Raw genomic sequence first — 57671 nt, 5'->3', positions numbered from 1 at the left:
AATTCGAACTTCTATTTTAGAATAAAATGACTTTTATCATTCTGATATATCTCTTTTTTGGCTAATTTACAATCATGAAACATGTAGTACTTTTTGCTTTAGGAATCCTTCTTATTTCATGTGAAAACAAACAAGAAACTAGCTTTCCTGCCCTAGGCCCCATCACTGAATCTATTTATGCATCAGGGGTCTTAAAAACTTCAGATCAATACCAAGCTTTCGTAACGGTGAACGGTATTATTAATGAGCTTTTAGTTCAAGAGGGGGATTCAGTGCACATAGGTACACCACTGTTAACTATTACAAATGAAACTCAACGTTTCGGCACTGAAAATGCAGCCTTAGCCGTTAATTTTAATGATTATTCTGCTAATCAAGGAAAATTAGATGACGCTAAACTGCTAATTGAAACGGCTAAGAATAAATTACATGTTGACTCTTCACTCTATTTTCGTCAAAAAAATCTATGGGACCAACAAATTGGGACTAAAGTGGATTTAGAGCTAAAAGAATTAGCCTATAAAACATCCAAGGCCAACTATTTATCTTCCATTCAGAAGTATAGAGATTTAAAACGAGTACTTGAATTTAGTTCCTCTCAAGCGAAGAAAAACTTGCAAATCTCTTCGAATCTAGCACAAGATTTTACCCTGAAATCTAAAACGAATGGAATAGTTTATAGTCTGTTAAAATCAAAAGGGGAAATAGTCAATCCTCAAACCCCTATTGCTGTAATCGGAAACTACAGAGACTTTATTTTAGAATTACAGGTGGATGAAAATGATATTTTAAGAGTTCAAAAAGGACAAATAGTATTGATTACACTGGACAGTTATAAAAAACAAGTATTTGAGGCGGAAGTAGCTAAGATTTCTGAAATAATGAATGAACGAAGCAAAACGTTTTTAGTAGAGGCTAAATTCATCAAGGCACCTCCTAAATTATTTCCGAACATCAATTTGGAAGCTAATATCATGATAAGTAAAAAAGACAATGCACTCTTAATTCCGAGAAATTACCTGAAAAATGATTCAATCGTGATTCTAGCTAGCGGTGAAGAGAGAATTGTAAAAATTGGATTAAAAGATTTCCAAAAAGCAGAGATTCTGTCCGGCCTTCAAGCGAAAGATGAAATCGTAAAGCCGAAATAATGAAGTTTAAACTCGTCTATCAGGTCGCCTTATCTCTACTGATTGCTAGATGGAAACAAACGCTTGTCGCGGCTATAGGCGTGACCATCAGTATAACCATGTTTATTACGGTTCTAAGCTTCATGTCTGGGTTAAATGACATGTTAGATGGCTTGATTACAAATAGAACGGCTCACATACGTATTTATAAGGAAATTAAAATTTCAGAAACCCAGCCAGCGGATTATGTTAACTCTAAGGGACATAATTTCGTCTCCTCTATTAAACCTAAAAATGAATTATTAGGTATCAATAATAGTAAGACGATCATTGCTTCCCTCCAAAAAGATAAACGTGTTTTAGGTGTCGCGCCTAAAATCAATGCACAAGTATTTTATAATGTAGGAGCTGTTGATTTGACAGGAGCTATATTGGGGATAGATCCAGTCGAAGAAAATCGACTATTTCATTTTAGTGATTATGTCACCGCCGGGAATTATATAGACCTAAAAAATATCCCTAACAGTATTATTCTTGGTAAAGGCGTAGCAACAAAAATGATGGCAAACATAGGTGATGTCATTCAAGTCACCACTAGTAAAGGGGAAATAGTCGCGCTTCGAGTGGTGGGTATTTTTCAATCTGGCATTCAAGAATTTGATAATGTGCAGAGCTATTGCTCTTTAACAACAACTCAAAAATTAGTCGGTAAACCCAGTAACTACATAACAGATATACAAGTGAAGCTGAAAGACATTCTTTGGGCTTCTGAAGTGGCTAAAGAGTATCGAAAAGTGTACGAATTAAATGCCGTGGATATTCAATCCGCAAATTCACAATTTGAAACTGGCAGCTCTGTCAGAACACTCATCTCCTATGCCGTGGGTATTACACTTTTATTAGTGGCAGGATTCGGAATATACAATATTCTCAATATGATGATTTACGAAAAAATGGATTCTATTGCCATATTGAAAGCGGTTGGATTTTCGGGTAATGATGTGAATAAAATTTTCCTATCCATTGCTTTGAGTATTGGAATTTTTGGAGGCCTAATGGGTCTATTAATGGGCTTTAGTTTATCATCGATCATCGATCAAATTCCATTTAATACAGAATCACTTCCTACAATTAAAACCTACCCCATTAATTATAATCCAAAATTCTATTTGATAGGTGGAACTTTTGCAATTATTACAACCTATTTTGCTGGATTCTTTCCTTCAAGAAAAGCGAGCGGAATAGATCCTGTCATCATTATTAGAGGAAAATAAGATGAGCAAGATTGTATTAGAAGCAAAAGAAATAACGAAATACTTTCACGATCCCGTGACGGTAAAAATATTAGATAAAGTCAGCTTCCAACTTAATCAAAGTGAGTTTGTTTCTGTAATCGGTCGATCTGGTTGCGGTAAATCTACTTTACTCTATATCCTTTCAACGATGGATACAGATTATGAAGGAGATTTAATGATTGATGGACAATCAATGCGGGATAAAAAGGAAGGTGATCTAGCTATTGTTCGAAACGAAAAAATAGGATTTGTATTTCAGTTCCATTATTTACTTAATGAATTCTCTGTACTAAAAAATGTGATGCTCCCCGGATTAAAACTGGGTAAATATTCAGAAAAAGAAATCGAACATCGAGCCTACGAAAAATTGAAGATTTTAGGCATTGAGAAGGAAGCGTTGAAAGATCCGAATCAATTATCTGGTGGGCAAAAGCAACGGGTAGCCATCGCCCGCGCGCTTATCAATGATCCCTTATTAATTATGGGAGACGAGCCAACTGGAAACCTAGACAAAAAGAATTCAGAAATCGTATTTAATATCTTCCAAGAATTAGCGGAAGAGTATAAGCAAACATTATTGATCGTAACGCATGATAATGAGTTCGCTGCTAGAACTACTCGAATTATCGAGATGGAGGACGGACATATCAAATAAAAAAAGGAGCAAAGGGTTATAAACCCTCGCTCCCTGCATTCATCTGTTCTATTATTATTCCTAGTGGTTAGGCGGTATCAAACTCGCTTTAACAATAGTAGGAAATAAAGAAAGAGGAATGGAATATAAATCCAAGTGTATGTTCCATTTTCGAAAATCCGAACAAACAACTGTCAAAAAGCTGGAAATCAGGTTGGAAATTTATTTTTTCGTTCAGCATAAGCAGAGGGCGACTCCCCTACTAATTCTTTGAAGTTTACGAAAAAGGTTGTCCTTGATTGAAATCCAGATTCTAAACCAATCGCTTCTAAGGTGATAATCTTATCTTTGCCCACATCAATTAATTCTTGCGCATGTTGAATTCGCCAACGCATGCGCTGCTCTAAAAAATTTGTCTGATGGGTCTTTCTGAAATAGAAATTAAAATGGTGCACTGGTATATCCAAAGCTGCAGATAATTGAGCTAATGAAAAAGACGCTTTTAAAAAGGGCTTAAACTCCTCTAGATAGAGATCTAATTTAGTCTCAATTTCAATGATTTTATCAGGAGACAATTCGTAATTAGGTATTTTTAATTTCGCCTCCCGTTCAGCATTGATATAAGGAGCATATAGGAATTCGGGGAAATAGAATACACTAAGGGATAGTACTAAATAAGAACCTAGACCCACATAATTCCATGACGTATTTCCTTGGTAGTTTAATTTAAAATGATTCCCACTAGGCAGAATTAAAAAGAAATAGGTTAAGAAAATAACTAAAAATACCTGCAAAAAGAGAAAACCTGGAATCCAATATTGAAGGATGAAACTGCTCTCATTTTTAGGGCGAAAGCGCAGGTACATTTGGCTGCTGAAAAAAATATATCCACTGCTTAAAATTAATTTCAAATAAAAATGAAAACGAGCACTAAAGAAAAAACCAAGCTGTTGCTTAACCAATTCATGAATGTCAAATTTCACTAATTCCGCTATCATTATTTTATGCGCGAAAGACGTTAATGAATAGGGTAGCATATCCAAAAGCTGAATCAGAAATGGAATGAAGTGGAATAGGTCTTTTATCTTTAACGTGGAATTTTCTTTAAGCATCCCACGAACATAGAAATAGGCAAGAGGATATAGCAAATAGAAAAACGCATCAAAATTCCCGAATAAGACAGCTACGATTTCGAGGTGAAAGTCAACAAATAAACAATAATGAAGTAGGGTAAATAATCCGAAAATCAGGAAATAGAAAAAAAGGAAACGCTTCGGACTCTTAAAGAAAAGGCCAGAGGATTTTAACAGTAAAAGCAGGATTATGAAAAAGCTCATGAACACAGCGAGGCTATGTCCAAACTTATAAATTTCTTGCATTAAATGGTTAGGTATGAGTGGTTACAGGTATTCTAACGAATGTACAACAATACCCCCACAATAAATCAACCCGCCACGTATTTAATCAGTGGGATTTTACGCAATAACCACACGATTCCGCCAGAGATGACAAGGCAAGTAAATGCAGTTAATGGTACACCAATGCTTGGGTGTAGCATTTCACCGTATATGCCTGCTTTAGCTAAATAAAAAAGAACCAGTATATGCAGTAAATAAATGCCGTAACTGTGAGAACTTACCCAATCCCGAAAAGGAGAAAGGAAAGGAATATCAAGGTTTTGGTACCTGAAAAACAAAAACAAACCTGCTGAAGCCAAAACCACACTAGGCGAAAAATTGGCATATAATAATCCGTAAAATTTACCACTCTCCGCGGTGAAATAATAAGAACCGACCATCGTCCATAGCGTACCGAATAGAAAAATTGCCAATGCCTTCCATTTCACCTCTGATGTAAACTCCTTCGTGCTTAAGTAATAGCCTAAAACGAGATAACCTACATATCCTGTGAAATCTGTCAATGCAATCGGCAATTTCAAATAGGGAAAATGAGAATTATTAAACAAAATCGTCAGCCCCCAAATGCCTAAAAAATACTGAATATGAGTCTCCGGAGCAGATCTAATCCACCTCCCGATGATAGGAATAAATAAATAGATTCCTATAATCATGTAGATATACCAAAAATGGTAAGATGCCCCATGGAAATACTGTTCCCCTAACCAAGCTAATCCATCAGAAAAGCCAAAGGCCTTCCCGCGTAATCGAACTTGCCAATTAAAGAGGGAAAAAATCAAATTGTAAAACAGGAACGGCAGCACTATCCGCATAAAACTTTTTTTCAAAAAAGCCCCAATGGCTTCCTCTCGAGGCAAAAGTAAGGCGCCGGATAACATCACAAAAATAGGCACTACATAGCGATAACCTCCATTGTACAGATTGGCTATCCACCAATAATCCGCTGGAACTTTAGTAAAACGAAACAAAATCGTCGCCGAGGCATGAATTAAAATCACACCGATGGTCGCATTTACCCGAAGATTATCTAGCCAACTTATTTTCATTTAGCTGAATGGCTGTTTGTAATGGCGCTTTTTAGTAGCTGCATAAATAGCATTCGCAATGGAGCCACCCGTAGGTGGCAAAGCTGGCTCACCTAATCCAGTAGGCGCAATACCATTATTCACAAAATGAGCATCAATTACTGGCACTTCATTTCCTCTGATCAGGCGATACGCGTTGAAATTTTGAGGACTGGCAACTCCTGCTTGAAAATTCAATTTAGCGTACAAAGCATGACCCATACCATCTATTATAGCGCCTTTTACTTGATTTTCGGCGCCACTTAAATTGATTACTTCACCGCAGTCAGTCACAGCGGTTACTTTCGTCACTTTAGGTTTACTATTCTCTACTTTGACTTCTGCAATTTGGGCAACATACGAGAGGTGAGAATAATACACACTAAAGCCTTGATGCACGCCTGGTTTCTTCTTCCACTGTGCTTTTTCAGCCACTCGTTTAATCACTTCTTCGAACCGAGCAGGCTCATAGGTGATTTTTCCTACCGGGTTGGATATAACTTTTGCCAAAAGTTGTAGACGCATTTGTACTGGATCTTTTCCAGCTGCTTCTGCCACTTCATCTAAGAAGGCTTGTTCTGCAAAACCTAAGAAATTGGTAATAGGTGCGCGCCATGGTCCGGTTGTCACGGCAGATTTTTGGTCAAAAGATTCAATCAACACATTTTCGATAGCCCCCACTGGGAAATTATCCTGGCGAGTCGAATTACCTGCATTCAATCCTACTCCACGTAAATAAAAGGCTGTTATCTCCCCATTAGCATCTATACCTGCTTTAAAATGGTAGCGAGCTGCTGGGCGATAAATTCCTCCTGACATGTCATCTTCTCTCGTCCACATAACTAAAACAGGCTTCTGAATAATACTAGATAATTCAGCAGCTTCTAGCACAAAGTCATTATTTAGGCGACGACCAAATCCTCCACCCATTTTGGAAATTTCTAGTTGAATTTTATCAACCGGAATTTTCAAAAGATCAGATACCGCTTTTTGAGCGGGTTGAGGAACCTGTGTGGGGCCAGCTAATAAAGCTGAATCCTTCTTTACATCAGCAAAGAAATTCATCGGTTCCATGGGGCTATGTGAAATAAAGGGGCATTCATATGTCGCCTCTACTACTTTTACTGCCTTAGCTAAAGCAGCGGCAAAATCGCCGTCTTTACGCATCACCTGAGCCTTGTCGGATTTCATTCCTTCATCAAACCACTTTGCATGCGTACTATTGCTTTCAAGAGGCCCATCTGAGCCGTAATCACACGTCAAGCTAGCGCGAGCCTGCAAGATTTCATAAGTGGATGAACCTACAATAGCCACTTTATTTTTGAATGAAACTACATCAAGTATGCCTGGCATTTTCTTCACATCTTCAGCTGAAAATGATTTTAACGTTGCTCCAAAAGGTGGTCGAATGATTTGTGCAAATACCATCCCTGGTTTTCTAATATCAATACCAAAAAGGGGCTTACCCGTAACGACATTTTTATTATCTACGCCTTTTACCCGCGTACCAATAATTTTATAATCCTTGCGATCTTTAAACGAGACCTCCGCAGGAATAGGTAATTTAGAAGCTGCCTCTGCTAAAGAGCCATAAGTTGCTTTTTGGCCTGAAGGCCCTAAAACTACCCCTTTCGAGGTTTTACAAGAATTAACATCTACCTTCCATTGATCGGCAGCGGCTTGCATCATCATTTTCCTCACGGTTGCTCCCGCCTTTCTTAAACGCTCCCAAGAGTGCTTCAAGGCTCCGCTTCCTCCAGTTAATTGACGTTCAAATAGTTTAGTGTCTAGATTGGCCTGCTCTACTTGAACTTGCGACCAATCGACATCTAATTCTTCTGCCACCACCACAGGAAAAGCTGTTTTAATACCCTGTCCAATTTCTGGATTAGGTGAAAACAACGTGATTTTACCTAAGCTATCAATTGATAAAAAGGCATTAAATCGTCCAGCTGAAGCAACGACCTCCATTGCAGAGGCGTCCGCTGAAAACCAATCAAAACCTAAGGTAAATACACCTGTAAAAAGGGCGGTTTTTTGTATAAAATCTCTTCTGGAAGTTTTCATTTCTTTATTTTTTTAGAGGCTAGTTTAACGGCTTCTTGAATTCGGTGATAGGTCCCGCAGCGGCAAATATTTCCTGACATTCCATCCACAATTTCTTGATCTGACGGATGTGGATTCTTTTTTAGTAAACCGGCGGCTGTCATGATTTGGCCAGCTTGGCAATACCCACATTGTGGTACATCTAATTCGTCCCAAGCAACTTGTACGGGATGCTTTCCAGCTGGATCTAATCCTTCTATCGTCGTGATTTGAGCATTGGATACCGCTGAAATAGGTAAAACACACGAACGCGTAGGTTCCCCATTTACCCAAACAGTGCAAGCACCGCATTGCGCGATACCACAACCATATTTAGTCCCTAATAAGGACAGATGGTCTCTCAAAGCCCATAATAAGGGCGTGTTAGGATCGATATCCAGAGAAACCTTTTTCTTGTTAACTGTGCAATTGATCGCCATAATTTTATTTTTTCTTTATCAATTCTTTAATACGTAAATTTCTAAATTTCAAAGGTGAACCGTGTCCTAAAAACCCGATATGACCTGTTTTGTTAAAAAGTCCAGGATGTTCTCTGTGATCCGCCGTCCCCTCTTTCGTTGCTAGGGCAATATCGCCATCAACGATAACCTCGCCATTCAAAATCACTTTAATTTTATTCCCTTGGGCAATTACCTCTTGTTCATTCCACTCCCCTAGCGGTTTTAAGAAACCTAGTTTAGCCGGGATGATTCCGTAAACAGAACCATGGTATTGGTAAGGCTGTAATTTTGCATAAATAGGTGCGCCATTATCCATAATCTGCAATTCCATCCCCACATAAGCCGCATCCCCCTCTAAAGGAGCCCGAATACCTAGACCATTGTTTGCGCCTGGAGTTAATTGAAAATCAAATTTTAGGTGGAAATCTCCATATTCTTTTTTGGTATACAAATTACCTTTACCGCCTCGTTTAGGATCAATAACTAATTCACCGTTCAATGGAAAATAATCCGTGGTATTCCCCGTCCAATTGAACATGGATGTGCCATCGAATAAAGCCGTAAAATCAGCTTCTGGTGCCACATAAATCGGATCTGTCTTTAATTCCTTGACATAAATATTGCGATAAACGATGTGATTGCCATGTGCCTGCAATTCGATCGCATCTTTCACGAAAATAGGAATTTTGCGATCCCAAAAATTCTCTAAAAGCACATTATCCACCACTAATTCGCCATTTAAGTAAACCGTTACTCGCTCCCCTTTCATGATAATTCGGAAGGTATTCCATTCATCTATTGGGTTATCAGCTACTTTCAACGGGTTCTTTGGGTTGATTTGGTTATTGTATAATCCCCCAGAACCCACTTGAGCACCTACTTTTGTCAGGGATATATCCCAAATCTGAACCTGTGGTGATCCCCTCAAATAGATACCAGCATCGCCAGCTTTCTCGATTTTCCAGTCCACATACATTTCAAAATCTTGGTAATCCTTCCCCGAACACAAGTTATCTCCATGACCTGTAAAATGCAGTTCTTCTCCTTTTGCCTCCCATCCTGCATTCATTATTTTATCTGCTTTTACCTGTAATAAGGCCAACGTATCCGCTGATAATAATCTGCGCTTCACTGGATTAGTTACAAGGCCCTTCCAACCACGTAGATCAGATCCATTGTACATAGTGTAAAAACCTCGCTCACTAGTGGCAATTCTTGAGGTAAACTTGAGTAAAACCTCAGACGTCTTTTCCTTTAATTCTGAGTTTGAAATTTGATTAAATGATTCTTGAACCCAATCTTTCGTCATTTGACCCTGGTATTCGGGGTTCGATACAAACAACGACGCCAACCCATCTGCAGCGACCTGACGAACATTCGGATCTTGCAATCCCAGATATAGCGTCCGCATAGCTGACAACGAATTACATTTCGCTAAACCTTTAAAGATCTGCTCCCGAGTTTCTAAATTCGTTGTTAAATCTAAGGCATTCCGGTAATTCAACACTTGCTGATCTACATTCTTGAACAGTTTCGCGTTAATGCGAGCGTAGGCGCGAATAGCGTCTTCGTTTTTTGTCTTTTTAACTTCAGCATACAACCAAGCCATGTTTTCTACTTCTTGAACGAAAGGAATCCAATTCGATTTTTGAGAAGCCTGCAAAGCGAAAGCAGTAATTTTACTGTTTAATGTTCCATCTTGCTTGGTAATCGAAGTCATCGCTTGCTGCAATGATTTAATCTCAGAGGCTAAAGATGCTTGCGATAATTTACCAGCGATAATATCAAAATCAGCTACACTCACCCAGTAAGTCAAGGCATAAAAGGCGGCAGCACGGGTTGGTAAATTTGATTGAACCGAGCTCCAAACCAAAGGCTTCACCTCAGCCCATTGCCTTGTGGAACCATACACCAATAATACCGTCTTTTGAGCTAAGGAAAGATTATCATAAGTGACTACTACTTTTCTGAAGAAATCATTCGATTTTAAAGAAGTACAAAAATCAGCGATCTCTAGGTTAGACTCTTTTTCAGAGGCTAACATATTCCAAACAACATCTATACCTTTTAGACCCTCTGACTGCAATATAGCCAAGACTTTTTCTGATGAAAAACCAGCTGGCATGGCAGAAATTGCCCAAGATGCTTTATAAGTTCCCACCGCTTTTACAAAAGCGCGTGCGTGACTCGCATCCCATGTTTTTGCTGCGGCTTTCAAAGCGATTAAATCACGCGGTGCACTCAAATAATTTCGCAGAATAAAGGCCGAAACCTGTGGTCTTGCTGCCGAATACCGCTGTAACCAAACAGCTGCATCTAAATGACTCAAGGTATTCATTTCAGCATTTTCTGTCAAACCTACAGCAAGGTAGGCTATCAATTCTGCCCGATTTTTAGCAATAGCCAGGATATAAGATTCCGTCACTTGTGTAGGGTCATAGACCCCTTTTAGTGCATAAGCAGCAGATTTAAGGCTATTGAAATCACCTTTTTGTCCTAATGCACGCAAACGATTTTGTTCTACTCGGCCCGGATCTTGCGAGAATAAAGTAGAACTGATCAATAAAAATAGGATTATATATCTCATTATTTTACAGAATATAAGGTGCACGCATGGGTTGATCCAGTAGGCGATTTGCCTCATCATCCCCTACGATCACTTGATTTATTGGGTCAAATTTCAAATTTCTATGTACGCGCATCGCGATTAAACCCAGGTTGATTAGGGTACAAGAACGGTATCCATTCTCCTCATTCAAGGCAAATTTCTTGCGATTCTTCACTGAATCGACAAAATCAGTTTGTTGCATAACCGGATCCGGAAACTCCGCTAATTTTTTCATTAAATCAGGAATATCTGATTGCATATTGCGGTAAAGTTTTCCTTTAGGACCCTCTATATAGGCCACTTTTTCGTCTTTCGCCTCGCCGTCTAAAACGATTTGGCATCCATCAGCATAAGTATACGTAATGCGATTAAAAATACCCACTGCATCTTTATCTTGCACTGGAGCATCTACCTCGATGTACACCGGGGACTCATTATCCTTACCTAACATATATTGAATCGGGTCCATATAGTGTTGTCCCATATCGCCCAAAGCACCACCATCATAATCCCAATAGCCCCGGAATGTTTGATGCGTACGATGCACATTATAAGGTTTATACGGAGCAGGTCCTAACCAGCTTTCATAATCTAATTCCAAAGGCACCGGCTGCGGAGTCAAATCCGTCTTCCCTACCCAATAAAACTTCCAATCAAAACCAGTATGCTTACTTACCGTAAACTTTAATGGCCAGCCTAATAAGCCCGAATCCACCACCTTTTTCATCGGCTTAACCGTGGTATTCATTCCATAAAAATTGCCTTCAAAACGGAACCAAGTATTTAGTCTAAAAATACGTCCATGCTGCTGCACCGCCTCTTTTAAGCGTTTTCCCTCCCCGATGGTTCGGGTCATTGGCTTTTCACACCAAATATCTTTTCCTGCTCTAGCGGCATCTGCAGCCATTATTCCATGCCAATGTGGCGGAGTAGCGACGTGCACAATATCCACTTCGGGTAATTGAATCATCTCCCGGTAATCGTGGAAAGATTTAACACCCTTTTCTACTTTATCTAAACCAAGTTGCAGGTTTTTCTTATCGACATCACACATCGCAACGACACGAGTACCAGCGTAAGGAATATGTCCTCGACCCATTCCTCCGGTACCGATAATTGCTTTTGTTAATTGATCAGATGGAGCTAAAAAGCCCTTTCCTAATACATGGCGTGGCACAATGCTAAACGCAGCCAAACCTAGAACAGATTGTCCTAAAAATTTTCTTCTTGAAACTGACATGATTAAACAGGTTTTGCTCTAAATATAGGAATTATTTAGGAATTCCTACGCTGATTCTGTGAGGTTTATTCTACTTAATCAGGGCAAAAGAATTTTTCATTAATCGAATCCAACGTTTTGCATTAGCCGCATAATGTGCCTTAGCCATCGCTCGCGTCCATTTCATCACATCTGCATCCCCTTTTAATTTCTCATAGTATTTCTTGCGAGCCTGTACCTCACAAAAATCTACCATACTTTCCTCGGGACGCGCGTAGTACTTATAACTTGATTTATTTTTTTGGGAATATTTACCGCGCAAACCGAAATAATTATTCTGTTTGTTGGATTGTTTTGATTGGCCAAAACCTGACTCACAAATCCCTACCCCAATGATTAATTTAGAGGGTATACCATAGACCATTGACAAGGAATCAATGTAAGGTTTATAGTATTGAATCTTTTCTTGAGTTCCCTGAAAAGCAGCTGCTGGCCACAGAATTAATAAAAATAAAAAGAGGATTAGGTGCTTCATAAGAAGCAAAATTACAAAATTAAGCGTGGATTACCACGGTCAAACTCCGTGCGCCGTGCGCACCAATCACGAGCGATTGTTCAATATCGGCGGTCTTAGAAGGGCCCGATAAAAATAAGCCAAAACCTGAATTAACTTTTCCCAGCTCCTCATAAGCGGCATGCATGTGAGGAACTATTTTTTTTACGTTTATCACTAAATGTTGACAAATGAAAGGTGCTACCCGGTGTGGTAAAGCTTCCTCTAATAACCAAATGGCCCCATTTTCCGCCACGCCAAATTCTCCATCAATTTCCAATACCTCTATTCCCGCTAAACTCAAGCCGTCCAAGGTTTTGTCATAGCGACGTCTACCAGGAAATTCGGTTTCTAATTCCGCCATTGTCATAACACGCGCACCGACCACTGCTAAAGAAGCTCGAAAATCAAACTCTTCCGAAGCACCTTGAAAAGCACCAGGGTGTTTCGACTCAGCGAGAGGTTCGATTTTTCCTAAAATTTGTTCCCTTGCGCTCATCGTTTCTTGTACCATTCTTGAAAACTCTCTTGAGGTGCCACTGGCATTTCCCTTTGCTTATACCAAGGATTCAAACGCGTATTTAACAAACCCGCAAATCTACGCAGTAGCGATCCACCTATTCGATAAATCACCGGATTTGCTAACGTGAATGCCATCAATTTCATACCAATCGTTTTTCCCACAGGAGCTAATCCTGCCTCCATCAAATCTTGGCGCCAAAACCATAATTGCTCATGAATATTAATCTTCACTGGACAAACATTCGAACAGGACCCGCAAAGCGTACTTGCAAAAGGCAAATCTACGTTCGCTTTCTTATCGATATTGGGTGCTAAAATAGATCCAATGGGTCCGGCAACGGGTTGGTGATAGCTATGACCCCCACTCCTTCTGTAAACCGGACAGGTATTAAAACACGCCGCGCAGCGGATGCATTTCAGGGAATTCTTGTATTTCGGGTCGGCTAACTGGCGCGTCCGACCATTGTCTAATAGCACAATATGTATTTCTTGTCCTTCGCGCGGTTTATGAAAATGCGACGTATAAGTAGTAATTAATTGACCGGTCGCACTGCGCGCCAGCAAACGTAGAAAAGAAGCTAAATCTGCCCTTTTCGGGATAATTTTTTCGATCCCCATGCAGGCAATGTGGACTTTGGCTAAATGCGCACCCATATCCGCATTACCCTCATTCGTACAGACCACAAACTCCCCCGTTTCTGCAACGGCAAAATTCACACCCGTAATGGCTACTTCGGAAGCCAAAAAATGACCTCTTAAATGTTGGCGTGCTGCCTCCGTTAAAAACTGTGGATCTTTATTCCCTTTAGGTGTTCCCAAAAATTGATGAAAGGTCTCCCCCACATCCTCCTTCTTTAGGTGAATCGCCGGCAATACAATGTGGCTAGGTGCTTCATTTCGAAACTGTACAATGCGTTCACCTAAATCGGTATCTACGACTTCTATTCCTTTCGATGCCAAATAATCATTTAGATGGCATTCTTCTGTTAACATTGATTTGCTTTTGACAAGAATTTTCGAGCCTTGCGCGGCGATAATGTCGTGTACAATTGCATTATGCTCTGCTGCATCAGCGGCCCAGTGGACGGTGATTCCGTTTGCTTGAGCTTTGGCCTCAAAAGCCTGTAAATACTCTCCTAAATTCGCTAAGGTATGATCTTTAATCTGCGAGGCATGTTCCCTTAAAGCTTCCCATTCTGGCAAAACCTTCGAAACTTTATCTCGTTTCTCCCGTACAAACCATAAAGTTTCATCATGCCAGTCGGTCCGGTCTGCATCCGCAATAAAATTCTCCGAAGCTTCCGCGTGACTAAGCATGATTCAAAATTTCGACAATATGTTTCACTTGAACTTTCGATCCTTGACGTCTCAAAATACCTTCCATGTGCATCAAACAGGAGGTATCCACCCCCACTATATAAGAGACCGCATTTGCGTTATGTTCCTTAATTCTGTCTTGTCCCATCTTCACCGAAACAGCTTCTTCTGTCACGCAAAAGGTGCCGCCAAAACCACAGCACTCATCCACACGTACAGGCAAAACTACCTCAATCCCGCCCACTAAAGCAAGTAAATCCTCGATTTTAGAAAAGTGCTTTTCGTTGCGTTCTGACATCGAACTTAAATGCAGACCGCGCTGACCGTGGCAACTTTGGTGCAATCCCACGCGATGAGGGAAATGGGCATTCAGCGAAGATAATTTCAATACATCCGTCAAAAACTCACAAATTTCATAGACTGAATTCCTTATTTTCTCCGAGGGATGATGCTCCTTTACATGTAAAACGCAAGATCCTGATGGTCCCACGATATAATCAAATCCTTCGAAATTTTGGCTAAAATTAGCGTCACAACCCTCCGTCGAAGACGCAAATCCGGAATTAGCCATCGGTTGACCGCAACAGGTTTGATCTGTAGGAACCACCACTTCGCACCCAAGCTTCTCTAATAATTCCAAACTCGCCACTGCTACCTGTGGATAGAATTGATCAATATAGCAAGGGACAAACAAGGCTACGCGCATGTTAATATCTTTTCAGTTGAATTAAATTGTTTGGCACATCTCCCTGATAAACCAGTAAGGCAGCACCTAAAGCACTGGCTTGCGCCACCTCAGCAGCATAAATCTCCATCTCTGGAAAAGCATGCGCTAATAAACGCATATACCATTCATTTTTACTAAAACCGCCATCCACAAGTAATTGTTTGACAGGGGCGTCTTTAAAAAGCAGGTTTAAGCTAAAGATTTGTTGACCTACCAAATCTACCATGAATTGATCATAGGCCGAAGCTAAATCAGAAAAATCATTCAAATCGCGCGCTGCGAAACCAGATTCAAAAACGGTCGAAAAAGAACTAGATAAAGAAAAAACGCGCTCCGAAAACCGCAAATCCTGGAAAGAACCTCCAAAATAACCCTCCATTCGCGCCACTTGCTCATCATGAAAGTGTCCACCGAATAATCGAGAGGACTTCACTGCTTTGCCGTTTGGCTGCAGATAACACAAGACATCGTTCGCTAATTCGTGAGCTGTTAATGGAAATTCATTAAACGGATGCATCGCAATGCACCAGGTACCAGTTGACAAAAGCACAAAACCGGCTGACATGCCGCGCAAATAAGGTACTAAAGCCGCCGAAGAATCATGCAGCCCTAAGCCATAATGTATTCCATCTATTTCAATACATGTTTCCGTTGAAATGGGTGCTAAGCGATCTTCCATCGCAGACACCCAAGGATGGTATTGACCTAAATCAAAATCCCAAAGTGCCGTATGGCATCCAATGGATGTTATTTCAGAAAAAAGTTTTCCCGTAAATAAGGACGCTAGGTAATTAGGAAAATGTAAAGCTTTAAAAACCTCCGGCCAGAAAGCCTGGAATGAAGCAGCATAAACTTGCAATCCCGAATTTAGATTACCTAAAATAGGTGATGCGGTCTTGCGAGCAAATTCCCCTTCTCCCCCATAATCTGCATAAGGAAAAGGCGTTAAAACCGGCTTTAAATAATTATATAAAGGAGCCACAGGCTCTCCCATGCGATCGACATAGACAAAAGAGGCACCATAAGCCGAGAAATTCAAGCCGATTAGTTCGAATTCGGGCATTTGGCAGAGCTCCGTAAAAGTGGACACAATCCATTGCTGCAAAGCAGCAAGATCCTCGCACGCAAAACCATCCTCATCTACGATCTCGGTGAAATGCTGCTGCTTTTCGAACACCACCTCAAACGCAGTCGACCAGAGAAAAACCTTTTTATTGGTCTTCCCTATGTCAAATACAGCGATGACAGGTGTTTTAATACTCATAGATTATAATCCAGTCGCTACCGTTTTAGCTCCACGTGATTTAATTAATTGATCGCGCATTTTCTCCTCACGGAACAAAGCAATCGGATCCAAAGCGCCTCCTAATTCTAGACGCGCTTGAGCTACTAAGGCACGCACATCCGTACGGAAAACCGCTTGCAAAATCTCTTGACAACGCACTACATCATTCGCTTCACGTGCTGCTTCCAAAGCTTTTCTATCCACTAATAAGGCCTGCGCATAAGCGATTTGAATTGCCTCCACCGATTGCATTAAATCTTCTAATGGATCTTTGACGTTGTGTGAGGCATCGATCATCCAACCTACATCTTTAGCATGATTCATACCCTTCGCATCCATTCCATCGACTAATTCGTTGAAAATCAAGAACAATTGGTAGGGTTTGATGGAACCTGCAGTTAAATCATCGTCGCCGTATTTCGAATCGTTGAAGTGGAAACCTCCTAATTTGCCTTCCATCAATAAGACCGAAACGATTTGCTCGATGTTGGCATTCGGCAAATGGTGCCCTAAATCAACCAATGTCTTCGCTTGCGATCCTAATTTATTCACCATCGAATACGACGCACCCCAGTCTCCCACAGTCGTCGAATAGAAATTCGGCTCGTAGGCTTTATATTCCAAATACAAAGACCAGTCTGCCGGCAAAGCTGCATAAATCTCCCGCAAACTATCCACCGTACGCTCATAGGCCTTACGGAAATTCAATTGTCCCGGAAAACAAGATCCGTCGGAAAGCCAAACAGTTAATGCCTTAGATCCAAGAGAGACCCCGTGCTTAATTACCTCGATATTGTGATCAATCGCTTGTTTCCGAGTTATCGCAGAAACGTGTTGCAAGGATCCGAACTTATACGAATGTGCTTGATCCGCCTGGTCTTGAAAGGTATTCGAATTCACCGCATCGAAAGCCAAACCATATTGAGCAGCTAGCGTACGAATCGCAGCAGGGTCTGTGGGGATATCCCAAGGAATATGCACGGAGATCGCACCAGAGGATTGATTTAATGCATGCAATAAACCGACATCTGCTATTTTTTCTTCCAAATTACGCGGTTCGCCTCCGCCGGAGAACCGACCGAAACGTGTTCCTCCGGTACCTAAGGCCCAAGAAGGAATGGCAATTTGGAAATCTTTTAATTTCTGTAAAATGCCTGCGGGCAAATTCACCTCGGATTTCAAGAAATCTAGGCGGCGGTTGTGCCCCGCCAATAAAGCATTATTATGATTCGAAATATTCATCCTTCTATCTTAAAAATCCTGCGGCTACACCGCCATCTACGTTCAAGGCATTTCCTGTGGACTTATTCAATAAGCCTCCCACGAATGCAAAACACGCATTCGCTATATCATCCGGTAATATAGACTCATTTAATAGCGTTCTTTTCGCGTAATAGGCTGGTAATTCAGCCACCGTGATTCCATAGGCTTTGGCACGACCCTCTGCCCAACCGCCTGCCCAGATATTGGAATCAGCGATTACCGCATCTGGATTCACCGTATTCACCCGAATGTGATCCGGTCCTAATTCGGCAGCTAATAAGCGTGTCATGTGTGCCTGCGCTGCTTTCGCTGAGCCATAACCTACGTTATTCGGTCCCGCCACAAAGGCATTCTTCGACACAATATTCACAATGTCTCCACCTAATCCTTGCTTGCGCATCACGGCAATTGCCGCTTGAGAAACCAAGTATTGTCCTTTCACTAAGATATCATATAATTTGTCCCAGTCGGCCTGCGTGTGCTCTAGGATTCCTTTGGAAATCGAGATACCCGCATTATTAACGATGATATCTACCCCACCAAAATCCAATGCTGCTTGCTTCATCGCCTCCTCTATGGATTCCTGATTGGTCACATCAGCAATCACTGTCGAAACGACGTCCTTCCCGAATAAACCAATAAACTCTGCTTTCGCCTCTGCTAAACGGTCTGCATTCACATCATTTAGAATCACGCAAGCGCCCTCTTGAGCCATCTTTTTGGCAATCGCTTTACCGATTCCACCTCCGGATCCTGTGACAAACGCCACACGTCCTGACAAAGCTTTCGGCTTCGGCATGCGTTGAAGTTTCGCTTCTTCCAATAACCAATATTCGATATTAAAAGCCTCCTGACGAGGTAAAGAGGTATAAGACGAAATGGCCTCCGCACCACGCATTACATTAATGGCATTGGTGTAAAATTCGGCGGCCACGCGAGCTGTTTGCTTGTCTTTAGCAAACGTAAACATTCCCACACCTGGGTATAAAATCACCACTGGGTTTGGGTCACGCATCGCTGGCGAATTCGCATGCTTGCAAGAATCATAATAGGATCCATACATCTGACGGTAATCGGCAAACAAAGGCGTCAAAGCCTCCACGGAAACATCCGAACCCAATACCAATGGCGAAATTTTCGTCCTCAGGAAGTGATCCGGGCAAGAAGTTCCTAATGGAGCTAAACGGTCTAAATCGTTCGAATTAATGAATTGCATCACGCGCTCATCGTCGGAGAAATGACCCACCATTTGCACATGGGAGGAACAAAATCCACGAAGAACCGGAGCTAAAGCAGCTGCCTTCGCCGAACGTTCCTCCGCAGGGAAAGACGACAGTCGCGCACCACCAAAAACAGTACTCGTCTTCGATTCAATGTATTCCGCACATTTCTCGATGACTTCTAATGTATTCAGATAACATTCGTAGGACGTATCGCCCCAAGTAAATAATCCATGGGAACCTAACATGATGCCACGCAATTGGACACCCCGTGAAGCTGCCTCCTCTAAACAAGTTTTTAATTGCAAGCCTAGATCGAAACCTGGACGCTGCCAACCTACCCAACCGATTAATCCACCAAATAAATCTCTCGTGATTTGCTCGCCATCTTTCGAAGCCGCAATCGCAATCGCCGCATCCGGATGTAAGTGGTCGATGTGTTTGAAAGGTAAAAAACCATGCAAAGGCGTGTCGATGGATGGAGCTTTGGACGATAAATCAAAAATGCAATGATTAAACAATTCTACCATTTCATCTTCGTGTTCCAAACCACGGTATACAGAAGTCAATGAAAGTAAACGATCCATGTACAAAGCCGCGCAACCCGATTTTTTCAAGGTTCCGATATCTCCGCCCGAGCCTTTGATCCACATTACTTCCGTCTCAGATCCCGTTAAAGGATCCTTGTCTTGTATTTTTACCGAGGTATTTCCCCCGCCATAATTGGTAATGCGTAAATCCGCTCCTAAAATATTGGAACGGTAGATGAAAAGGTCGACTTCATTTCCGGCAAGCGCCGCTACTTTAGCGTCATCCCAGAGATACGATACGTGTTTGTACATGGTTTTATTTTTTTCTTATAATTACAATGGTAAAAGGGCTCAATCGCCCTAGTCTACCTAGGGTAGTTCGAATTATTTTTTAGCATTAATCAGATTTATAGAAAATAACATAAAAAAAGAGACGCGATTTTCGCGTCTCTAAACTTATTTCTTTTTCTTTGGTTGCGCCATGTCCATGTAGTCTACCACTAAACTACCTAGGGCTTTAACCCCCACTTGGAATTGACTTTCATCTAAGTAAAAGTCGGGTGTGTGGTGACCTGCTACTTCGTTCGCTTTTTTATTATCTGGTCTTGCGCCTAAAAAGAAGAAGAACCCAGGAACTTTCTGTTGGAAGAAGGAGAAGTCCTCTGCACCGGTGTGTGCTGGAACTGTTCTTACTCGATCTTTACCATTCACACCTTGCAAGGTAGGCAACATTTTCTCTACTAATTCAGGGTTGTTGTAAGTCATGGGATATCCTGTTCCAATCGTCACATCCGCTTTTCCACCACCACTTTCGGCAATATTCGTTGCGATATCTTTGATACGTTGGTGCACTAATTCCCGTTGAGCTGTACCAAAAGTCCGAATGGTACCGATCATATGAGAAGATTCCGGAATGATATTTTGGCGAATACCACTGTGAATCGCACCCACGGTGACAATCGCAGGATCTTCTGTTATGTTAACTGAACGAGATACAATTGTTTGCAAACCCATAATGATTTGAGATGAAATCACAATCGGGTCAATTCCGGTCCAAGGACTAGCGCCATGCGCTTGTTTTCCTTTAACATTAATGTCTAATTGGTCCACTGCCGCCATCGTTGCACCTGGCTTGTATTCAATCACCCCGTTGTCATTTCCTGCGCCAATGTGTAAACCAAATATCACATCCACTTTTGGGTTTTCTAAAACTCCCTCTTTTACCATTAATTGGGCTCCAGCAAGTATAATCTCTCCTTTGTCATTGTAAACGCCCTCCTCTGCAGGTTGGAATATGAATTTTACGGTACCCGCTAAATTTGCCTTTTCAGACGCCAAAATTTCAGCTACTGCCATCAAAATTGCCACATGCGAATCATGTCCGCAGGCGTGCATAACGCCCGTTTTTTGGCCATTGAATTCGGTAACGACTTTCGATTTAAATGGCACATCCACTCGCTCTGTAACAGGTAATCCATCCATATCGGCACGCAATGCCACTACTGGTCCAGGCTTTCCTCCTCTCAGGATTCCTACCACTCCCGTATAAGCGACCTTTTCTTGTACCTCGATCCCTAAGGAACGTAAATGTGCGGCAACGATGCCCGCTGTGCGGACTTCTTGATTACCTAATTCAGGATGCTCATGAAAATCACGACGCCAAGCGATTACCTTGTCTTTCAAAGCATCTGCTTTTTGCGCAATAACTGGTTTCAACGAAGATTGTGCGTCCGCGAAAAAGGGCGCAGCTAATAAGGTGATTAAAGCTAGTTTTTTCATTTGTATTTTTTATTTATAACCCCATCCACGCATGATCGCTAAATCTTCTCTCATGCAATCCAATGGTTTTAATCCTTGGTATGATTCTTGTTCGATAATAAAGTGTTTCGTCCCTCCTTCTTTGTCCCCTAATTTAACTAAGGCTTGAACATCGATTTGGCCGGAACCTTTACCTAAAACAGTGGATTCGAATTTCTCATGTCCAGCTGATGATGGAACTTCATCCTTCACGTGCATCGACACAAAACGACCCGGGAATTTCTTCATTACTTCAGCAGGAACTCCACCACCGTTGATCATATTACCTATGTCTAATTGTTGAGCTACTAAAGTTGGATCCGTGTTATTTAACATGATATCATATAATAATTCCCCCTCTAATTTCTCAGAGAATTCGAAATCATGGTTGTGGTAGCCGAATCTCATGCCTGATTTTTGGCATAACTCCCCTGACTTATTAAAAATATCCATGTACTTCAATAATAGATTTTTATCCTTGCGAATTGCCATATCGATGGACGGACTAATCACTAATTCCTGTCCTAAAATAGCGGCATCATCTACGGTATATTTCCAAAGATCGGTGAATTCATTTTTCCCTTCATCCCAGTGCTTTTTACCCATCACGGTGTGACCTGAAGGCATTTTAAGCCCTAAATCATCTAGGCGTTTTTTGAATTCTTTAGCCTCCCATCCGTAAAATTTACGGTCGATGTAATTCGCATGTTCAACATATTTATACCCCATTTCTGCTAAAGCAGTTAAGGTGGATTGTGGGTCACGTTTCATATCATCTCTTACCGAGTATAACTGAACTCCCACTAATTTCTTGTATTTAGCAGCTGCTAAAGCCTGCATGGCAGGAGAAGCAAACGCAATGGCACCCAGCCCCATGGCCGAATTGCGCAAAAAGGAACGTCTTGAATGATTCATATTTGATAGGTTTAATTAGTTGTTCAAGCTACAAATTCTATTTCTAATTTACAAAAATCCCGTAACTTCGAATCATGATGCAGCCCCTCGCAGAACGAATGCGCCCCACTACTTTAGATGAATACATCGGCCAAGAAAAGGTCGTGGGATCTAACGCGCCCCTTCGAAAGGCCATTGAGGCAGGTCATTTACCATCTTGCATTCTTTGGGGGCCACCGGGGGTCGGAAAAACAACGCTAGCTACTTTATTATCAGGGGCATTAAAGCGAACGATGTATTCGCTTTCAGCAGTCCAATCAGGCGTAAAAGACGTCCGAGAAACACTCGAATTAGCTAAGAAAAATCGCATGTTCGAGGCGCAATCCCCTATTCTTTTCATCGATGAGATTCACCGTTTCTCTAAATCGCAGCAGGATTCCTTGTTAAATGCCGTTGAAAAAGGAATCGTCACTTTAGTGGGTGCTACCACAGAAAATCCGTCCTTTGAAGTTATCTCCGCCCTATTATCCCGTTGCCAAGTTTACGTCTTAGAATCCCTTTCGAATGAGCATTTAGACCAAATGCTCCTAAAAGCCATCGCCACCGATTCTCTATTTGCAAACAAAACTATAACGCTCAAAGAAACAGATGCTTTATTCCATTTTTCAGGAGGCGATGGTCGGAAACTTTTGAATCTGTTCGAATTATTAGTCACCACGGAAGGAGGTAACTCTCTGGAGGTCACTAATGCATTAGTCACCGAACGTTTACAGAAAAATCTAGCACAATACGACAAGGACGGTGAGCAGCATTATGATATCATTTCAGCTTTCATTAAATCGATTCGCGGATCAGATCCAGATGCGGCAGTCTATTGGTTAGCTCGAATGTTAGCGGGTGGAGAATCTTTGGAATTTATCGGTCGTCGACTGTTGATTTTAGCCTCGGAAGATATTGGATTAGCGAATCCAAATGCCCTTTTATTAGCACAATCTTGTTTCGATTCGATTCGGGTGATTGGCAATCCAGAATCCCGGATTATTTTATCTCAAACAGTAATTTATCTTGCTACCTCCCCTAAAAGTAATTCGGCCTACAATGCCATCAACAAAGCCATGGCCTATGTAGAACAAACGGGGGATTTGCCCGTGCCTTTGCATTTACGCAATGCGCCCACCAGAATGATGAAAGATTTGAATTATGGTGCTGATTATAAATATCCGCATGATTTTCCAGGCAATTGGGTGGAACAGAATTACTTTCCAGAGGTGCCTAATCGACCGGTCTTTTATAAACCATCAGAGCAGGACAAAATTAATCGTGGCACTCCATCAAAATAAGCGCCCCATCTTCATAGGTAATTTTCACGATTCCATCTTCTCGGGTTTCATTACTTGAACTCGTTTGTATCCCCAGTTTCAAAACCGGATGGTTTAAATCGTATAATAAACCAGACGACTTCACTTGAATTGCCTCACCATAAGGCAGTAAAGAAATAGGCGATTTAGCTGGATACCATTTCTCGAACGTATAGGGTAATAAATAGGATGTTGAATAATTGTCAAAAAATACAATTTTTAGCGAGCGGCCATAGCGCACCATCGAATGAAAATTATTCAAAGTATGATCCATTCGCCTACCGGAAGCCCAAACGACATTTACTGCAGGATATCCTTCGGCAAGCAAGTATTCGAAAGCCTTTTCTAGATCGGTTAAATTTTGATCCGGCGTATGGATTTTTTTCAAGGGATAGTCACTGTATTCATTCTCGAGCGCATGATCAAAATCGCCTAACCAAACATCCACTTTGATCCCTAAAGAAATCACGCGCGCAATGGCACCGTCTAACACCACCACGGTAGGAGACCATTCTAATAATTGTTCCAACATATCCATCGCGCACTCCTCCCCATTCGCTATAATGAGCGCGGGTTCTTGTTTGTCACGAATGATATGGTGTGAGGACATTTTAGGCTTTGAAATCGGACTTTCCGCCGGATTTAGAAATCAATTTGGTCTCTTTAATTACGATACCCTTGGAGACCGATTTACACATATCGTAAATGGTTAATGCGGCTATAGACGCTCCTACTAGGGCCTCCATTTCGACTCCAGTCTTTGCTTCTAGACGACAAATACAGGTGATTACAATTTGATCCGCTAAAACCTCTGTCTCAAATTTACAGGAATCTAAACCAAGTGGATGACAAAGCGGAATCAAATCAGACGTCTTTTTAGCTGCCATCGTACCGGCAATAACCGCGGTTTGCAGAATGCTCCCTTTCTTATTTTGCCAGCCAGCAGCCTCAAAATGTTGCACTATTTCTGCTCCTAAAAAAACGATGGATTGTGCCTTCGCTTCACGGACCGTATCCGTTTTTGCACTAACATCCACCATTCCTGGAGTACCATCCGACTGCAAGTGAGAAAAGTCAATTGACATAGCTGATTTGAAATTTAGAAGACAAAAATACGGGAGAATTAGCAAAAAATAGCGAAATTTAACAAATACGATAAAACCCTACACATGATCAGCCCACTTGAAGCGATTGAACTCCTTAAAAACATCACTATCCCATTCCGAACAGAGAAAATGCCATTGGCTAAGACTTTGGGAATGAATATCGCCGAGAAAATAGTGGCAGATCGTGACTTCCCTCCTTTTGATCGCGTCATGATGGACGGAATCGCCGTAAAGGATATTAGTGCTCCTACCTGGAAAATCGAAGGTATTTTATTTGCTGGAGAACCTGCGAAAGCGATTAAAAAGATGGATGGGGCTTTGGAAATCATGACAGGTGCTACGGCTCCTCGGGGTACAGAAGCGATTATCAAAATCGAAGACCTTAAAATAGAGAAAAAAATTGCTAGCTATATCGGTAAAACTCCGTTAGAAAAAGGACAATTCATTCACTTGCAAGGCGCTGACGCAGAAGCAGGAAGCATTTTAGTAAAGAAAAGAACGAAAATCGGTCCAGTCGAAATTGCTATTGCTGCGACGGTCGGAAAAGCTCATATTGAAGTGGAATCAAAGCCTCACGTTCATATTTTCTCTACTGGGGATGAAATTGTGGGATTACACGAAACTCCCGCTGATCACCAAATTCGCAGTTCAAATGTGATGATGTTGAAGTCAGTTTTATTGTCCAAAGGCTTTAAAGCTAATTCGAGCCATTTAGCGGATTCCGCAGAAAAAATAAAGTCGAGTATCGACAAAGCCCTCGAATCAAATGATATCATTTTATTATCTGGAGGTGTGTCTGCGGGTAAAAAAGATTTCGTTCCGAGTGTTTTAGCGGAAGCTGGATTCGAAACCGTATTTCATAAAATTTCCCAAAAACCAGGAAAACCTTTATTAGTGGCCACGCGTCATGACGGAAAAGTAGTGTTTGCCTTCCCAGGCAATCCCATTTCAACCCTCACTTGTTTCTGGGTCTATTTCCTTCCTTGGGTATCGGGTGAATGGGCTGAATACTCCGTTAAAGAAATTAAATTCTTGCCTAAACCATCGGCAGAATTAGATCAGTGGATTCCGGTTGAAAATGGTGAGGTATTGGCGCACAATGGCTCAAGTGACCTTATTTCTTGGTCGAGAGCGGATGGTTTGGTTTGGCAAAAAGCGGGTGATAAATCAAAGAAATTGCCCTATATTCCACTCAAATAAGCCTGTATGGAACTGAAACTACATACTTTCAATCTGCCACTAAAGCACACATTCACGATTACACATGAATCGAGAGATGTGCAACCCACGTTGATTGTGGAATTAGGTTTGCATGGAAAAAGTGGTTTTGGGGAAGCTACCGAGACCCCCTATTACGGGGTGACGATGGAAAAAATGAAGGCGCAAATTGAGTCGATTATCGATTTGTTGCCACACGATATTTTACCTCATCCGCATGATTTTTGGGCGATGATGTCTAAAACCCTATTAGACGAGCATCCTTTTGCACTTTGTGCGCTGGATGTGGCCTATTGGGACCTGTGGGGAAAGACACATAACAAGCCCTTGTATGAAATTTGGGATTTAGATATCTCCAATAACCCCATCACGGACTACACAATCGGAATCGATAAATTAGAAAAGATGGTGGCCAAAATGCAGGAGACCCCCTTCCCTCTCTATAAAATCAAATTAGGCACGGACGACGATTTAGAAATCGTGGAAGCGCTGCGCCAGGAAACAAATGCCATTTTCCGGGTCGACGCAAACACCGCCTGGACACCCGAACAAACCATTTACTTCGCCCCTGAACTGCAAAAATTAGGAGTCGAGTTCATCGAACAACCCTTGAAAGCGGACAATTGGGACGGAATGAAGCGGGTGTACAAGGAATCCACTTTACCTATTATTGCAGACGAAAGCTGTATTTTAGAATCCGATGTAGAAAAATGTGCCGGATATTTTCACGGTATCAACATCAAACTGATGAAATGCGGTGGACTCACGCCGGCCTTGCGGATGATCAAAAGGGCGAGAACCTTAGGCTTGAAAGTCATGGTGGGCTGTATGACGGAATCGACCATCGGCTGCTCAGCTATTGCGCACCTGTTACCCTTGCTGGATTACGTGGACATGGATGGCTGTTTATTGGTAGATGATACGATATCTAGAGGAATCACGATCGATTTTGGAGTTGTTAAGTATGCTAAATTACCTGGAACCGGAGCTGAATTAATATGAGTTATAGTTTGACAGAACATCACATTCCAGGAAGGGAAATTAGTTTCGAAGGAACGAATTACCTTTGGTTAGGAGGTACAAATTACCTGAATATTGGATCTCACCCGACCTTTCAAGGGGCATTATCAGAAGGAATTAAGCAATTTTCCCAAAACTTCGGCAGCTCACGTCGCAACAACTTACAATTCTCGATTTGGGACGAATTCGAACAGGCCTTAGCCTCTCACTTTAGTGTAGAGTCTGCAGCCTTATGTTCCTCCGGCTTAGCCGCCGCCCAAATCGCCATTCAATACGCGCAGCAGAAAGGTTTAGCCTTAAACCTCGCACCTCAAGCACATCCAGCCTTATGGCGACACCCCTATTTGCCCTTTACGGGAACTTATGCAGAATGGATAGCTAGCCACCAAAAAGGCCAAATTTTAGCCTCTGATGGCATTGGGTCTCCATGGATTACAAGCTTTGACTTTTCTTTTGCTTCGAAAATGGATACATCTAATTTTCTCATCGTGGATGAATCGCATCGAGCGGGAGTCCAAGACATCTCTATTTCCTGTTCTGGTCATTTAGTACAAACCGTTTCCCTTTCAAAGGCATTTGGCATTCCTGCAGGCGTTATTTTAGGTACTTCAGCAGACATCGAGGAAATTAAGAAAGACTCTTTTTGGGTGGGGTCATCCCCTCCCAATCCAGCCTTTTGCTATGCTGGATTACATTCGATGGAAGCCTACAAAGAACAAAGCAGAAAAAGTAAATCCTTAGCCGATCGGTTCGCGGCTAATTTACAAGGTTTTGAAATCGCTGTAACATACGAGGCTGGCTATCCTGCCTTCTGCTCCAAAGCCCTAGGCTTATTCGAGCACCTAAAATCAGCTGGCATCTTAGTGAACCATTTTGCCTATCCAGATATTACCGCACCCCCCGTTTGCCGTGCCATATTACCGACATGCCTCACCCTAGCAGATATTGATAAAATCACAGCAGCCATTTTAAGCTATGCGTAAACTTTTATTTCTTCTGATCAGCATGAGTACATTCGCTCAAAAGCCCTTGAACATCCTGGATCAATTATTGCTTTCTAATCCAGAAAAATTCAAGAAATTAACGGATCATCCGGAAAAATACCGCCTTCAAATCCTCTATACTCAGATTGATAGGGATGCGAAAAACAAGCCTCATTTAACGACCTATTCCTATCGCTCTGATTCAGCAGAATACTTTTACCCAGCTAGTACGGTAAAATTAGCCGCGAGTGTTTTAGCCTTAGAGAAATTGCAAGCCTTAAAAATCGACAAGTCTTCTACCTTTCAAACCTTAAAGAATAGACCGTCACAGTTAGAAATCTTATATGATACTTCATCTTCATCTGGCTTACCTAGCGTGGAACATTACATCAAAAAGATTTTATTAGTTTCAGATAATGAAGCATATAATCGGCTGTATGAATTTTTAGGCCAAAAACCCTTCAACGAAACAATGCTTTCAAAAGGCTTCACAGGAGTCCGTCTCACCCATCGTCTCCAAACACCTTTACCACGCCTTGAAAATCAATATACTAACCCCATAACTTTGCTAAATGCCTCTGGAAAAATCCTTTATTCCCAAAAAGAAGCATATAATAATCAACCCTATAGTTCCTCCTCCCCCATTTTAATAGGAAAAGGTACGATGAACGATGCGGCCGTGGTGGAAGATCATCCTTTAGACTTCAGCTTAAAAAATGCCTACCCCTTAGAGGCACAACATGTATTTTTGCAACGACTAATGCTTCCTGAAGCATTCCCCCTAAAAGATCGTTTCCAAATCAGCCAAGCAGACTATTCATTCCTATACCGTTATATGTCCATGTATCCGACTGAATCGAAGAACCCAGCCTACAAAAATGAATTTGCAACTTATTGCAAATTTCTATATTACGGTTCGGAGAAAAATGCGGCATTAAACTCCAAAATACGTATTTTCAATAAGGTGGGGGATGCCTATGGATTCCTATTAGACAACGCCTATATAGTCGACTTCGAAAAAAAGGTAGAGTTTATCGTAACGGCCGTTTTGCTGTGCAATGAGGACGAAATTTTCAATGACGAGAAATACGATTATGATACGATCGGATTTCCTTTCTACAAAAACCTAGGACAGGTCATGTATGATTACGAGGTAAAACGCCCAAAAAATTATTTACCCAATCTTGAGCACCTTAGATTCGACTACTCCAACTAAGCTTTTCGTTTTGCGTACCAAAGTACCCCCAAGCCAAAAAGAACGGCAGGAATAGAAAGAATTTGCCCCATATTTAGCGACAAACCATTTTCAAATGAACTCTGGTTTTCTTTCAGAAATTCGTAGAAAAAGCGCAGAGTAAAGACGAAAATCATAAAAATACCCGTCAATAAACCCTCTTGTGTCTTTTCTTTTTTCAGATTCCACAGATACAGTAAAATGAAAAACAAAAGCAAGCAAGAAAGCGCCTCATACAACTGAGAGGGGTGACGAGGCACCACAAAAGCAGCTAAACCGGTCGGATTGAACTCATAGTCACGTAAAAACTTAAACCCCCACGGCATATCCGTTGGTTTTCCGATGATTTCCGAATTCATCAAATTGCCAAAACGAATAAAGAACCCCGCTAAGGCCGCGACAATAACTATACGATCGGTGACATATAAATAGGATTGGCCTTTGTTTTTTTTCGTGTATGAATAAAAGGCTGTAAAAAGACCTATGGCTGCACCATGAGAGGCTAAGCCCGAAAATGGAGGGGTAATCATTTGGATAAAAAACCGAACGGGATCAGCTAAAAGTAAGGGAAATTCATAGAAGAAATAATGTCCCATTCTAGCTCCCACTACCGTACCCACCATCGTGTAAAGCAATAACTGATCAGCTTGATCGACAGACCTGCCCTCTTTTTTAAAAATATAGCTCACAACCTGAAAACCTGCTAAAAAGGCAAAAGCAAAACACAACCCGTACCAACGTATGGAAAAACCTAATAAGGTAATAATCGTAGGATCTGTATTCCACTCAATAAATAATAAGTTCATATAGCTCAAGTATTTGAACCAAAATTAAACATTATTTCTTTGAGTTTTTAACAAATACTTGGATAGTCTTTTTAATAAACTTCGCGGGATATAAGCGATGAGGGAAGCCTAAAGATATGGCTTGAAAACTACAGAAAATGAATAAGAAAAAGATTACAATACGTTTTTTCATAGGGTTTGATGAATAGAATGCAAATATACAATCAATTTAGTACTTTGCAATACAAGGTACTATAAATTATCAATTAGCTGATAATTTTGTAGACTAGATGCGCCCGTTCGTCGATTGGTTGCATCCTTTCTTCCATTTTTGAAATCTGTTACATATTATTGTAATGTTAATACCGTTTGATAACCGAATCAAATTCTTTTAATATGAAAACGAAAATATCTCTAATTGCCCTGGTTTCTGTGCTTGCATTTAGTGCGTGTACAGAAAATCAAAATGTAGACCCTCAAAACAAGGAAACTCTTGCGCCGCAAGATGTCCCCGTTTTAGTGACTCAAGCCGTTAATACGGTTTACCCGAAAGCAGCGACTATCGATTATTCCTCCTTGCAAACCAATGCGATCTATGTAGCTAATGTAACTACGGCCACAACGGAAGCGCAGATGGTTTTATCAAACAAAGGAATTATCAAAGAGGAGGCGATTAAAATTGCAAAAACGGACTTACCCGCTGCCGTTTTGACCTACCTCGATTCAAATTTTCCGGCTGCTACTATCGAGCATGCCTCGAAAAAAACGAAAGGCGATAAACTGGGCTACCGCGTGGAGCTTATTTTTAATAAAGAACACTATTCTGTTTTCTTTGATGCAACAGGAGCCTTCATACATCAAATTACTGGTTTGCAAGGTAAGCCTGGCAAGAAAGGTCCAGCTCCAGCCGCTACTGAAATTGCGCTAGCTGACCTACCAGCAGCAGTAAAATCTGCTATTTCAAGTTATACTTTCAAAAGAGCCATTTTAGTTAAAGATCCTGCCGGCGTTGAAATCTACCACATTCGCATTGAAAAAGCAGGTGTACCTTATGATTTAGCCATTGATGCAATTGGTAAAATATTAAAATCGAAAGAGGTGAATACGAAGGCTCCTAACTTCACTAAAATTGAGTTAACAACCTTACCGGCAGGATTGACTGCCTTCTTAAATGCAAACGCGGCGGGATTCATTCTTGACTATGCTGTAACTATTACAAAGGATTCTGTTATTGTAGAATACCATGTGGGAGTTACAATAGGTACTACTAAAAAAGAGTTTCACTTAGATGCTAAATTCCAACCTGTAGCTAACCCACATGCAAAAACGGGACATAATCCTCCCTCTTTAACAATTAAAGAGCTTAAATTAACTGATTTAACTTCAGCCATTACGTCCTATTTAACTACAAACTATCCTGGTTGGGTACTTGTAAAAGGGACGATTGCATTTAGAGATTCAACCATTTTGCACTTCCATGTAGTGATTGAAGTTTCGGCTAAAAAATACCTACTTGAATTCGAAGGAAATGGCGCCTTTAAAAAGGCCATAGCTTTATAAGATTATATTATTTGAGGTTCGAAAAAAGGCTTGCGTTTGCAGGCCTTTTTTATTTAATTAGAGTATGCAAAACATTGAACCATCGTTCCAGTGGGAATCCATTTACAACGCCGCACGAGATAAAAAGTCCCCCTTTTTTGGTAGACATTATTCAGAAACTACTTATGAAAATGATATTTATGGCTATTATATTCATCCACTTTGGGATGATATAGGCTCAGAGACCCTATTTTGCAAGATTCTGTATACTGATTATCAGGCCAAATACACGATTATCGAATTGTTCGGAGAATGGAATGATACCCTTCACAACGATGTGATGCATTTAAAGCGTATCGTCGTAGATCATTTCGTAGATGCGGGTATCAAACATTTTATATTAGTGGGTGAAAATGTCTTGAATTTCCATGGTTCGTGGGAAGATGATTATTATGCCGAATGGTTTGAGGATGTGGAAGATGGCTGGATTGCGGCTATGCATTTTGCACCATTTGTGGAGGAGGAATGGGCCAAATATAAGCTTGATTATTACCTTAATTTTGGCGGAAATTTACAAATTCCAAATTGGAGAACTTTGAAACCGGAAATGATCTTTTTTATGATTGAAAAATTGATGAAAAGACGATTAAATCCGTAAATTCGTCCAAACCTAATTTATAACTATGAAAAAAGTATTCCTTTTGACCTTGCTTTTTGCAGGTCTGTTCAATTTTGCTGTGGAAGCAAAAAAAACTGACAATCGTTATTTCGAAATGCGCATCTACTATTGCCATCCAGGCAGACTAGACGCTTTATTAGAAAGATTCACGAATCATACAACGAAAATTTTTGAAAAGCATGGCATGACAAATGTGGGTTATTGGATACCCACTAATAATACGGAAAATGCCCTTTACTATATTTTAGCCTATCCATCTCAAGCTGCGCGCGATTCCTCTTGGAAGCATTTTAGCAGTGATCCAGAATGGAAGGTCGTATCTAAAAAATCAGAAGAAACAGGGAAAATTGTGGCTAAAGTGAAAAGCATTTTCATGAATGCGACAGATTTTAGCCCTAAAATCAAACCTTCAGGAGGTGCTATCGATCAAACGTTTGAGTTGCGAACCTATACTCAATTGCCAGGCAGAAATCCAGCTATTTTAGCTCGTTTCAGAGATCATACAGTGAAAATTTTCAAGCAACATGGCATGAAGAATATCGCCTATTTCACGACTATTGAGAAAGATCCAGCGGTACAAAGCAAATTAGTTTATTTGATCTCCCATGCTTCGCAAGAGGCAGCAAAGGAGAATTGGGCTGGCTTTAGCAACGATCCTAAATGGAAAAAAGTAGCCGCAGACTCTGAAAAAGACGGTAAAATCTTGGAAAAAATAGAGTCTGTGTTTATGACCCCTACTACCTTCTCAACTATTCGATAATACGATGAAAATAGCCAAAAATGCTCCGCTCCTATTCCTAGGTGGGATGATTAGTCTCGTGAGCTTAGGTATCCCTAAATTGATTCAGACGAAGAAAATAATTTCTGATTCTATTCAATTAAAGGTATCCACGCTTCAAGTACCTGAAGGTTTAGAGGTGAAACCTTTCGCTTCAGAACCGATGTTAATTAATCCCACTAATATTGACGTGGATTCTAAAGGACGCGTTTGGGTGTTAGAAGCATATAATTATCGTCCTGGTATTAATGGGAATCCTACTAACCCACAAGGGGATCGGATTTTGATTTTAGAGGATACTAACGGCGATGGTCTAGCGGATTCTCGTAAAGTGTTTTATCAATCACCTGAAATTAATGCCCCTTTAGGCATTGCCGTTTTAGATTCGATGGTGATTGTATCCCAAAGTCCCTATATCTGGAAAATGTTCGATGATAAACGGGATGGAAAGGCAGATCGCAAGGAAGTTATGTTTTCCGGAATTGGAGGAGATCAGCATGACCATGGGGCGCATGCCTTTACTTTTGGTCCAGATGGAAAACTTTATTTTAATCTAGGAAACGAAGGAAAGCAATTATTAGATGGGAAAGGCAATCCTGTTTTAGATCAAGATGGAGATCCGATAGGTCCTAAAAAATACCGTCAAGGAATGGTTTTCCGCTGTAACCTAGACGGAAGTCAGGTGGAGGTATTAGGACATAATTTCAGAAATAATTACGAGGTGGCTGTAGACTCTTATGGGGGGCTTTGGCAATCAGATAATGATGATGATGGCAACAAAGGGGTACGAATAAATGCCGTTTTCGAGCATGGAAACTACGGTTATGTGGATGAAATGACCGGTGAAGGTTGGAATGTAAATCGAACTAATATCGAAAAAGAGATTCCTTTACGTCACTGGCATTTAAATGATCCAGGGGTGATGCCTAATTTATTGCAAACCGGTGCAGGTTCTCCTACAGGGATGATTATTTATGAAGGGAATTTATTGCCTTCTATCTTCCAAAATCAAATGATTCATACGGATGCGGGCCCTAATGTCGTTCGCTCCTATGCCACGACACCTTGGGGTGCCGGATACGAAGCTCGCATTAATAATCTAATTAGCTCTAGAGATCAATGGTTTAGACCTGCCGATGTCGCTGCTGCACCAGATGGTTCACTATTTGTAGCTGATTGGTACGATCCAGGCGTAGGTGGACACCAAGCTGGCGATCAAGCTAAAGGACGTATTTACCGCATTGCACCCAAAGGTCATGCGTATAAAACAGCTGCCATAGATCTAAGTACCCCTGAATCAGCCTTTAAAGTCTTAGAGAATCCTAATTTAGAAACTCGTTTTCTCGCTTTTCAAGCCTTGAAAAAAATGGGGTCTAGAGCAGACGCTGTGTTAGAAAAAGCCTTCTACACGAACGAAAATCCACGTTTTAGGGCAAGAGCGTTTTGGGTATTAAACCAAGGCCCACGTTCAAATGAATTTATTCAAAAAGCCTACGAGCAAGCTAATCCGAGCCTTAAAATGATGGCAATTCGAGCTGCTAAGCAGAAGCCTTTTGCAGAATGGGCTTCACTAGCTACTAAGGCGGTAAAAGATCAGCATGCGTCAGTCAGAAGAGAATTAGCAATTGCCTTGCGCCATCTTTCCGGTGACGAAGTGAATAAACTATGGGCTACTTTAGCCATGCGCCATAACGGGCAAGATCGCTGGTATTTAGAAGCCTTAGGCATCGGTGCTGATGGTAATTGGGATGAACGATTTGAGGCATATATGGCTTTAAAGCCAGAAAATTCAAAAGGCTATGCCGATATGGTGTGGAGAGCTAGAACCGAAAAGGCCCTCCCCGCATTAATTGAAATGATTGGAAATACGAAATCGTTAGCCTATTTCCGCGCTTTGGATTTTATGCCGGGGGAGAAAAAATCAGAGGCTTTATTTGGCCTAATTAGTGGAAAATTTGCGTCGGATATAACGGTACAGATCGAGGCAGTTCGCCATGTTAAGCCTGACTATATTGCCGTTCACCCAGAAGCTAAACAAGTGCTATCTAGTCTATTAAAGCAAATAAACGGTAAACAATACCTTGAATTAGTAGATTACTATCAATTAAAGGAGGAAAGTTCCCGCATATTAGACATGATTATCTCTGGAAACGAAAGAACAAAATCTGGTCAAGTTTTATACAATTTAGCGGGAGGAGCAGAACTCATTCGGTCGACTTTCTTTGCAGGCAAAGAAGCTGATCAATTAGCCCTTATCGAATCGCTGCGTTACCAAGGAAAGAATGAATCTGCACAATTGTTATTTGAAGCAACAACAGATCCTAAATTTAGTAAATCCGTACAGATGCAAGCTGCCCGCGTGATAGGTAATGCCTATCCGACCGAAGAATTTGTCCTGGATTTACTAGATAAAAAGAAATTCCCCGCTGCCTATGTTCCCTTAGTGGTAGAAAGTCTACAAAAAGCATGGAGAAAATCCATCCGAACAAGAGCAAATAGTTATTTAGACAAACATCAAACTGAAACTAAGAAATCGCATCCAGCGATGGCTGATTTAGTTAAAATGTCAGGGGATGCTGTGAAAGGTAAAATAGCATTCTCTAATTCCTGCGCTATGTGTCACGTTGTGAATAATGAGGGAATTGATTTTGGACCAAAGCTGACCGAAATCGGCACCAAATTATCAAAAGAAGGGATGTATATGTCCGTTCTACATCCCAATGCGGGTATTGGTTTTGGCTATGAGACTTTTGAGGTAAATACTAAATCAGGGGATACGTATCAGGGTATTGTTGTTTCTAAAAACGAAACGGATATCGTATTACGCATTCCTGGAGGAATGGTGAAAAGCTTCAAGACATCCGCCTTAAAAACAGTCAAGCAATTACCTGAATCGCTCATGCCTGAGGGTTTAGCCGATGCTATGAGCGCGACTGAATTAGTTGATCTAATGGAATATTTATTCACTTTAAAGAAAAAATAAGATGAATCGTCGTGACTTTGCCTCCATTTTGGGTGCCAGTTTATTAATTCCTTCCTTTTCGAAAGGGTCTAGCATTGCGCGGGAGAAGCCATTTGAATTAAATTATGCTCCGCATTTTGGCATGTTTAAAAACCACGCAGGGCCGTCTGAATTAGATCAGCTACAGTTTATGTATGATCAAGGATTTACTGCCTTAGAAGACAATGAGCTCATGGGAAGACCGGTTGCGCTACAGGAAAAAATCGGAGAAAAGTTAGCTAAGCTAAATATGAAAATGGGTGTGTTTGTCATCAAATTCGATGGATTTTTTGACAAGCAAACCATGACTACCGGCAAGAAAGAGTGGACCGATTTATTCCTTGATTCTTGCCGAAAAGCGGTAGACACCTCGAAGCGTATAAATGCGAAATGGGCCACCGTGGTTCCTGGTAATTTCACGAGAGATCTGCCCATGGGCATCCAAACAGGCCACGTGATAGATAATTTAAAACGTGCGGCAGAAATCTTAGAGCCTGCTGGACTAACTATGGTTTTAGAACCACTAAGCGATAACTCAGACTTATTTTTACGCTATTCCGACCAAACCTATAGTATATGCAGAGCGGTAGGCTCCCCCTCTTGCAAAATTCTTTTTGACATGTATCATATGCAACGAAATGAAGGAAATCTCATTGCAAACATGGATAAATGCTGGGATGAAATCGCCTATCTTCAAATAGGGGACAATCCAGGCCGTAAAGAACCTACCACGGGAGAAGTAAATTATCAAAATATTTTCAGGCACTTAAAACAAAAAGGATTTACCGGCGTTTTAGGCATGGAACATGGAAATTCTAAACCGGGTAAGGAAGGAGAAATAGCTTTAATTGAAGCTTATCGCAAATCAGACGTCTAATTATTGCCTCTTTTATTTGCTAAAATTAAATTTAATTTAGACATTCGCTTAATTATCTAATTAAGATGGACGCAAAATTCAAAGCAATCAACGATCCTACCCGGAGAGAAATATTGCATTTCTTAGTGAATGGCCCACAAAATGCAGGACAAATTGCCTCTCAGTTTGATATGAGCAAACCTAGCATTTCACATCACTTGGATCTGCTAAAGCAAGCAAATCTAATCCAAGCTGATAAAAAGGGACAATTTATTGTATATAAACTAGACAAAACAGGCTTTGAAGTTATACATGCCTGGTTTCAGTCCTTCTCTAAGTATTTTGAATTCCCTAAACCTAAAATTAGAATCGAAATTTAATCTGTATTAACATGAATTTTCACCTGCCCAGTACTTTTCAATTTATACAATCTTATCTTCCAGCTAATACCAAAGGAATGGGTATTACGACTTTATCAAAGCGTAACCTATTTCAGTCCATCGGTGATTTTTTTGCGGAAAAATCGGGTAATAAAAGAGTATCCTATATAGCTGTGGGAGACGACTTTATTCATCAAATGCATTTTCAAGGGACTGATTTGATCGCTGAAAAAACAATCCAAATAGAGCAATTAGACCATTTTTATGTATCAGAAGGTCAAACTCCGGATGGAATTATACACCACTTATCCTGTGATGCGACCATCATAAAATCTAAAAAGAAAACGGAGGATGTGCACATAAAAATCCTTCCTTGCCTTTTAGGTGAAAATGCGTCCAATATTCAGGTAATCCAAACCATTCAATGGGCACAAGAATCCAAGAAATCAATCATTGATATCTTGAAGACATGGCCAGAACGAATTGAAAAACATAAAGCAAAAATCGCTGCTGAAGAAGCTGCGGCTTTGAAAGCTGCAGAAGAGGAAGCAGCGGCCCTGAAAGCAGCAGAAGAAGAGGCAGCTAAAGCTGCTAAAGAATAATTATTCCTTTATTTTTTGGTCTACATTTAAGTCGAATAATTCTTTCGAGGTTAGCGCCACGAGACTAACGAGTACCATCGTCACCCCTGCACCTATTAAAACGGATGGAACGGTTCCAAAGAACTTAGCAGCAACTCCCGATTCAAAGGCTCCCATCTCGTTCGAAGTACTCACAAAAACACCATTTACGGAAGAAACGCGGCCTCGCATTTCATCAGGAGTATAGAATCGTAGAACTGTTTGGCGAATCACAACGCTGATCGAATCAAAAGCCCCAGTAAAGAAAAGAGCTGTGACTGAGAGCCAAAAATTAGTCGAAAGACCGAATACGAAAGTGGCTATTCCGAATCCGGCAATCGCCAAAATTAAATTTCTCCAAGCATGTTTTAAAGGCGGGAAATAAACTAACGTAACCATCGTTACCACGGCTCCTACAGAAGGCGCAGCCCTTAAAATACCCAAACCCTCCGCTCCTACTTTCAAAATATCCTCCGCAAAAATGGGCAAGATGGCTATAACGCCGCCAAAAAGCACTGAGAACAAATCCAAGGAGATTGAATAGAGGATAATTTTGGTCTTAAAAACGTAGGCAATCCCTTCGCGTAAACTATGCCAAATCGATTCGTGGTGTACTGTCTTTACGGGTACGGGTCGATTTTCTATTTGAAAAATACACACCATGACACCGAGCAATAAGGCAATAACCGTTATCAATGAACCCGATAAACCTGCATAAGCATACAAGAATCCGGCCACACCTGGCCCTAAAATAGAACCTAATTGCCAAAAAGAGCTATTCCACGTTGCGGCATTTGCAAACACTTCTTTAGGCACTAAAAAGGGATTTAATGAGGATGCTGCGGGGCTGAAAAAACCTTTGGAAAGACCTATAATAAAAATAACCGCATAGATCGAATAAATATGAAAATCTGGATCTGCAGATCGAAGCTGCGAACTCGAATATAATAAAAAGATGGAGGCGGCAATGATGAGGGAAAGCGTCACCTGCATGATTTTTTTCTTATCTCGGTTATCGGCAAAATGCCCGCCAAACAAGACCAAAGAAATAAAAGGTACGGCTTCTGCTAAGCCAATCAGACCCAATGCCAAAGGATTATGGGTAATCTTATAAATCTCGTAAGCTAAAACTACTTCTTGAATCAACAAGGCAATGGTAAAAAGCGTGTTCCCTGTCACATACGCTCTAAACTCTGGAAATTGCAATGCTTTATAAGCTTCTTTATGTTGAAAAAATCCCATGCAAAAGATAAAATAGTGGACTCCAAAATGCTTAATCTGCCCAAAGTCGCTTATCCTCAGAAAAAGACAAAGGGGACAAAATGAACGTTAACCCAAATGTAACCAAAAAAGGCTCCGAAAACTACCTCACGAGAGCTATGCTTAATAAATCGCATCTTTTGTTTCAATTGTCTCTAAGGCAGAACCTACCTGAATTGTTCCTAAGGAAATAGGTACAAATTGCTGACCAAAATAGACTTTGTGATTAATCGTCCGAAAAGAGGATAGTGTTTTTAAGGTTTCCAAATCTGATTCGCCTGAGAGTGGATTTACATTTACTAAGGAACATCGGGCACAAGGTTTGGCACCATACAAACGAACCTCTCCCATTTTTATCTCAGCCCAAGTATCTTCCACAAATGGTTCAGTAGAATTTACAATAATATTAGGGCGAAATCGTAGGTGATCAACCGGTTCATTTAAGCGATCTTCCAATGCCTGGTAAGAGGCTGACCCTATGACTAAAAGTGGCAAAGAATCAGCAAATGAGGTGTTTTTAGCCAAAGACGTTTGGTGCTTTGGCTTCATTTCACGAGGATTTTCAGCTGAAATACGCACTAATTTAACATCCTCTTTTAAAGCCTCTGAAAACCACAACGACCAACCATCTAGAACTTCCTGAGCTAATAAGTGATCGTCCCAAATCTCTACGGGAATCCAAGCACCTAAGGTAGGATTCCAAATAAGTTCCTTCTCTAAGCCAGCAACAGAATCCTTCACCATAAATCCATGATCGGATTCAGCTAGGATAAAGCGAGTCAATTCAGGCCGCGTCCGCTGAGTAATAAATTTACCTGCAGCATCTACTAACATAAATCGACGATCGCCACGTAAACCTTCTCGCTCTACGACTGCTTTTTGTAACGAAATTGCCCCTAAGGACTTGATGGGATAGATAAAGAGATGCGAAATCATAGAACAAATGTAAGCTATTCTATGAAAAAAGCCCTATGAGTACTTATAGGCTTTCGCCTTCTTAATATGGCAAGATTTTCCTAAGTTTGTTTTATTGATTGTATTCAACCTATACCTATGAAACATTTTCGCTTAGCCTTATTCGCCATTTTATGTCCTTTAGTTGTAGAAGCGCAACAAGTTTTAACATTAGAGGACGCGATCCAACAAGGAATTTCAAAGCAATATTCGATTCAAATTTCAAGACAAAGAGAACGTATTGCAGCCAATGAAAATACCTTAGGGAATGCCGGATTTTTACCTACTGTTACGGGTACAGCTTCTAAGAATTATACGATTTCGGGACTAGATCAATCATTTTTTGGTGGTTTACGCCCACCATTAGTACAATCGGGTGTTAATTCAAATTCTGGAAATGCTGGTGTCGTGATGGCTTGGACACTTTATGATGGACAAGGAATGTTTATACTGCGTGATCGCTTTAAAGAATTACAAAATTTAGGAGCTAAGCAAACAGAGACAAATATTGAAAACTTAATTGCGCTAATCTCCTCTACCTATTATGATTTAATTCGACAAAATTTGCGGGTAAATAACTTCAAAAAAGGCCTCGAAATTTCAAATGACCGATTAAAACTAGCCAAGGATCGCTACGAGGTAGGACAAGGCTCTAAAGTGGATTATTACTCCGCTCAAGTAGATTATAATGAGGACAAAGCCCTATTAATCGCTCAGGAACAATCCTTCACCAATACTAAAATTGGATTTAATACGATTCTAATTAAAGACTACAAATCTGATTTTCAAATCAACACTAACATCGACTTGCTGCCCAAACTAAAGTTGGGGGAATTGAAAATGAGTGCCTTATCTCAAAACCCAAACCTAATTAGCGCTATTTTATCGAAAAAAATCAGTGATTTAGATACTAAAAGTTTACAGAGCCAACAAAAACCGCAAATCGATTTACTCGCAGGATATGCGATGAATAATGTAGCAAATGGGGCGGGTTTTGGAGTGGAAAAAGGAAGTAGTGATGTATTCAACTATGGTCTGAGAGCAACTATCAATATTTTTGATGGGTATAACCAAAAACGCCGAATTCAAAATGCGAAAATAAACGCAGAAATTGCCGCTATACAAATCGATGACTTGAAAAATGCCTTATTATCGTCTTTAGAAAGAACCTATGTTACCTATGAGAATTCGATGAATTTGATTCAATTAGAAACAGAAAACTACACGATTGCTAAGCAAAATATTGAAATCGCTTTTGATCGTTTCAAAGTAGGGATTGCCACCTCATACGAATTACGTGAGGTGCAACGCAATGCGGTAGCAGCAGAAACCCGTTTAATTGAGGCAAAATTCGCTGCTAAATCAGCAGAAATTGAATTAATTCGATTGAGCGGAAACTTGTTGTAATTCCTCGTTTAATTGTTGTTGATACAACTCATAATACAAGGATTTTGTCTTCATTAGCTCCTTGTGGCTTCCGCTTTCAAAGATTGTGCCATCTGATAAAACAAAGATTCGGTTCGCTAAGCGAGCAGAGGAAACGCGGTGAGAGATAATCAAGGAAGATTTTCCTACTGTTACCTGCTTTAAATTTTCTAAAATCGTATGCTCGGTATGTGTATCTACGGCGGAGAGGCAATCATCTAATACGAGCATTTTGGGATTTTTAACCAAAGCACGAGCGATCGACACACGCTGCTTTTGGCCACCTGAAAGTGTAATTCCTCGTTCCCCTAAAATGGTTTCGAATTGATCAGGAAACTCCATAATATTATCATAAACGTCCGCTTGTTTCGCTGCCACTTCAATCGCTTCTTGTGTTAGTGTATCATTCCCGAAGCGAATATTATCCGAAATACTCGTCGAAAACAAAAATACATCTTGCGGCACAAATCCTACAAAAGAACGAACCCAGGCTATATCCCAATCCTTCAAAGAAATGCCATCCAGTAAAATTTCCCCTGAAATAGGATCATAAAAACGAGCCATTAATAACGCAACGGTAGATTTACCAGAACCTGTTTGGCCTAATAAGGCAACAGACTCTCCACACTCAATCTTGAAACTCAGCTTTTCTAAAATGGGACGATCAGATCCAGGATAGGTAAAACTCACTTCCTTGAACTCCCAGTTTCCAATGATCTCCTGTCGAATTTGTTTTCCAATTGTTAATTCAGATTTGGCATCTAAAAACTCGTTAATCCGCTTCTGAGAAGCAGCTGCTCTTTGTATCTGTGAACTCGTCCAACCTAAAGCAGTCACCGGCCAAGTCAACATAAACACGTACATAATGAACTCCGTAATATTACCCACGGTCATCCGTCCGGCAATCACTTCCCGCGAACCTATGTACACGACTAAAATCGTCGAAAACCCGACCAATAAAGCAATCAAAGGGGTGAAAAGCGAATCCACCTTGACTAAACCGAGAGACTTTGCTCGGTAATCATTCGACGCTGATGCAAATGAATCCAAGGATTTTTTCTCCCTTACAAATGATTTTAATACGCGAATACCCGAAAAAGCCTCTTGAACAAAAGTAGAAATTTGCGATAAAGCACCTTGAATCTCTTCGGATTTTTTTATAATCACCGAATTCACATAATAAATACTAATCGATAAAATGGGCAGGGGCATTAATACATACCACATTAATTTTTGATTCACCTGCCACATAAAATAGATGACCAATATAAAGACAGCAATTAAATTAAGTCCATACATCATACTGGGCCCTACATACATGCGCACTTTACCTACGTCTTCGGAAATTCGAGCCATTAAATCACCCGTATTTTGTTGACGATAAAAGGACAATGGCAAAGTTTGGTAATGTGTATAGATCTCATTTTTTAATTCATACTCAATATGACGGGACATGACAATGAGGGTTTGGCGAACTAAAAACAGGAATACGCCCTTCATGATAGCCATCAAAATAATCAAGCCACCATAGAAAAAAAGGGTAAATCCGAAGATTTCGTAGAAAGCTTTTTGGAGGGTAAATCCTTTGAAGAGAAAATAAATATCGATGGTTTCCGTCACTAAATCGAGCGCGTAACGAACTAATTGTGCTGGAAAAACTCCGAAAAAATTAGAGAATAAAGTGAAGATAATTCCAAGGACTAACAGCCATTTGTACTTCCAAAAATACTGATTGATATGACTTAATGCGCCCATATAAAGATTAATTGAGTACAAAGATAGGACCTTTATCAATTAAAATTCTTAATTTTGAGATTCAAAACAAGACGCTCTTTTTTTTCGGATGGTTAACAGGAGATTACTACGGGTTAAAGCATTTCAACAATTGTATGCTTACTATACCCAAGAACGTGCCCAGTATCAATTAGCTTTTGATGGTTTAGCGACCATTTTTCAGCCTGATTTATCCTTGATGGTCTCGAAAGAGGATCAAATGCCTCGCTTAGAGGGTCTAAGACAACTAGCCGAAATTCAATTAAAAGAGCATTTCCAAGAAATCACTTCGGAAGAAACAATTCCCGTTGAAGCGCAAGATGCCGCTCATTCGGTTTTCCAAACTTACCACGCTAATGTTAAGCAAATCGCGGAAAAGCTGAAAAAGGATATGGTTTTAGAAGTAGAATCCATCAATAAGCAGTACCTGAAAATTCTATTTTATTTACAGCAATTACCATTAATTGCGCTTTGGGATGAAAACAGGCGTCTTTTAGAAAATTCGACGAAGACGTCCTTATTAGCAAAAAACAAAGTGCTTTATATTCTTTCCAAATGGGGTGATTTACAACGTGCCTTTGATAAAAATCGCATTGGTTGGTCGGAAGATGAAGAAAATTTAATCAAGAAATTATTTATCGAGAACATCCTGACGGATGAAACCTTCTTAACTTACCTTCCTAACTCAGGCAAGAAGTTTGAAGATGATTTAGAATTCGTCAAACATGTATTGAAAAATTTCCTTCTAAAACACGAGTCGATGACAGAGTATTTTGAGGAAAAAGATTTAAATTGGTCTTTGAATAAGGATGTAGTAAAAAGCATGGCAAACAAAACCTTTAAAATAGAGGCTTTGGAGGACATGAGTTTACAGCCACTCGCAATCCAATGGGAGGACGATAAATTATTCTTTGAGGAATTGTTTGATTACAGCGTGACTGAAGACAAGCAACTAAGCACGTGGATCGGTGACCAAACTAAAAACTGGGAATCTGATCGCCTAGCAGTTTCAGATTTTATCATCTTAAAAATGGCCTTAGCCGAGATGGTTAAATTCTCAAGTATTCCGGTTAAAGTAAGTATAAATGAATATATCGAACTGGCGAAAAACTATTCGACACCTAAGTCTGGCCAATTTATTAATGGTATTTTAGACGTGGTTTCGAGCCGCTTAGTTCACGAAAAAGTGATTAATAAATCGGGTCGAGGATTAATCGACATAGCTAATAAATAAAAATGAGCAAATCATCTAGATCTTTTTGGGCCTTCGTAGTAGGAGCTGCTGCAGGTGCCATTGTAGGAATTTTATATGCTCCAGATAAAGGAGAAAATACCCGCAACAAATTGTATTACCAATTGAATAAATACCGTGATCAATTAAAGCAATTAATCAACGATATTGTAGATGGTAAAGAGGTAATCGAAACCACAGCGAAATCAGAAGGCAAAAAAGTCGTTCAAGACGCGAAAATCAAAGCAGAGAAATTGCTTGAGGACGTGGAAAGAATGATGACTCAAATTAAGGCCAAATAAGATGCGTTCCACCCTCCTATTTTTCTGTCTAATCGGGATTTTTTCCTGTACGAACCAGCAAAAAGAGGCCAACAATGCAACAGAAAATGCCATACCGGCAGCCTTAAAACCGAGTGCAGAAAAATACCCCATCCTGAAAGTAGATAAACCTTTTGTCTCTTTAGGGCGATTAGTCGAAGGAGATAGTGTTTTTCATACGTTCAATTTTAGAAATACAGGAAATCTGCCTTTGAAAATTATCTCTGTGAATGCATCCTGCGGATGTACTACACCTAAATGGAGTACTGATATTATTCAACCGGGGGAAAAAGGTTTCATCCGAGTGAAATTTGATTCTAAAGGAAAAGAAGGCAAATTGCAAAAAACCATTACCGCCTACTGTAATACGCTGCCCGCGGAGAACAGAATGGCATTTAAAGTAGAAGTCTTACCTAAAAAATAATCTCATGTTATTACTACAAGCACAGAGTCCAGCGTACATACAAATCATCCTTTTTGGAGGTATTTTTGTCGTATTTTATTTCTTCATGATTCGTCCACAACAACAAAAAGCAAAAGAGGCGAAAAAATTCATCGAAGAATTAAAGACAGGCGATAAAGTGGTTACCATCGGGGGGGCACACGGAACTATTGTGACAATCCGCGAAAAAACTATCGTAGTAGAAGTTGATTCAAGCAAAGGAGTTCGTATGGTATTCGAAAAGACAGCGGTCTCTAAAGATGCGTCATCTCGTTTAACAGAAGAATAAAATATGACCATAGGCCTGAAACCTTTCATTGGAATTACAGGCGGAATAGGATCCGGCAAATCAACCATTTGCCGGATTTTTTCATGTCTAGGCATTCCGGTTTTTGAGGCCGATAAAGTGGCTAGAGAAATATGCGAGAAGGATGACGCAGTAAAGGAGGCTATCATCGCTGAATTTGGCCCTAAATCTTATCTTCCAGATGGCAGCTATAATCGCGCTTGGATGAAAGGATTACTTCAAAAATATCCAGGTGATATCGCTCAACTGAATTCCATCATCCATCCAGCAGTTCGTCGCCAGGCGGTAGAATGGATCTCATCTACTCCTTCAGCTCCCTTTTACCTTTACGAATCCGCCTTGATTACTCCGCGCACTAAACCGGAACATATTACGCAGATGATTACGGTGGATTGCCCATTGAGCGAGCGTATTCAACATATTCAAAAAAGAAGTCAAATGAGTTATATGGAAACGATGCAAATGATCGATTTACAGCCGCAACCTAAAAACTACCTTTGGGGGGCCGATTTCGTGATTGCAAATGGTAAAAATGACCGTGTTTGGCCGCAAGTGATGAATATTATGGAGGTATTTGGGAATTAAGGCTATAAAAAGTAAATTTGATTATGGAAAATTTTGTCGTTTCAGCACGTAAATACCGCCCTACCCAATTCGATTCTGTGGTAGGCCAAAGTCACATCACAACTACCCTTAAGAATGCGATTAAGTCAAATCACTTAGCGCAAGCCTTCTTGTTTTGTGGTCCTAGGGGAGTGGGGAAAACAACTTGTGCGCGTATTTTAGCGAAGACCATTAATTGCCAGGAATTAGGAGCAGATGGAGAAGCGTGTGGAAAATGTTCCTCTTGTCATTCCTTCCAAGAAAATACCTCGTTAACCATACATGAATTAGATGCAGCGTCGAATAATTCCGTAGAAGACATTCGTAACCTGATCGATCAAGTTCGTTATCCTCCTCAAAGTGGAAAATACAAGATCTACATCATCGATGAGGTTCATATGCTTTCGGCTTCCGCCTTCAATGCCTTTTTAAAGACCTTAGAAGAGCCACCATCCTACGCGATTTTCATCCTTGCGACCACGGAGAAACATAAGATTTTGCCTACGATTCTATCGCGCTGCCAAATCTTTGATTTCAATCGCATCCAATGGAAAGATATGGCGTCACACCTATCTGCTATAGCTGAAAAAGAAGGTATCACAGCGGAACCCGCTGCCTTAGAGTTGATTTCTATCAAAGCAGACGGAGGGCTAAGAGATGCACTTTCGATGTTTGACCTAAATGTCACCTATTCGACCGACAATTCGCTAAGATATGCGGATGTGCTGGAGAATTTACATATTTTGGACAGTGACTATTACTTCCAACTAACGGATTTCTTCATACATCAAAATCATACAGACGCTCTCGTTCTATTAGACGAAATTATGCGCAAAGGATTCGATGGCCAACAATTTATCGCTGGCCTATCTGAGCACTTCCGTAATTTATTGTTTGCTAAAGATCCGAAGACACTTGCCTTAATGGAATTGAGCGAAGAAAATCGCGGTAAATTCCAAGCGCAAAGCGGATCAACCTCAGCCTCTTTCTTATTATCGGCGATGAATATTTGCTCTCAATGTGAGATTCACTACAAAGCGGCTAAAAATTCCCGTTTGCACGTAGAGCTGACCTTATTAAAAATTACTTATTTGCCGTCGGTCTATCAGCCAGTAGCACAACCTGCGGTGGAGGGTGGCGCCGGAAAAAAGTCTGAGAGTAAACCAATAGCCCCGGCTGCGGTAGCTCCTGCAGTCCCAGAGCCCGTCACTCCTGTTATTGCTGATAATACCATTGCGGTAGCTACAGAAGCCGCAGAGATAGCCTTAAAAACAGATGTTCCTGCCCCTGTACCAGCAACTCCAACGGTGGCTAGCGAAACACCCGTTGCAAGACCAAGCAGTCATGGTTTACGCAGTGCGAAGAAAGTGGCAAGCTCTAATCAAAGTGAAGAGAATAGCGAAGCTAATAACCAAGGAGCAGCTCAGAATGAGCCATTTACCTTCGAGAAACTTAAATTAGTTTGGACTAATATTGCTCAAGGATTTAAAAAGAGCAATTTCATCAACAAGTATGTGATGATGAATCGAGAATTTAGTTTGGTAGATTCTGTCATTCACATGAAGCTGGAAGGGGAAGCGCAAATACAGCAATTCAATGATTCCCTAAAATTGGAATTAATCACGCAATTAAGAGAAAGACTTAATAATGATACAATTGACCTCAGTCTAGATATAATTGATGGCGAGGTTTCTGATAAAAAATTGATTTATACGCAGTCGGATAAATACGATTTCCTTTCCCAAAAACACCCAATTCTAGTGGAAATGAAGCAAAGAATGGGATTAGATCACGAATTTTAACGAATTTGGCCTTGTCCTATACCGATCCATTTTTCGGTGACTAATTTCTCCAAAGCGAAGGGGCCTCGGGCGTGTAATTTTTGGGTAGAAATACCTATTTCAGCACCTAATCCAAATTCCCCCCCATCCGTAAATCGAGTAGACGCATTCCAATAAACGGCCGCAGCGTCCACCGCTGAAAGAAAATACTGAGCCTCAGCATCGTCCGATGTCACAATCGCTTCGGAATGACGAGATGAATAGGATGCAATATGAGTAAGCGCCTCTTGAGAATCGCTAACAACTTTAATAGAACAAGCAAAATCCAAGAATTCCCGTCCAAAATCAGCTTCGCTAGCCTTTTCTAAAAAAGGATACGATAGCTTTTCAAGAATTGTATAGGATAGCTCATCTGCAAAAATCTTTACCAAATAAGCCTTTAAGGGTTCAAGCACCTGAGTCAAGAATTGACTTGCAATCGACTGATGAATGATAATAGTATCTAGAGAATTACAGACTGCAGGTCGAGATACTTTGGCATTCACCACAACCTCTACCGCCATATTTATATCTGCTGAGGACGCCACATAGGTATGGCAAACTCCAGCACCTGTTTCGATCGTAGGAACGAGGGATTCCTTTCGAACTCGCTGAATTAAGGCCTCCGAACCACGGGGAATAATCACATCTATATATTTCACTGCGGTCAAGAGCGTAGTCACCAGTTCCCGATCCGTAGGCATTAAATATACTACATCCGTTGAAATTCCCTGCTGAGTTAATGCCTGATGAATCAAATCCACTAAAATAGTGTTCGTATGCAGCGCATCCGTTCCGCCTCGTAATACGGCCGCATTTCCAGATCGGATACACAAAGCGGCCACATCAATTGTGACATTAGGACGAGATTCGAAAATAACTCCCACCACCCCCAAAGGGACAGTGACTTTAGTCAGTTCTAATCCATTAGGGTGTGTTTTTTTTACTAATGTTTGCCCCGTTGGATTAGGTAATTGCGTTACGGAAATCACACTATCAGCTAGATTTTCAAGTCTCTCCTCCGTTAATTGAAGGCGATCGCGCATCGGATGATCGAAAGGCATAAGATCTAAATCCTTTTGATTCTCTAGAAGAATCGCGGCAGAATTTTCTCGAATTAATGTGGCTAAACTTAAAAGGACCGCATTTCGGGACTCCCCGCTTGCCATCGCTAAAGAGGATGCAGCTGTACGAGTGCGCTGAAATTGATCTAGTATAGTAGACATATTAATTCGAAATATTTAATCTGATTTTTTGGTAGGATCCTTCTCCAGTGGTCCATTGAAGAATATAAGCACTAGAAGGTAAGCTAGATAAATCCAAAGGATAAATTTGCTCTCCTGCTTCAAAATTAAGGCTTTTCGAGGAAATTAACACCCGCCCTTGGTTATCAATAATCTGATAATTCACCGTCGAAGATTTTTCTAAACTAAATTTCCAATAAAATAAGCCTCTGGAGGGATTCGGATATACCATGGCCTGCGTTTCCTCTAATTCATTACCCAGAATAGGGCTGCCGAAAAGAGTCATTTGGGCATCCAACCACGTTAGTCGACCTTGAATCCAGTTTTTCAACCAATTTACTTCATCTGTTAAACTAGAGCCCACATAATAATTAGGCCATATTTTTTTGCCCATCAAAGGGTATTTCTGAAAATTACGTGTTAATGGATCCTTTAAAGATATCTGTGTCGAATCGATCGAGGCATTGATTGCGTTGGTATTCAAAAAAGTAGATCGAACAGCCTTCCAGCGAGTAGCTAAAGCCTTACGAAAACTCGCATCTTGAATCAATTTATTCCACCAAAAAGGCACTTGCCAGTAATCTTTAGAACCCGCATCAGTCTCCATTGCTTTATAGACAAAGCCATCCGTTTTCCAACCATTTAAATAATCTGCATTACCAAAAGCAATATTAAAATCCCATGCCGGCCCCATCTTTATCTTTCCACCTAATGACTCTTTGTCCTTATACAAATAGGTGCTCAATCGATAGCCATCCACATTCCGGGTTACCTCATTCAAAATGAAATAATTAACAAAGGAGGGCATATCCATCATATCCCTAAAACTAGCCTTCGGATCATTCATATCCTCCGTCATCAATTTCTGTTCCCATTTATTGATATAATCCCGAATATAGATCAATTGTTGCTGGGTGATGATGCCGTATTTCGGGTATTCTATTTGAAATTCGCATTTTTGAGTCGCAAGTATACCTGACGTATAATTACTCTTAAAGGTGGTGGACGGGGAACCACTCGTCTTATCAATTTTCAATAGATAGCCACCAGTTACATTATCTCCCGAATTTTCAGTAGGGTATAAATCAGAAATGGGTACACGGTTTTTACCTTGCTTAATTTTCTCCATTAAGACATATACCCCTCTGTATTCATCATTGATAATTAGCTCGATGAATTTCGTCTTACTATTGAGAACACCTAAACGACCAGCGATCATCTGCGCTAGAAAATCACGCATAAAGGAACGATCGTTATAGGAGGCATTTAGCACCCAATCCGATTCCTCCGGCATCTGAACCAAAGACAATTTTTTATCTTTTACCCCAGTGGTATCGGTCCATAATTCAATTCCGTAGGGCTTTTTAACATAGCCTGGAAGAAAATAAAAATCGGCTTGCGAAGTGGATCCACGAAATTCAATGCCCGCCACCGTGGTGATGGTAGGCGAAGCAGATAATTGATTTAATTGCCCTGCGCCTTTATCAAAAATCTCCATGGTCACTGGAATTTTTGGTTCATCCTGAATAACTCGAGTTTTCGTATTTATCCGGATGATGGGGAGGTTTGAAACGCTAAGACTTTGGGAATAAAGTGCCCAAGGCAAAAGTAGAAGAACAAATAGGCTTTTCTTCATCTAAAAATCGTAACCGAGAGTTAGGTAAGTCACTGGGGATTTTACTTCCTTGTTTTCTAGGCCATAGGCGTAATCAAACTTAACAAAGTAACCAAAAACCGTCGCACGAGCTCCGAAACCATATCCTACTAAAAAGGGGTTGCGGTAATCGGTTACAGTAGCTTGGAATGGATTGGTATTGCCCCCATAAATATTCGTATTAAATCCATTCGATTTCGCAAATGGACTAGAGCCTGACCAGGCAGTTCCTACATCTGAAAAACCGACTAATTGAACCGAATTTACTATAGAGGAGGACTCAATAGAAAATAAAGATTTCACCGGTATCCTTAATTCGGCATTAAATAATAAATGACTATTCCCGCTTAATTTATTTAATGCGAACCCGCGCAGTGGAGAAATAAATTGACTCATAAATACATCTCGATTTGCTAAACCACCTAAGCCAAGTGGAGTTTCTTGATTACGAGTTTCTGATTTATTAAACAACCAATTATCCATCCCTCCTAACATAGAAGCCTGTGTTTTCGAGCCCATTTGATGTGAAGCTGAAAAGCGGGTGGCTAAATAAAAAGTGTTCGAAAGCTTCTTATAATAGCGCGCATCTAATCCTAGTCGAACAAAATCGCCGGTATTAACTAGGTCTTTGTGAGCTTCTGCTACTAGGCTGAATTTAACTCCTGTTCGTAGATTTTCGCCCATAGGAACCGTATTATCAAATACATAATTCAATTGGGTGCCAGCATAACCGGAATAATTTTCCTGATTATTTAAAGAATACTGACTAAATAATCGGTTAGTGGAATAGGTGCCAGTGACAGTTAATCTACTTAATAAACTAAATGGATAAGTCGCACTCAAGGCAAAACGATTAAAGCGAATCTTCTGAGCATCCGCTTCCGTATCTTGCCCCAGAATTTTACGATCATACCTAAATGTCCAATCCAGTTTATTGGCTAAATAACTATATTCTCCCCAAATGTCAGAATTACGAAGATTTGCCGTTAAAAATACCCCCGCTTTAAATAGATGATTTTCTAAAAGATCATTTGCTTTCGCCTCATAAGCATATCCAAGTCCTCTTATTGGATCTGACTTAAAAAGTCCTTCCGAAGTATTCATCACAAAGGAATTTTCATAATCCAAAGGACCGATTAATTTTCCTGGCTCTCTTTTTAATCGAATAGTTTGTTGACGTTCTAAACGTGCCCTCCTTGATTTTTTGGCTAGATCAGTCGTTTCGCTAAGCACCGGTTCAATGGAATTCAAAACAACAGGATCCACGATAGTGGGTATCCAACTAGAGTTAGTTAATTCATCGAGGCTTGCCCAGTTGTAGCGCGCAATTTTATCCACAAGTATGGTATTTTCGATACTCGAAATGCCGCTAGGTGAAACCTCGAAATTATCCCAAGCTACAGAGCGCACGGCCATTTGTTGAAAAGTGGTATCAGCTAATTGCAATCGAATAAGTCTATTACCTTGATTTTGGGCTTGTAAAAAATAGGCTATTGAATCAGATCGGAATTGAAAATTAAAAACCCTACCAGAAGTGGAAAACAACCGAGTTGGATTTTCTGGTTCCTCTGGACTCCAAATAAAGGCAGACGTAAAAGGAGCTGCACGTGCAGGCAAAGAATCAATATAACGATCAGTTAAATACAAAATTCGATTATCTGGTAAGAAGTGCGCCTCCGTTTCATCGAAAGCATCTTTTGTCACGGGGTTCAACCGATTTCGTTTTAAATCATAGATTCCCACATCCACTTGACCTTTCTCAATCACTCGAACTAGCATTTTAGTGCCGCTCGCTGACATTTCCATATCCAAATAAGACAGATTGGCTATCTTCTTTTTATCCTCCCCTTTGGCTTTTCCAGATTTATCAATTTGAAAAGTCTTGAACCAGCTATACCCCTGATCTGAATATAACACGGCTAATTGATTTTTAGCACTCCAAGACAACAAAGGACCCTTGCCTGAAGTAATTCGATTGACATCTTTTAAACCCGACTGTAAAATAACCTGGGACTTATTTAGGCCAATGGTATGTAGATTAACACTGAATCGACCTGCTTCGTCCGTCACCCAAACCTCATGTAAGCCATCTGGACTAAGTCGATAGGTACTCATTTTGGTTTGGGATGCCTTAAATTCATCGGTAGAGAAAACTTTTTGAGAATTAACTTCTAACTGTTTCGCATCATTCAAATAATAATCAAACCAATCCTTCAAAAACTTCGAAAATGGTTTGCGAATTGTGCTTGAAATGCTTGATTGCTCACTACGAATGATTCGAGTCAAATTCAAGATATTTCCTACGGCCTGTTTTCCATAGGTGGACGCAATGTAGAACCAGATTGATTGTCCTAATAATTCTGCTTCTTTTCCACGTGCTAAAGGAAGTTTTCGAATTTTATTTTCACTAATGATTTGGTAGGTAAAACGTCTCATATCAGGCGAATCACCGGACGCAATATAGGCAGCCATGCCGAGCACATACCATTCTGATACGTTCAATAACAAGGAGTTTTGTAACACATCTTTTACACTGCCTCCATATAAGAGATCTTGTAAATAGACACGTGCAACTTGCTTGGTTAATTCTTGTTTAAATGCGCCCAAATTATCTTTAAAGGCTATTTCAACTCGAAATTTAGATAAATTCTCTTCCTCTACATCTTTCGCATTAGCTAAAGAAATTCCACTATTGCTTTGTAGCCAAGATTCGTGATTAGGGTAAATAAAGATCTTTACTTTTTGGACTGGAGAATAAGAAATTAACTCCGTCACGCGTACAAAATCAGCTTCTAAAAAGGCCAAAGTTGATTTAGCCATCGGCTCATTTTTCTCTAAATAGTATATTTCAAAATTAGAGCTGGCCACAAATTTCCACTGAAATTTCTGGTATTGAATCCGGTGATTTTCGGGAAGCCATTGAGAGCTTTGAGCTTCCAGCTGCGTGCAAGCAGAGAACCACAAAAGAAGCGCAAGAAGTAGGGAAAGATAAATTCTCATTTGGCCCAAAGACTTTAAAACCAAATTTACAGATTTAAACGGAAAATAAATGATAAAATCGACGAATTGATACTTCAGAATGAACACTTGATCTACCTAGGATTTCGTCCGTCCATTGTTTGGCAAAATAGGGCATTAAAGAAACCCCTTTCGAACCAAATCCATTAAAAATACCCGCCTCCAGAGATGGATGGAATCCCACAAAAGGTCGGCGATCCTGAGTAGCTGGTCGTATACCAGTTTTTTGAACAAGTACCTCGTAAGAATCCACCCCCATAACTTGCAATTTAGCTTGCAAATCAGCTAATGCCTCCGGCGTAGTTTCATTCGAATACTCCTTCCAACTATACGTCGCACCTACCTTAAAATGTTGATTTCCTAGAGGCAAGACAAATCCATTTTTGTTCAAAATATACTCCTGAGAAGGCTGAGAAGATTGTATTTCCATTAATTCCCCCTTCGCAGGCAAGAATGGCAAACAAGACCACAAAGGATTTTGCTGACCATGAAATCCTTCGCAATAGATTCCCTTAGGTTCTGCACATACCCCAATCTTCAATAGGCTTTTTGCCTCGAAATAATCGCGAGAAACGCGTAAAAGCTTAACCACATCTACCCAACCTGCCTTATTTACCCAAACACCCTCGGACTCCCACCTTAAATATTCATGGTGAATTTCGTTTTTTCGCTCGACTAACCAAGTCTTCATTTCTTCATTTGCAAAGGGCCTAAATAAGGGCATTGGATGAAAAAACTGCGTTCCTAAAGTTGCTTCTATTCGGGGATAAAATTCAAATAGATAATTGAATAATTCATCAGCTAACCAGGTTTGCTCCAGCTTGCGACCTGTTACGGGATTAAATATACCCCCAGCGGCTTGTGATGAATTAAAATGAGTTTCAGGAGAATCCCAAATCTCAAACGGAATCTCAGCCTCCAAAAAATGGTGAGCTAAAATCGTACCAGCTAAACCCTGGCCTATAATGATGAAAGGATTAGCGCTTTTCACCTTGCACGCGTCGAACTTGATCTAAAACAAATTCTACTTGTTCATCCATCGAACGATAGGATGTATCTAAATCGATGGCATCTGCCGCACGCTTCAATGGCCCTTCGCTACGATTTGAATCAATTTCATCCCGCTTACGTAAATTTTCTATGATCTCATCTAAAGGTAAGTCCTCCCCTTTTTGCAAAAGCTCTAATTTTCTTCGCTGCGCCCGAATATGCGGTTCTGCAGTCATGAAAATTTTCAATTCTGCCTGAGGGAAAACAACCGTCCCAATATCTCGACCATCCATCACAATCCCTTTCATTTCACCTAATCGTTGTTGTTGAGCTACCATCGCATGCCGTACTTCCGGAATGGCAGCCACTTGACTAACTAAATCAGAAATATACATTTTGCGAATCTCTGCTTCGACATTTTCGCCATTTAAAATGGTATCCGATGCTTGCTTCGAAGGATTAAACTGAAACGTTATTTCCACATGTGCTAGAGCTTCTTTCACTGCTTCAAGATGGGCTAAATCAACCTTTTGACGATGAAAATAGAGTGCCACCGCACGGTACATGGCCCCTGTATCTAAAAAAGCATAATGCAAAGACGCAGCTACGTGACGCGCAGTGGTACTTTTTCCGCATGAAGAGAAGCCATCTAAGGCAATGATAATATCAGACATGAATAAAAATTATACTGGCTTCGGCACATTAATCTCTACTAAATAATTAAAAAACGAGCTCAGTCGATGATGCCAGATTAATACGTGTGTAGTAATCCCGCAATAGTGAATATCAAGCCAATAAAGGCAGACAAACCACCTACGAATCCTAAACCTACGATGGCTAAAACGACTCCCAATGCAATTAAGGTAAAGCCTATTTTTATTTTGGGATGCCAACCACGTGGTTCTACGGGTCTTTTTGTTGTTTTTATCTCAGGCTTCGCAAGGGATTTTACTTCCTTTATGTGTTTTTTAACTTTTACCGTCTCAAGGACCTCCACAGGAGCCATTTGAATGGCCGTGGCTTTGTTATTTTCCTCCCCTGCAAAAGCGGAAGAGAAAATAAAAAATAGTACTATGATTTTTTTCATGATGCTAAGCGACTACTTTCATTTGATGAAAAACGGTCTTTTCAAACTTGGATTTGGCATAATTTAAATCCACCTCGAATTGCTTAATTTCTGATTGTGACGGAATCTCATACATGGCATCTATCATCACAGCTTCCATGATTGAACGCAAACCACGCGCACCTAATTTAAATTGCATGGCTTGTTCTACCATGTAAACGAGTGCATCCTTTTTGAAGGTTAATTTAACACTTTCCATATCGAAAAGCTTCTCATATTGCTTTACGAGCGCATTTTTAGGCTCCGTCAAAATCGATAATAAGGCCTTTTCATCTAATGGATTCAAGTAAGTTACCACCGGAAGGCGACCTAATAATTCTGGAATTAGACCAAAAGACTTCAAATCCTGCGCCGTCACATATTTCATGATCTGATCCTTCTCGAAAGATTCATGAAAAGTATCATCGCCGGAGAAACCAATCGGACGGGAATTTAATCGCTTAGCGATATGGCGACCAATGCCGTCAAAAGCACCACCACAAATAAATAAAATGTTCTCCGTGTTAACGGCGATCATTTTTTGGTCTGGGTGTTTACGACCACCTTGCGGAGGAACGTTCACAATCGAACCTTCTAATAATTTTAAAAGCGCTTGCTGAACACCCTCGCCTGAAACATCACGCGTGATGGATGGATTATCCGACTTTCGGGCAATTTTATCTATTTCATCAATGAAAACAATCCCACATTCTGCCTTCTCCACGTCATAATTAGCCGCTTGCAAAAGACGCGTTAAAATAGTTTCCACATCCTCTCCCACGTAACCTGCTTCGGTTATAACGGTAGCATCAGCGATACAGAAGGGAACTTGTAATTTTTGGGCTAAAGTCCGAGCTAAATAGGTTTTTCCCGTTCCTGTTTCCCCTACCATCAAGATATTTGATTTTTCAATCTTCACATCGTCCATAGCAGGTGCCTGCATCAGACGTTTGTAATGGTTGTAAACCGCCACAGAAAGGTGCTTTTTAGCTTCTTCCTGGCCTATTACATATTCGTCTAAGAATTCTTTCAAATCCTTAGGCTTCACTAATTCAAAGGAATGCTTGGTACCCGCTTTCGCCTTCGCTGCTTCTCCTAACTCCTCTTTCACCACTTCATACCCTTGCTGCAAGCAGTTATTACAAATGTGGCCATCAATTCCAGAAAGCAATAAGCCTACCTCATTTTTAGGACGACCACAGAAAGAACAACTTGTTTTTTTATTACTAGCCACTAGACTTTTCTTGTTAAGATCTCATCAATTAAACCATATTCCTTCGCCTCAGCTGCCTTCATCCAATAATCACGATCTGAATCGCGTTCAATGTCTTCAAACGATTTACCGGAGTGTTTCGATAAAATTTCATATAATTCTTGACGAATTTTAACGATTTCACGCGCCGTAATTTCGATATCGCGGGATTGGCCTTGCGCACCTCCTGAAGGTTGGTGAATCATAACGCGTGCATGCTCTAAAGCAGAACGCTTACCTGCTGCGCCACCTGCTAGCAAAACTGCACCCATAGAGGCTGCTAGAGAAGTACAAACAGTCGCTACCTCAGGACGGATATAATTCATCGTATCATAAATACCCAAACCTGCATAAACAGAACCTCCTGGGCTATTGATGTACATCACGATATCTTTTTTCGCATCCGTTGACTCCATGAATAATAATTGAGCCACGATGATATTTGCCATATAATCATCTACTGGAACACCCATAAAGATGATGCGATCCATGATTAGACGAGAAAATACATCGATCTGAGCAAAACGCATGGGGCGTTCCTCAATGATATATTGCGTCATATCATCAATTTGATGCATCGGACGACTTCCGACGTTATTCATATACTGATCTACCGCAAGACCGTTCAAACCTCTATGGTGAACCGCATATTTGCGAAACTCTTCTGATGACAACTCCTTTGGATACATAGGTC

Annotated in this window: 52 protein-coding genes (1 of these 52 cut by a window edge); 23 read left to right on the top strand and 29 right to left on the bottom strand. The window is 40.6% G+C overall.

Going from position 1 to position 57671, the window contains the following annotated elements:
- The 4 genes in view from traF to ACST13_RS00975 are tightly spaced (at most 54 nt apart) and all read left to right on the top strand, a layout consistent with a single transcriptional unit that may run on beyond the window.
- On the top strand, positions 1–20 hold the final stretch of the coding sequence (traF, locus tag ACST13_RS00990) for a conjugal transfer protein TraF (RefSeq protein ID WP_459521355.1). It extends 658 nt beyond the left edge of the window; 20 of the gene's 678 nt are visible here — the last part of the coding sequence; its start codon lies off the left edge, out of view; it ends in the stop codon at positions 18–20.
- 54 nt (positions 21–74) lie between these two features.
- Positions 75–1151, top strand: a complete 1077-nt coding sequence (locus ACST13_RS00985) for an efflux RND transporter periplasmic adaptor subunit (RefSeq protein WP_459521354.1) — start codon at positions 75–77, stop codon at positions 1149–1151.
- Positions 1151–2404, top strand: coding sequence for an ABC transporter permease (locus ACST13_RS00980; RefSeq protein WP_459521353.1), 1254 nt, complete (start codon positions 1151–1153; stop codon positions 2402–2404). Before ACST13_RS00985 ends, ACST13_RS00980 begins: the two co-directional genes overlap by 1 nt.
- Before the next feature lies 1 nt (position 2405).
- Complete coding sequence (locus tag ACST13_RS00975; RefSeq protein ID WP_459521352.1) at positions 2406–3080, top strand: ABC transporter ATP-binding protein; 675 nt, start codon at positions 2406–2408, stop codon at positions 3078–3080.
- Positions 3081–3268: 188 nt separating this feature from the next.
- Here the strand turns inward: ACST13_RS00975 and ACST13_RS00970 are convergent, their stop codons facing one another.
- The 15 genes from ACST13_RS00970 to ACST13_RS00900 all read right to left on the bottom strand — a co-directional run bounded on the left by ACST13_RS00970 (position 3269) and on the right by ACST13_RS00900 (position 22043).
- Positions 3269–4396, bottom strand: coding sequence for an AraC family transcriptional regulator (locus tag ACST13_RS00970; RefSeq protein ID WP_459521351.1), 1128 nt, complete (start codon positions 4394–4396; stop codon positions 3269–3271).
- Between the two features lie 107 nt (positions 4397–4503).
- Positions 4504–5523 carry an acyltransferase gene (locus ACST13_RS00965; protein WP_459521350.1) on the bottom strand — a complete coding sequence of 340 codons (1020 nt, stop codon included), beginning with the start codon at positions 5521–5523 and terminating at the stop codon, positions 4504–4506.
- Entirely contained in the window at positions 5524–7608 is a 2085-nt protein-coding gene (locus ACST13_RS00960; RefSeq protein ID WP_459521349.1) for a xanthine dehydrogenase family protein molybdopterin-binding subunit, read from the bottom strand.
- The gene (locus ACST13_RS00955) at positions 7605–8066 is read right to left on the bottom strand and encodes a (2Fe-2S)-binding protein (RefSeq protein WP_459521348.1); all 462 of its coding nucleotides are present in this window, start codon (positions 8064–8066) and stop codon (positions 7605–7607) included. The genes ACST13_RS00960 and ACST13_RS00955 overlap by 4 nt, the downstream gene beginning before the upstream one ends.
- 4 nt (positions 8067–8070) lie before the next feature.
- A complete protein-coding gene (locus tag ACST13_RS00950) occupies positions 8071–10674 on the bottom strand; it encodes a 3-keto-disaccharide hydrolase (protein ID WP_459521347.1) in 2604 nt (867 codons plus the stop codon).
- 4 nt (positions 10675–10678) lie between these two features.
- Positions 10679–11935, bottom strand: a complete 1257-nt coding sequence (locus ACST13_RS00945; RefSeq protein WP_459521346.1) for a Gfo/Idh/MocA family oxidoreductase — start codon at positions 11933–11935, stop codon at positions 10679–10681.
- A 70-nt stretch (positions 11936–12005) separates the two neighbouring features.
- A complete protein-coding gene (locus tag ACST13_RS00940; RefSeq protein ID WP_459521345.1) occupies positions 12006–12449 on the bottom strand; it encodes a glucosaminidase domain-containing protein in 444 nt (147 codons plus the stop codon).
- A 19-nt stretch (positions 12450–12468) separates the two neighbouring features.
- Entirely contained in the window at positions 12469–12966 is a 498-nt protein-coding gene (locus tag ACST13_RS00935; RefSeq protein WP_459521344.1) for a LutC/YkgG family protein, read from the bottom strand.
- The gene (locus ACST13_RS00930; protein WP_459521343.1) at positions 12963–14306 is read right to left on the bottom strand and encodes a lactate utilization protein B; all 1344 of its coding nucleotides are present in this window, start codon (positions 14304–14306) and stop codon (positions 12963–12965) included. Before ACST13_RS00930 ends, ACST13_RS00935 begins: the two co-directional genes overlap by 4 nt.
- Positions 14299–15012: a (Fe-S)-binding protein gene (locus ACST13_RS00925; protein ID WP_459521342.1), complete on the bottom strand. Its 714-nt coding sequence runs from the start codon at positions 15010–15012 to the stop codon at positions 14299–14301. The genes ACST13_RS00930 and ACST13_RS00925 overlap by 8 nt, the downstream gene beginning before the upstream one ends.
- A gap of 1 nt (position 15013) precedes the next feature.
- Complete coding sequence (locus ACST13_RS00920; RefSeq protein WP_459521341.1) at positions 15014–16297, bottom strand: FGGY-family carbohydrate kinase; 1284 nt, start codon at positions 16295–16297, stop codon at positions 15014–15016.
- 3 nt (positions 16298–16300) lie between these two features.
- Positions 16301–17560, bottom strand: a complete 1260-nt coding sequence (locus ACST13_RS00915; RefSeq protein ID WP_459521340.1) for a sugar isomerase — start codon at positions 17558–17560, stop codon at positions 16301–16303.
- A gap of 4 nt (positions 17561–17564) precedes the next feature.
- On the bottom strand, positions 17565–19643 hold the full coding sequence (locus ACST13_RS00910) for a bifunctional aldolase/short-chain dehydrogenase (protein ID WP_459521339.1): 2079 nt from the start codon (positions 19641–19643) through the stop codon (positions 17565–17567).
- A 144-nt stretch (positions 19644–19787) separates the two neighbouring features.
- A complete protein-coding gene (locus ACST13_RS00905) occupies positions 19788–21110 on the bottom strand; it encodes an amidohydrolase (protein WP_459521338.1) in 1323 nt (440 codons plus the stop codon).
- 9 nt (positions 21111–21119) lie between these two features.
- On the bottom strand, positions 21120–22043 hold the full coding sequence (locus ACST13_RS00900; protein WP_459521337.1) for a sugar phosphate isomerase/epimerase family protein: 924 nt from the start codon (positions 22041–22043) through the stop codon (positions 21120–21122).
- A gap of 74 nt (positions 22044–22117) precedes the next feature.
- Here ACST13_RS00900 and ACST13_RS00895 point away from each other — a divergent pair, with 74 nt between their 5' ends.
- Positions 22118–23362, top strand: coding sequence for a replication-associated recombination protein A (locus ACST13_RS00895; protein WP_459521336.1), 1245 nt, complete (start codon positions 22118–22120; stop codon positions 23360–23362).
- Here ACST13_RS00895 and ACST13_RS00890 read toward each other — a convergent pair.
- Both ACST13_RS00890 and moaC read right to left on the bottom strand, forming a co-directional pair.
- On the bottom strand, positions 23337–23990 hold the full coding sequence (locus ACST13_RS00890; protein WP_459521335.1) for a thiamine diphosphokinase: 654 nt from the start codon (positions 23988–23990) through the stop codon (positions 23337–23339). The two genes, ACST13_RS00895 and ACST13_RS00890, sit on opposite strands and share 26 nt — an antisense overlap.
- A 1-nt stretch (position 23991) precedes the next feature.
- Complete coding sequence (gene moaC, locus ACST13_RS00885; protein ID WP_459521334.1) at positions 23992–24465, bottom strand: cyclic pyranopterin monophosphate synthase MoaC; 474 nt, start codon at positions 24463–24465, stop codon at positions 23992–23994.
- An 84-nt stretch (positions 24466–24549) separates the two neighbouring features.
- Between moaC and ACST13_RS00880 the strand changes: the two genes are divergently transcribed.
- From ACST13_RS00880 to ACST13_RS00865, 4 genes are read left to right on the top strand one after another with little or no spacing between them, the layout of a single operon-like run.
- A complete protein-coding gene (locus ACST13_RS00880) occupies positions 24550–25686 on the top strand; it encodes a molybdopterin molybdotransferase MoeA (protein ID WP_459521333.1) in 1137 nt (378 codons plus the stop codon).
- A 6-nt stretch (positions 25687–25692) separates the two neighbouring features.
- Complete coding sequence (locus tag ACST13_RS00875) at positions 25693–26706, top strand: dipeptide epimerase (protein ID WP_459521332.1); 1014 nt, start codon at positions 25693–25695, stop codon at positions 26704–26706.
- Positions 26703–27707 (top strand): aminotransferase class I/II-fold pyridoxal phosphate-dependent enzyme, encoded by a 1005-nt coding sequence (locus ACST13_RS00870; RefSeq protein ID WP_459521331.1) that lies wholly within the window; start codon positions 26703–26705, stop codon positions 27705–27707. Before ACST13_RS00875 ends, ACST13_RS00870 begins: the two co-directional genes overlap by 4 nt.
- A 22-nt stretch (positions 27708–27729) precedes the next feature.
- Positions 27730–28923 carry a serine hydrolase gene (locus tag ACST13_RS00865; RefSeq protein WP_459521330.1) on the top strand — a complete coding sequence of 398 codons (1194 nt, stop codon included), beginning with the start codon at positions 27730–27732 and terminating at the stop codon, positions 28921–28923.
- Here the strand turns inward: ACST13_RS00865 and lgt are convergent.
- Positions 28920–29747 carry a prolipoprotein diacylglyceryl transferase gene (gene lgt, locus ACST13_RS00860; RefSeq protein ID WP_459521329.1) on the bottom strand — a complete coding sequence of 276 codons (828 nt, stop codon included), beginning with the start codon at positions 29745–29747 and terminating at the stop codon, positions 28920–28922. The genes ACST13_RS00865 and lgt overlap by 4 nt on opposite strands.
- 375 nt (positions 29748–30122) lie before the next feature.
- Here lgt and ACST13_RS00855 point away from each other — a divergent pair, with 375 nt between their 5' ends.
- From ACST13_RS00855 to ACST13_RS00825, 7 genes are all read left to right on the top strand, one after another.
- Entirely contained in the window at positions 30123–31286 is a 1164-nt protein-coding gene (locus ACST13_RS00855) for a PepSY-like domain-containing protein (protein ID WP_459521328.1), read from the top strand.
- Between the two features lie 64 nt (positions 31287–31350).
- Positions 31351–31923, top strand: a complete 573-nt coding sequence (locus ACST13_RS00850; RefSeq protein ID WP_459521327.1) for a hypothetical protein — start codon at positions 31351–31353, stop codon at positions 31921–31923.
- A gap of 25 nt (positions 31924–31948) precedes the next feature.
- On the top strand, positions 31949–32704 hold the full coding sequence (locus ACST13_RS00845) for an NIPSNAP family protein (protein ID WP_459521326.1): 756 nt from the start codon (positions 31949–31951) through the stop codon (positions 32702–32704).
- Between the two features lie 4 nt (positions 32705–32708).
- Positions 32709–35705: a PVC-type heme-binding CxxCH protein gene (locus tag ACST13_RS00840; RefSeq protein ID WP_459521325.1), complete on the top strand. Its 2997-nt coding sequence runs from the start codon at positions 32709–32711 to the stop codon at positions 35703–35705.
- A 1-nt stretch (position 35706) separates the two neighbouring features.
- On the top strand, positions 35707–36600 hold the full coding sequence (locus tag ACST13_RS00835; protein WP_459521324.1) for a hydroxypyruvate isomerase family protein: 894 nt from the start codon (positions 35707–35709) through the stop codon (positions 36598–36600).
- Between the two features lie 65 nt (positions 36601–36665).
- On the top strand, positions 36666–36959 hold the full coding sequence (locus ACST13_RS00830) for an autorepressor SdpR family transcription factor (RefSeq protein ID WP_459521323.1): 294 nt from the start codon (positions 36666–36668) through the stop codon (positions 36957–36959).
- Between the two features lie 11 nt (positions 36960–36970).
- A complete protein-coding gene (locus ACST13_RS00825; protein ID WP_459521322.1) occupies positions 36971–37561 on the top strand; it encodes a hypothetical protein in 591 nt (196 codons plus the stop codon).
- On the opposite strand, the gene ACST13_RS00820 is transcribed toward ACST13_RS00825, so the two are convergent.
- Positions 37562–38821: an MFS transporter gene (locus ACST13_RS00820; protein WP_459521321.1), complete on the bottom strand. Its 1260-nt coding sequence runs from the start codon at positions 38819–38821 to the stop codon at positions 37562–37564. It abuts the gene before it with no gap.
- A gap of 141 nt (positions 38822–38962) precedes the next feature.
- Entirely contained in the window at positions 38963–39775 is an 813-nt protein-coding gene (locus ACST13_RS00815; protein ID WP_459521320.1) for an MOSC domain-containing protein, read from the bottom strand.
- A gap of 117 nt (positions 39776–39892) precedes the next feature.
- Here ACST13_RS00815 and ACST13_RS00810 point away from each other — a divergent pair, with 117 nt between their 5' ends.
- Positions 39893–41200: a TolC family protein gene (locus tag ACST13_RS00810; protein WP_459521319.1), complete on the top strand. Its 1308-nt coding sequence runs from the start codon at positions 39893–39895 to the stop codon at positions 41198–41200.
- Here the strand turns inward: ACST13_RS00810 and ACST13_RS00805 are convergent.
- Entirely contained in the window at positions 41171–42973 is a 1803-nt protein-coding gene (locus ACST13_RS00805) for an ABC transporter ATP-binding protein (RefSeq protein ID WP_459521318.1), read from the bottom strand. The genes ACST13_RS00810 and ACST13_RS00805 overlap by 30 nt on opposite strands.
- Before the next feature lie 88 nt (positions 42974–43061).
- Here ACST13_RS00805 and nusB point away from each other — a divergent pair, with 88 nt between their 5' ends.
- From nusB to ACST13_RS00775, 6 genes are read left to right on the top strand one after another with little or no spacing between them, the layout of a single operon-like run.
- Positions 43062–44225 carry a transcription antitermination factor NusB gene (gene nusB, locus ACST13_RS00800; protein ID WP_459521317.1) on the top strand — a complete coding sequence of 388 codons (1164 nt, stop codon included), beginning with the start codon at positions 43062–43064 and terminating at the stop codon, positions 44223–44225.
- 2 nt (positions 44226–44227) lie between these two features.
- Entirely contained in the window at positions 44228–44524 is a 297-nt protein-coding gene (locus ACST13_RS00795) for a YtxH domain-containing protein (RefSeq protein ID WP_459521316.1), read from the top strand.
- 1 nt (position 44525) lies between these two features.
- A complete protein-coding gene (locus ACST13_RS00790; protein WP_459521315.1) occupies positions 44526–44966 on the top strand; it encodes a DUF1573 domain-containing protein in 441 nt (146 codons plus the stop codon).
- Between the two features lie 4 nt (positions 44967–44970).
- Entirely contained in the window at positions 44971–45273 is a 303-nt protein-coding gene (gene yajC / locus ACST13_RS00785) for a preprotein translocase subunit YajC (protein ID WP_459521314.1), read from the top strand.
- A 3-nt stretch (positions 45274–45276) separates the two neighbouring features.
- The gene (gene coaE, locus ACST13_RS00780; protein ID WP_459521313.1) at positions 45277–45876 is read left to right on the top strand and encodes a dephospho-CoA kinase; all 600 of its coding nucleotides are present in this window, start codon (positions 45277–45279) and stop codon (positions 45874–45876) included.
- A 23-nt stretch (positions 45877–45899) separates the two neighbouring features.
- Positions 45900–47696: a DNA polymerase III subunit gamma/tau gene (locus ACST13_RS00775; protein WP_459521312.1), complete on the top strand. Its 1797-nt coding sequence runs from the start codon at positions 45900–45902 to the stop codon at positions 47694–47696.
- On the opposite strand, the gene ACST13_RS00770 is transcribed toward ACST13_RS00775, so the two are convergent.
- The 8 genes from ACST13_RS00770 to ACST13_RS00735 all read right to left on the bottom strand — a co-directional run bounded on the left by ACST13_RS00770 (position 47693) and on the right by ACST13_RS00735 (position 57666).
- Positions 47693–48940 carry a glutamate-5-semialdehyde dehydrogenase gene (locus ACST13_RS00770; protein ID WP_459521311.1) on the bottom strand — a complete coding sequence of 416 codons (1248 nt, stop codon included), beginning with the start codon at positions 48938–48940 and terminating at the stop codon, positions 47693–47695. The genes ACST13_RS00775 and ACST13_RS00770 overlap by 4 nt on opposite strands.
- Before the next feature lies 1 nt (position 48941).
- A complete protein-coding gene (locus ACST13_RS00765) occupies positions 48942–50594 on the bottom strand; it encodes a CotH kinase family protein (RefSeq protein ID WP_459521310.1) in 1653 nt (550 codons plus the stop codon).
- On the bottom strand, positions 50595–53612 hold the full coding sequence (locus tag ACST13_RS00760; protein WP_459521309.1) for a BamA/TamA family outer membrane protein: 3018 nt from the start codon (positions 53610–53612) through the stop codon (positions 50595–50597).
- 34 nt (positions 53613–53646) lie between these two features.
- A complete protein-coding gene (locus ACST13_RS00755) occupies positions 53647–54621 on the bottom strand; it encodes an NAD(P)/FAD-dependent oxidoreductase (protein ID WP_459521308.1) in 975 nt (324 codons plus the stop codon).
- Positions 54608–55294 (bottom strand): (d)CMP kinase, encoded by a 687-nt coding sequence (cmk, locus tag ACST13_RS00750; protein WP_459521307.1) that lies wholly within the window; start codon positions 55292–55294, stop codon positions 54608–54610. Before cmk ends, ACST13_RS00755 begins: the two co-directional genes overlap by 14 nt.
- Positions 55295–55371: 77 nt before the next feature.
- Complete coding sequence (locus ACST13_RS00745; RefSeq protein ID WP_459521306.1) at positions 55372–55707, bottom strand: type II secretion system protein; 336 nt, start codon at positions 55705–55707, stop codon at positions 55372–55374.
- A gap of 4 nt (positions 55708–55711) precedes the next feature.
- The gene (gene clpX, locus ACST13_RS00740; protein WP_459521305.1) at positions 55712–56959 is read right to left on the bottom strand and encodes an ATP-dependent Clp protease ATP-binding subunit ClpX; all 1248 of its coding nucleotides are present in this window, start codon (positions 56957–56959) and stop codon (positions 55712–55714) included.
- Positions 56959–57666 (bottom strand): ClpP family protease, encoded by a 708-nt coding sequence (locus tag ACST13_RS00735; RefSeq protein ID WP_459460690.1) that lies wholly within the window; start codon positions 57664–57666, stop codon positions 56959–56961. Before ACST13_RS00735 ends, clpX begins: the two co-directional genes overlap by 1 nt.
- Positions 57667–57671 lie beyond the last annotated feature (5 nt).

The organism is Aquirufa sp. A-Brett2-W8, from assembly GCF_054558755.1.
The sequence above is the reverse complement of the archived record's forward strand: the minus strand, read 5'-3'. Positions and strand labels throughout refer to the sequence as shown.

Bases quoted from the DNA above. Each gene is read 5' to 3' on its own strand.
- ACST13_RS00980 (WP_459521353.1), top strand. From the start codon at position 1,151: ATGAAGTTTAAACTCGTCTATCAGGTCGCCTTATCTCTACTGATTGCT.
- ACST13_RS00865 (WP_459521330.1), top strand. From the start codon at position 27,730: ATGAGTACATTCGCTCAAAAGCCCTTGAACATCCTGGATCAATTATTG.
- ACST13_RS00795 (WP_459521316.1), top strand. From the start codon at position 44,228: ATGAGCAAATCATCTAGATCTTTTTGGGCCTTCGTAGTAGGAGCTGCT.
- ACST13_RS00955 (WP_459521348.1), bottom strand. From the start codon at position 8,066: ATGGCGATCAATTGCACAGTTAACAAGAAAAAGGTTTCTCTGGATATC.
- ACST13_RS00880 (WP_459521333.1), top strand. From the start codon at position 24,550: ATGATCAGCCCACTTGAAGCGATTGAACTCCTTAAAAACATCACTATC.
- ACST13_RS00930 (WP_459521343.1), bottom strand. From the start codon at position 14,306: ATGCTTAGTCACGCGGAAGCTTCGGAGAATTTTATTGCGGATGCAGAC.
- ACST13_RS00855 (WP_459521328.1), top strand. From the start codon at position 30,123: ATGAAAACGAAAATATCTCTAATTGCCCTGGTTTCTGTGCTTGCATTT.
- moaC (WP_459521334.1), bottom strand. From the start codon at position 24,465: ATGTCAATTGACTTTTCTCACTTGCAGTCGGATGGTACTCCAGGAATG.
- ACST13_RS00905 (WP_459521338.1), bottom strand. From the start codon at position 21,110: ATGAAAAAACTAGCTTTAATCACCTTATTAGCTGCGCCCTTTTTCGCG.
- ACST13_RS00870 (WP_459521331.1), top strand. From the start codon at position 26,703: ATGAGTTATAGTTTGACAGAACATCACATTCCAGGAAGGGAAATTAGT.
- ACST13_RS00835 (WP_459521324.1), top strand. From the start codon at position 35,707: ATGAATCGTCGTGACTTTGCCTCCATTTTGGGTGCCAGTTTATTAATT.
- nusB (WP_459521317.1), top strand. From the start codon at position 43,062: ATGGTTAACAGGAGATTACTACGGGTTAAAGCATTTCAACAATTGTAT.
- ACST13_RS00815 (WP_459521320.1), bottom strand. From the start codon at position 39,775: ATGATTTCGCATCTCTTTATCTATCCCATCAAGTCCTTAGGGGCAATT.
- ACST13_RS00940 (WP_459521345.1), bottom strand. From the start codon at position 12,449: ATGAAGCACCTAATCCTCTTTTTATTTTTATTAATTCTGTGGCCAGCA.
- cmk (WP_459521307.1), bottom strand. From the start codon at position 55,294: ATGTCTGATATTATCATTGCCTTAGATGGCTTCTCTTCATGCGGAAAA.
- lgt (WP_459521329.1), bottom strand. From the start codon at position 29,747: ATGAACTTATTATTTATTGAGTGGAATACAGATCCTACGATTATTACC.
- ACST13_RS00735 (WP_459460690.1), bottom strand. From the start codon at position 57,666: ATGTATCCAAAGGAGTTGTCATCAGAAGAGTTTCGCAAATATGCGGTT.
- ACST13_RS00920 (WP_459521341.1), bottom strand. From the start codon at position 16,297: ATGAGTATTAAAACACCTGTCATCGCTGTATTTGACATAGGGAAGACC.
- ACST13_RS00925 (WP_459521342.1), bottom strand. From the start codon at position 15,012: ATGCGCGTAGCCTTGTTTGTCCCTTGCTATATTGATCAATTCTATCCA.
- ACST13_RS00950 (WP_459521347.1), bottom strand. From the start codon at position 10,674: ATGAGATATATAATCCTATTTTTATTGATCAGTTCTACTTTATTCTCG.
- coaE (WP_459521313.1), top strand. From the start codon at position 45,277: ATGACCATAGGCCTGAAACCTTTCATTGGAATTACAGGCGGAATAGGA.
- ACST13_RS00945 (WP_459521346.1), bottom strand. From the start codon at position 11,935: ATGTCAGTTTCAAGAAGAAAATTTTTAGGACAATCTGTTCTAGGTTTG.
- ACST13_RS00875 (WP_459521332.1), top strand. From the start codon at position 25,693: ATGGAACTGAAACTACATACTTTCAATCTGCCACTAAAGCACACATTC.
- ACST13_RS00845 (WP_459521326.1), top strand. From the start codon at position 31,949: ATGAAAAAAGTATTCCTTTTGACCTTGCTTTTTGCAGGTCTGTTCAAT.
- yajC (WP_459521314.1), top strand. From the start codon at position 44,971: ATGTTATTACTACAAGCACAGAGTCCAGCGTACATACAAATCATCCTT.
- ACST13_RS00850 (WP_459521327.1), top strand. From the start codon at position 31,351: ATGCAAAACATTGAACCATCGTTCCAGTGGGAATCCATTTACAACGCC.
- ACST13_RS00890 (WP_459521335.1), bottom strand. From the start codon at position 23,990: ATGTCCTCACACCATATCATTCGTGACAAACAAGAACCCGCGCTCATT.
- ACST13_RS00960 (WP_459521349.1), bottom strand. From the start codon at position 7,608: ATGAAAACTTCCAGAAGAGATTTTATACAAAAAACCGCCCTTTTTACA.
- ACST13_RS00770 (WP_459521311.1), bottom strand. From the start codon at position 48,940: ATGTCTACTATACTAGATCAATTTCAGCGCACTCGTACAGCTGCATCC.
- ACST13_RS00790 (WP_459521315.1), top strand. From the start codon at position 44,526: ATGCGTTCCACCCTCCTATTTTTCTGTCTAATCGGGATTTTTTCCTGT.
- ACST13_RS00975 (WP_459521352.1), top strand. From the start codon at position 2,406: ATGAGCAAGATTGTATTAGAAGCAAAAGAAATAACGAAATACTTTCAC.
- ACST13_RS00760 (WP_459521309.1), bottom strand. From the start codon at position 53,612: ATGAGAATTTATCTTTCCCTACTTCTTGCGCTTCTTTTGTGGTTCTCT.
- ACST13_RS00775 (WP_459521312.1), top strand. From the start codon at position 45,900: ATGGAAAATTTTGTCGTTTCAGCACGTAAATACCGCCCTACCCAATTC.
- ACST13_RS00985 (WP_459521354.1), top strand. From the start codon at position 75: ATGAAACATGTAGTACTTTTTGCTTTAGGAATCCTTCTTATTTCATGT.
- ACST13_RS00805 (WP_459521318.1), bottom strand. From the start codon at position 42,973: ATGGGCGCATTAAGTCATATCAATCAGTATTTTTGGAAGTACAAATGG.
- ACST13_RS00765 (WP_459521310.1), bottom strand. From the start codon at position 50,594: ATGAAGAAAAGCCTATTTGTTCTTCTACTTTTGCCTTGGGCACTTTAT.
- ACST13_RS00895 (WP_459521336.1), top strand. From the start codon at position 22,118: ATGATGCAGCCCCTCGCAGAACGAATGCGCCCCACTACTTTAGATGAA.
- ACST13_RS00970 (WP_459521351.1), bottom strand. From the start codon at position 4,396: ATGAGCTTTTTCATAATCCTGCTTTTACTGTTAAAATCCTCTGGCCTT.
- ACST13_RS00825 (WP_459521322.1), top strand. From the start codon at position 36,971: ATGAATTTTCACCTGCCCAGTACTTTTCAATTTATACAATCTTATCTT.
- ACST13_RS00900 (WP_459521337.1), bottom strand. From the start codon at position 22,043: ATGAATCATTCAAGACGTTCCTTTTTGCGCAATTCGGCCATGGGGCTG.
- ACST13_RS00810 (WP_459521319.1), top strand. From the start codon at position 39,893: ATGAAACATTTTCGCTTAGCCTTATTCGCCATTTTATGTCCTTTAGTT.
- ACST13_RS00915 (WP_459521340.1), bottom strand. From the start codon at position 17,560: ATGAATATTTCGAATCATAATAATGCTTTATTGGCGGGGCACAACCGC.
- ACST13_RS00910 (WP_459521339.1), bottom strand. From the start codon at position 19,643: ATGTACAAACACGTATCGTATCTCTGGGATGACGCTAAAGTAGCGGCG.
- ACST13_RS00745 (WP_459521306.1), bottom strand. From the start codon at position 55,707: ATGAAAAAAATCATAGTACTATTTTTTATTTTCTCTTCCGCTTTTGCA.
- ACST13_RS00840 (WP_459521325.1), top strand. From the start codon at position 32,709: ATGAAAATAGCCAAAAATGCTCCGCTCCTATTCCTAGGTGGGATGATT.
- ACST13_RS00935 (WP_459521344.1), bottom strand. From the start codon at position 12,966: ATGAGCGCAAGGGAACAAATTTTAGGAAAAATCGAACCTCTCGCTGAG.
- ACST13_RS00965 (WP_459521350.1), bottom strand. From the start codon at position 5,523: ATGAAAATAAGTTGGCTAGATAATCTTCGGGTAAATGCGACCATCGGT.
- ACST13_RS00830 (WP_459521323.1), top strand. From the start codon at position 36,666: ATGGACGCAAAATTCAAAGCAATCAACGATCCTACCCGGAGAGAAATA.
- ACST13_RS00820 (WP_459521321.1), bottom strand. From the start codon at position 38,821: ATGGGATTTTTTCAACATAAAGAAGCTTATAAAGCATTGCAATTTCCA.